We start from the raw sequence: 55,778 nt of genomic DNA on the forward strand, positions 1-55,778 counted from the left end.
GCCGTGCTCCGCGAGGTGGTCCTCGACGAGGTTCTCGTAGCTCGTGGCGATCCGCAGACCCTCGAGCTCGGCGAGCTGGGAGCGGGTGCCGCTCGGCGCGGCGAAGCGGAAGGTCGAGCGGGCGAAGCCCAGGTCGAGGATCTCGCGCGCGGGGGTGCGGGAGTCCAGGAGCATGTCCTGGCCGGTGATGCCCACGTCCACGGTCCCCGAGCCCACGTACACGGCGATGTCGCGGGGGCGCAGGTAGAAGAACTCGACGTCGTTCTCGTGGTCGACGACCACGAGCTCCTTGGCGGTGCCGCGACGGCGGTACCCCGCCTCCTGCAGGAGGTCGGCGGCGGGCTCGGACAGGGCGCCCTTGTTGGGCACGGCGATGCGCAGCATGGAAGCTCCTCCGCCGCCGGGAGCGGCGGCGTGCTGGGTCGGGGGACGGAGGGGGACGGTCCGGGCGGGCCCGCCGGATCTGCGGGCCGGTCGCTCAGAGCTTGCGGTAGACGTCCTCGAGGGTGAGGCCCTTCGCGACCATCATGACCTGGACGTGGTAGAGCAGCTGGCTGATCTCCAGGGCGGCGTCGTCGTCGGTCTCGTGCTCGCAGGCCATCCAGACCTCTGCCGCCTCCTCCACGATCTTCTTGCCGATCTGATGGACGCCGCCGTCCAGCTCGCGGACGGTGCCGGAGCCCTCCGGTCGGGTCCGGGCCTTCTCGATGAGCTCGGCGTACAGCGCCTCGAAATCCTTCACGGGTCCAGGATACCGATCCCGGGGACCCGCCCGCGCCCGCGCCCGCCCTCCGGGCGGCGGTGAGGGCGCGGCGCGGTGCCGGGACGAGCGGTGGTGTGCGTCAGCTGCTGCGGCGCCGGCCGTGGCCGCCGCGGCCCACGGTGGGGTCCAGGTGCGCGGTCTCGACCGTCACTCCCCCGCCCTCGGCGTCCTGCCGGCGGCGCACCCGCCACCAGACGAAGAACCCGATCAGCGTGAACGCGCCGTAGAAGACGTACATGAAGGCGCTCGCCCAGTAGCCGGCGCTGATCAGCAGCGGCACGCCGACCACGTCGACGGCCACCCAGATCAGCCAGAACTCGACCCAGCCCTTGGCCATGCCGAAGGTCGCGAGCAGGGAGCCCATGAAGATCCAGGCATCCGCCCAGACCGGCTCGTAGGAGCCGAGCGCGCGGAACAGCGGGGTGAGGGCGGCCGTGCCGCCGACGAGGGCGACGAGCAGCAGGGCGCGGGTGCCCCAGGAGGCCCAGACGGGCTCGACGGCGGTGCCGCCGGAGTCCTTCGCCTGCTTCCAGCGGACCCAGCCGTAGACGCTCGTGACGATGAACATGATCTGGCGGCCCGCCTGGCCCAGCAGGTCCACGGCCTGTGGATCGCCGAACAGGGTGCCCATGAACACGGTGAGCAGGAGCAGGTTGCCGAGGATGCCGATCGGCCAGGCCCAGACCTTGCGGCGCATGCCGCCGAGGGCGCTGAGGAGTCCGAAGACGTTGCCGAGCACCTCGCGCCAGAGCAGGAACTGTCCGTTCCCGAGGTCGAGGCGGGCGGTGAAGAGCCACTGCAGAAGATCCATGTCGGTGCCTTTCTCCCGTCGGATGCAGTGACTCCGGGGGACAAAGCTGTGCCGGCACGGGAGGACGGACGCACGGAGGCGCCCGACCGCGTGCGGACGTGCGCCTCTCTTCCAGGCTGTACTGTCGGTGCCGGAATTCCACCGGCTCCACCGCCGGAGCGGGTCGCGGACTGTCACCGCCGGCTCGGACTTCCACCGACCCCGGAGCACGTCACGTTGCGTGACAGGGGAACTCTAGACCAGCCCGACGGGGACGACGACGCCCGTCCGCCGAGGGCGGACGGGCGTCGGACGAGGCACTCCTCAGGGGGATCACGCGGGGATCAGTGACCGGCGGCGAGCTCCCGCAGCACGGCGATCTCCTCCGCGGCGTCGCGCGCCTTGTAGATCGCGGAGCCGGCGACGAAGACGTTCGCCCCCGCCTCGGCGCAGCGCTCGATCGTCTCGCGCGAGACGCCGCCGTCCACCTGGATGGAGACCTGCAGGTTCGCCTCGCTGATCGCGCGGCGCGCGCGGCGGATCTTCGGGAGCATGCTCTCCAGGAAGCTCTGCCCGCCGAAGCCCGGCTCGACCGTCATGAGCAGCAGCATGTCGAACTCGCCGATGACGTCGAGCAGCGGCTCGACCGGCGTCGCCGGACGCAGCGCCACCCCGACGGCCGCGTTCTTGCGACGCAGCTCACGGGCGAGGCGCACCGGCGCCGCCGCCGCCTCGAGGTGGAAGGTGACCGAGGACGCCCCCGCCTCGGCGTAGACCGGCGCCTCGCGGTCCGCGTCGGCGATCATCAGATGCGCGTCCACGGGGATCGGGCTGCGCTCGACGATCTGCTCGACCATGCTCGCGCCGAAGGTGAGGTTCGGGACGAAGTGGTTGTCCATGACGTCGACGTGGACGCTGTCCGCGGTGGAGATCTTGTCGAGCTCCGCGCCGATGCTCATGAAGTCGGCGTTGAGGATGCTGGGGTGGATGTAGCGGCCGTCGGTCGCGTAGGCGGAGTTCATGAGGCCTTCGGTCCTTCCTCGGAGGGGGTCCTGCGCAGCAGGGCGATGAACATGGCGTCGGTCCCGTGCACATGGGGCCACAGCTGCACGGAGGGTCCCTCGCCGAGCTCGGCGGCCTCCTGCTCCTCGGGCAGGATGCCGGCGCGCACGGCGGGGCGGGCGTCGAGCTGCTCGACGTCGTCGCGGCGACGCAGGACGTCCGCCACGACGAGCCGGGTCTCCGCGAGGTGCGGCGAGCAGGTCACGTAGGCGACGACGCCGCCGGGGGCGGTCGCGTCGAGGGCGGAGCCCAGCAGGTCCCGCTGGAGCGCGCCGAGGTGGCCGATGTCGCCCGGGCTGCGGCGCCACCGCGACTCCGGGCGCCGGCGCAACGCACCGAGGCCCGAGCAGGGGACGTCCGCGAGGACGCGGGAGAAGCGGCCGGGCATCTGAGCGCCGATCGCGGTGCCGTCGCCGGTGCGCGTCTCGATCTCGCACCCCGCCTCGCGGAGCGTCGCGACGGCGCGGTCGACGAGCTCGGTGCGGTGGGGCTGCAGCTCGAGGGCGAGCAGGTCCGCGTCGTGGTCCACGGTGAGGCCGCCCAGCAGCGCGGTCTTGCCGCCAGGCCCTGAGCAGAGGTCCAGCCAGTGGGCGTCGTCCGCGGTGACGAGGTCGTCGGCGCCGAGGGCGAGGGCGAGCGCCATGAGCTGGCTGCCCTCGTCCTGGACGGCGGCGCGTCCCTGCTTGACGACGTCCATGCCGCCCGGGTCCCCCGAGGGCCAGGCCGCGCCGATCACGGAGAGGTGCCCGCGGGAGGCGCCCTCGTCGATCAGCTCATCGAGGTCGGTGAGACCCGGTCGCATGACGAGGGAGACGGCGGGGGCGGCGTTCTGGGCGGCGAGCAGGGCATCGATCTCGGACCGGTCGCGGCCGTGGCCGGCGAGGGCGTCGGAGAGCGCACGGACCACCCAGCGGGGATGCGAGTGCCGCACCGCGAGATGTCCGGTCTCGTCGCTCGCGCGATCCGGGGCCACCTCCTCGAGCCACTCCTCGAGCGTCCGCTCCCCCACCCGTCGCAGCACGGCGTTCGCGAAGCTCGCGGCCCCCGCGCCGACCTCCTGCCGGGCCAGCGCCACGGTCTCCGAGGTCGCGGCGTGCGGGGCGACCGCCATGTCCAGCAGCTGATAGGCGCCGAGCCGCATGACGTCCAGGAGATCCGGGTCGACGTCCTCGAGGTCGCGGTCGATGCAGGCGGCGAGCACGGCGTCGAGACGGCCCTGCGCGCGCAGGGAGCCGTAGAACAGCTCGGTCGTGAAGGCGGCGTCCCGGCCGGGGAGGCGGTGTCGGCGCAGCAGCTGCGGGAGCACGAGGTTCGCGTACGCGTCGTCCTCGCGCACCGTGCGCAGCCCCTCGAAGGCCACGAGCCGGGAGCCGGTGGTGCGACCACGGCGCTCGGAGGGCCGCTGCTGCGACCACCCGCGGCGCGGGCCGCCGCTGCCCCGGGAGCCGGAGCGCTCGTGGCCGTGCTGGTCCCGGCCGCGGCCCTGGCCGCCACGGCCCTGTCCGTCCCGGCCGTTCCCGCTGCGGCCCTGACCCCCGCGGCCCTGACCGCCGTGGCGGTCCCCGCCCGGGACGCCGGAGCGGCGCTGTCCGTCCTCGCGGCTCATGCGCGGTCCTCCTCGTTCTCGAAGCTGGTGCCGGGCTCGAGGCCGGCTCCCCGCGCCCAGTCCGCGGCGCGCATGGCCCGCTTCCCGGCGGGGGCGACGACCGACAGGGCGATCGGCACGGTGCCGGTGCCCACGAGCAGCTGCCGACGGGTCGCGACGAGCTCGCCGGGAGCGGCGGTGACGGAGGGCCCCGGTGCGGGCTCCTCGGTGCCGAGGGCCTTGAACCGCTCCCCCCGCAGCAGGGTCCAGGCGCCCGGGTCCGGGCTCATGCCGCGCACGTGCGCGTCGACCTCCTCGGCGGGGCGCGTCCAGTCGATGCGGGCCTCCGCGGTGGTGAGCTTCGCGGCGTGGGTCGCGGCGTCGTGGTCCTGGACGGTGAAGGAGGCCGTGCCGGCCTCGAGCGCGTCGAGGGCCTGCAGCAGGAGGCCCGCACCGTCGTGGGACATGCGCTCGAGCAGCTCGCCGGCCGTCTCGTGCGGGCCGATGGCCGTGGGCGCCGAGGCGATGACGTCGCCGGTGTCCAGGCCCTCCTCGAGACGGAAGACGCTCATGCCGGTCTCCCGCTGGCCCGTGAGCACGGCCCGCTGCGCGGGGGCGGCGCCGCGCCACGCGGGCAGCAGGGAGAAGTGCAGGTTGACCCAGCCGTGGGCGGGGATCGAGAGCGCGGCGGCGGGGACGAGGTTGCCGTAGGCGACGACCGGGGCGGCGTCCGGCGCGAGCGCGCGGATCTCCTCCTGCACAGCGGCGTCGCGGAGGGTGCGCGGCGTGAGCACGGGCACGCCCGCCTCGAGGGCGAGCTCCTTGACGGGGCTCGGGTGGAGGCGGCGACCGCGGCCGCGGGGGGCGTCGGCGCGTGTGAGGACCCCGACCACCTCGTGGGGGGAGTCGAGCAGGGCGCGCAGGGACGGGAGGGCGGCCTCGGGGGTGCCGGCGAAGAGCAGACGCATGATGGCTCGATTCTACGGGGACGGCAGGGTCAGAAGACGTCGGGCGGGTCGAGCCGCACCCGCAGCGAGCCCCGCTCCTTGCGGGCGGAGCGGCCCGCGACGCCCGAGCGCAGCGCGGTCGTCAGCTCCCGGGAGCGCGAGGGGGTGATCCTGACCACCGCGCGCGCCGTGCCCGCCTGGCCCGGACCGTCGAGGTCCACGGGGCCGAAGCGGTCCGTTCCGTCCGGGAGCTCGACGTTCTCCAGGAAGCGGCGGCAGGCGTCCCGGTCCCCGACGATCTCCGCGAGCCGGCTCGCGGGAGGCAGGTCCAGCTCGGCGCGGTCGGCGAGCACCCGGTCCAGGAACACCGAGGAGCGGTGGGCGACGAGGTCGCGGATCGCGGGGAGCGTCGAGGTGCCGACGACGAGCACCTCCCCGCCGTGCTCGGCGGTGCGCACGAGGGCGATCGCGTTGCGCCAGCGGCGCACCGCCTCGACGTCCGCGTCGTAGGCGGCGCGGGCGAGCATCGCGTCGGCGTCCAGCAGGAGGCCCGCGGCGAAGCCGCCCACGGGAGCGGGCTCCGCCCCGGGGGTCGCGACGACGATCCCGGCGGGGTCGACGTCGGCGTCCTCGAGCGGTCCGTGGGCGCCGCCGGCGACCTGGAGGCGTGCGGACGGGAAGGCGCGGGAGAGCTCCTCCGCGGTGCGCGTGGAGCCGACGACCATCGCCCGCACCTCGGTGCGATGGCACTCGGGGCAGCGGTAGCCGTCCTCCCGGCGACCGCAGACCCGGCAGTGCAGCGGGCCGGAGCGGCCCGTGAGCGAGAGCGGGGCGGAGCACTCGGGGCAGTGGCAGCGGGTGCCGCAGAATGTGCAGGCGATCGCCGGGACGTATCCCGATCGCGGCACCTGCACGAGCACGGGCCCGCGGGTGAGGCCCTCGCGGATGACCCGCAGCGCCTCGCGCGGCATGCGGGAGCGGCCGGAGGCGCCCTCGCGGTCACGCAGGTACTGGTCCATCGCGGTGATCCGGGGCCGCACGGCCGTCACCGGCGCGGGCAGCGGCTCGAGCCGGCGGAGGTAGCCGGCGGTCTCGAGGGCGCGCAGCGGCACGGACTCGCTCGAGGCGAGGAAGAGCAGTGCGCAGCGCTCCTCGGTGGAGCGCGCCTGCAGCACCGTGCGCACGTGCGGGTACGGGGCACGCGGCTCGGTGAGGAGGTCGTCGGAGGCGTCGTAGCAGATGACGAGAGCGAGATCGCGGACGGGGGCGAAGGCCGCGGAGCGGTTGCCGAGCACCACGCGGGTCGCGCCGCGCAGCACCCGCCGGAAGGTGCGGTAGCGCTTCTCCGGACCCTCGGTGCCGGCGAGCACCTCGTGGTCGACGCCGCGCTCCGTGAGCACGCGGGACAGCCGTGCCACGTCGCGCTGGTCCGGGGCGATGACGAGGGCGCCGCGGTCGGGGCCGAGGTCCTCGAGGGCTCCGGCGGTCACGGCAGTCCAGGGGTCGCCCGCGTCGAGGGTGAGGCTCGCGCGGGGCACGGGCCCCTCGGCACCGCCCGCGCGGGTCAGGAGGGCCGCGAGCCCCGGGTAGCGGTCGCCGGGGCGGGGCGGCGTCGGCGCGGCATCCGCTGCGGGAGCATCCTCGGTGTCGGTGTCGGTGTCGGTGTCGGTGTCGGTGTCGGTGTCGATCTCGGCATCGGCGGAGGCAGCCGCTTCCGCTTCCGCGGCCGACGCGCGGGCCGCGGCGGCGTCCCGCTCCGCGGCCGCCATCTCCCGATCGCGCTTCTCGGCGCGGGCGTGGCGCGGCGGCAGCGCGAGCCGGAGCACGTCGCCGACGGTGCCCGCGCAGCGATCGGCGACGTCCTCGCACACGCGCATCAGGGCGGACGGCACGACGACGTCCTCGGAGACGAGACGGACGAGCGGGGCGAGCGCGCGGTCCGTCGTCGGCGCGTCCCGCCGCTCGAGGACGATGCCCTCGGTGTCCTTGCCGGAGAAGCGGACCCGGACCCGCATGCCCGCCTCGGCGGCGGAGGTCTCGGCGGTGACCGCGTACTCGAAGGGGCGGTCCAGGTGCGGCAGCACCCCGATCAGCCGCACGGAGGCGACCGGCCGCTCCGGCGCGAGGGCGAAGCCGGCGGTGGTGCGCAGACCACCGACCCGGCCCGCGGAGTCGCGGGCCGGGTCGGTCGGGGCGGGCGCGGCGGGGGCAGGGGCCTCGAACAGGCCCTGCTGCTCCCCGCCCGACGCGTGGGCGGAGGGGCTCAGCGCTTGTGCACCGCCACCAGGTCGCACACGAAGACGAGGGTCTCGCCCGGGGCGATGACCGGCGGCGCGCCGTGGTCGCCGTAGGCCAGGTGCGCGGGGATGTCGAGGCGGCGGCGGCCGCCGACCTTCATGCCCTGCACGCCCTGGTCCCAGCCGGTGATGACCTGGCCCACGCCGAGCTGGAAGCGCAGCGGCTCGCCGCGGTCCCAGGAGGCGTCGAACTGCTCACCGGTCGAGTGCGAGACGCCGACGTAGTGCACGTCGACGACGTCGCCGCGGCCGGCCTCCTCGCCGTCGCCGACCGTCTCGTCGACGATCACGAGCTCGGTGGGCGCGGGGCCCTCGGGGGCGTCGATCTCGGGCTTGCTGCGGTTCATCGTTCCTCCGATGTTGGGGGTGGTCAGGCGTTGGTGTGGGCGGCGTCAAGGACGTCGACCACGAAGATCAGGGTCTGGCCCGCGAGCTCGGACCCCGAATCGGCAGGATAGGCCTCGTCACCGGGGATCACGAGCATGACCTGGCTGCCGACCTTGAGGTCCAGCAGGTTGTCGTCCCAGCCCGTGATGACCTGGCCCTGGCCCTGCACGAAGCTGAACGGGGCGCCGCGCTCCCACGAGGAGTCGAACTGCTCGCCCGTCTCCCAGGCCCAGCCGGTGTAGTGCATCGTCAGGTAGTCGCCCTTGCGGGTGGTGTCGCCGGTGCCCTCGATGAGCGCCTCGCGGACGGTCTTCGCGGGGGCGTCGCCCGAGCCGGGACCGTCGATCGCCGGGGCGCCGTCCTTGCCGAGCGTGACCTTCGGGTAGGAGCCCGAGGGCTTCTGCTCGGCGCCCTCGGCGCGCAGCGGGGAGACGACGCGGTCCACGTCGCCCACCTGGACGAGCGAGACGGCGTTGCCGCTGCTGTCCTGCTGCCAGCCGGCCATCGCGAAGCGGGAGCCCACCGCGACCGTCTGGAAGAAGGCGAAGGCCTCCGCCCCGAGGCCGTCGGAGGTGACCTGCAGGCCGCCCGCGGGAGCGCCCTGCCACCACGACTGGAGGGTCTCACCCGTGCTCGCGTCGACGTACATGCTGCGCATGATCACGGTGTCGCCCTCGGCGAGGGTCGCACCGTCGCCGGCCGCGATCACCCGGGCGTCCGCGGCATCGATGCTCAGCGGCGCGGTGAAGGAGACCGTCGGCTCGGAGCCGAGGTCGTCGCTCACGTCCACGCCGGAGAGCGCGGCGGCGCCGCCGCCGTCGGACCCGCCGTCGGAGGCGCTCGAGCCGCTGTCGTCCTTCGAGCAGGCGGCGAGGCCGATGGCGGCCGTCGCGGCCAGGGCGGTGGACAGCAGGGTGCGGCGACGGATCACGGAGGACCTTTCGGATCATGGGCCCCGGGGTGGGACACGAGGACCAGGGTACGGGGGCGCGCCGGGAGGGTTCACGCGGAAGCTGGGAAGCGGCGGCCGATGCGGCTCAGACGGCGCCGGGGGTCGGGGCACCGCCGCCGCGGATCCGCGCCAGGAGCGCGTCCACCTCGTCGCTGCGGGTCTGGAACGGGTCCAGGATCTGCACCGGCGCGGAGCCCGAGCGGGTCAGCCGCAGCGTGGTCCAGTCCACGACATGGTCCACCCCGTGCTCGAGCGCGGCCGTCACGACCTGCCCGCGCAGGTGGGCGCGGGTGCTCGCGGGCGCCGTCGTGACCGCCGCGGCGATCCGCTCCTCGTCGAGCACCGCCGGGGCGAGCCCGCGCCGGCACAGCGAGGCGAAGACCGAGCCGCTCGGGTCGATGTCGTGGTAGCCGAGGTCGAGGCGCTCGATCACCGAGTCGTCGAGCGCGACGCCGCGCCGCTCGACGACCTGGGAGACCAGACGCTCCTTGATGGCCCAGTCGAGGTGCTGCGCGGCCCAGGAGCGGTCCCCCGTGCGCACCGCGTCGAGCGCCTTCTGCCAGGTCTCGAGCACCCCCTGCTCGGCGGGCTCGGCGACGGTCGCCGCGAGGTCGAGCCAGCGCTGCTGCACCTCGAGCGCGGTCGTGGTGCCCCCGGCGGCGAGCTCGAGCGGCTCCGTCCCCGTGAGGTCACGGGCGACGACCCGGATCGCGGCGATGTCGTCCGCGAGCGCGAGCTCGGGGAGCGAGCGCCCTGACTCGATGAGCCGCAGCACGAGATCCGTGGTCGCGAAGCGCAGATGCGTCGAGACCTCGCTGCGCGTGGAGTCCCCGACGATCACGTGGAGGCGCCGGAACCGCGTGGGGTCGCCGTGCGGCTCGTCCCGGGTGTTGATGATCGGGCGGGTGCGCGTGGTCGCGGAGGAGACCGTCTCCCACATGTGGTCGCTGCGGCGCGAGAACACGAAGCGCGGGGTGCCGGGGGCGGTGGGCTCCCCGAGCGGACGGTCCACGACGACGCCGCCCGCGCCGGTGACGATCTGGCGGGTCACGAGGAAGGGCAGCAGGTAGCGCGGCAGCCGCGTGAACTCCCCGCGGCGGTCCACGAGGTAGTTCTCGTGGGAGCCGAACGCGTTGCCCTGGGAGTCGACGTTGTTCTTGAGCAGGTGGATGCGGGCGTCCTGGCCGTCCTCGGCCAGGCGCGCGTTCGCGGAGCCGACGAGCTCGGCGAGGATCCGCTCCCCCGCGGCGTCCTGCGCCACGAGGTCCCACCAGTCGTCGCACTCGGCGGTCGCGTACTCGGGGTGCGAGCCCACGTCCAGGTACAGGCGGGCGGCGTTGCGCAGGAAGACGTTCGAGGAGCGCCCCTGGGCCACGACCGGTCGGAACAGCTCCCGGGCGGCGGCCTCCGGCTCGAGGGCGCGCGTGCCGTCCGCCCGGACGCACACGAGCCCGAACTCGGTCTCCAGCCCTCCCACGCGGCGCCTCATCGGCTCACTCGCCGCCCTTCTGGACGAAGGAGCGCACGAAGGTCTCGGCGTTCTCCTCGAGCACGGCGTCGATCTCGTCGAGGAGGTCGTCGGCGCCCTGCGCCGAGGCGAAGGTCTGGCCGCCGGTGACGGCCTCGGACGCGTTCTCCTCGTCGTCGCCGGGACGCGGGGCGTTGATGCTCTGCTGGGACATGGTGGCCTTCTTCCGTCGTGGGGGTGGGTGGAGGTGGTGGGTCAGCGGTCGCCGACGGCGCGGTGCAGGGCGGTGAGCAGGGAGTCGAGGTCCTCGGCGGGGTCCACGCCGTGCTCCTCGCACCAGGCCGCCGATCCCAGCCGGGGATCGGCGAGGCGCAGGCGGTGGCCCTCCTCCTCGCCGGCGAGGGTGATGACGTCCCAGCCGGCGGAGGGCACGGCGCCCGGGTGATGGGTGATGAGCTGCCCGCGCAGGTGCGCGCGGGTGCTCGCGGGCGGGGTCGTCACCGCGGCGGCGACCTCCTCCTCGCTGACGAGCGTGCGGACCTGCCCGGCCGCCCGCAGCTTCTCGAACAGGCCCCGCCCGGGGCGGAGGTCGGAGAACTGGAGGTCGATCGCGAGCAGGCGGGGGTCCGCCCAGTCGAGATCCCCGTGGCGCCGCCGGTACTGCTCGAGCAGGCGCAGCTTCGCGATCCACTCGACGCGATCCGCGGCGAGCATCGGGTCCTGGGCGAGCAGGTCGAGCAGCTCGCCCCAGCTCGTGATCACCTGATCGGTCTCCGCGTCACCGCGATCGGCGACGGCGGCGACCGCGTCGAGGATCTCCCGCTGGATCTGCAGGGCGGTGAGGGAGCGGCCGTCGGCGAGCTCCACCGTGGTGCGCAGGCTCGGGTCGTGGCTGATCGCGCGGACCGCCGCGACCGGGTCGGCGAGGCGCAGCTCCGGGAGGATCGCCGCACCGGTGCGGTGCTGCGCCTCGAGCGCCGCGAGCACGAGGGAGGTCGTGCCGAGCTTGAGGAAGGTCGACTCCTCGAGGAGGTTCGCGTCCCCGATGATCACGTGGAGCCGGCGGAAGCGGCTCGCATCGGCGTGGGGCTCGTCGCGCGTGTTGACGATGGGACGGTTCAGGGTGGTCTCGAGGCCCACCTCCGCCTCCATGAAGTCCGCCCGCGAGGAGATCTGGAAGCCGGGCTCGGAGCCGCGGGTCCCGCGCCCCACCCGGCCGGCGCCCACGAGCACCTGCCGCGTGGTGAGGAAGGGCAGCAGCACCGCGACGACGTCCTCGAAGGGGACGGAGCGGTCCAGCAGGTAGTTCTCGTGGGTGCCGTAGGAGGCGCCCTTGCCGTCGGTGTTGTTCTTGTACAGCGCGACGTCGGGGATGCCGTCGGCCTGCCCGACGATCGCCATCGCCTCGCGGGCGACGAGCTCGCCCGCGCGGTCCGCGACCACGGCCTCCCGGGCGCGCAGCACCTCGGGCGCCGAGTACTCGGGATGGGCGTGGTCCACGTACCAGCGGGCGCCGCTGCGCAGCACGGAATTGCCGATCGAGCGGTGCACCGCCCAGGCGAGGACCTCGTCGTCGGTCCCCTCCGGGGCGACGTCGGATCCCCGGACGGGTCCGTCGAGCTCGACGCTCGGCAGGTGCGCGTCCTTCACCTCGTCGGTCAGCTGGGTGGGGTGGGCCGCGGCGCGCTGCAGCTCGAAGCCGCGCGCGTCCCGCAGCGGGGACTCGTCCCCGTAGTCCCAACGGACCCGGCGCCCGCGCTCCCCCTCCGCGGGGGCGAGCAGCGCATAGGCCGCGACCGTGAGGTGGCTGAGCAGGATCGCGCTGCCGGCCCCGGCGCGCGTGCGCTCCTCGAGGTCGACGTGGAGCACGCCGAACTCGGTCTCGATGCCCATGGGGCGCTCGGTGGTGAGGCCTCCGCCGCTCATCGCCGCTCCTCCTGCCCGGTCGTCCCGTCGGCATTCCGCGCATCGTCCTGACCGGTTCCCGCATCGGGACGCCGGAGCGGCACGATCGCCTCGACCCGCGCCCCGCGGTGCCCGGAGATCCTCGCCCACTCCTCGGGGTGGGCGGCGGAGGGCATGTCCTCGTTCTCGGAGAACTCGTCCGCCACGGCGTCCAGCAGGTGCTCCTCGCTCACCCCGGCGATCCCGGTGGTGAGCTGGTCCTTCACCGCGTTCTTCTTCGCGCGGTCCACGATGTTGCGCAGCGTCGCCCCGGAGACCACGTCGCGGAAGTGCAGGACGGCCTCGCCGCCGTCGGAGTAGTCGATCCGCACGAAGGCGGAGGCCGGGGAGTCGTCGTAGATGCGGGCGACGGCCGCGTCGAGCAGCGCCTCGCGGTCCCCGCGCAGCGGGACGTCCTCGTCGAGGTAGAGGCCCAGGATCTCGCGCCCCGCGGCGGCATCGGGGCGCTGCACGCGGATCTTCACGTCGAGCCGACCCGGGCGCAGGATCGCCGGGTCGATCATGTCCTCGCGGTTGGAGGCGCCGATGACGATCACGTTGTCCAGGCCCTCGACCCCGTCGATCTCCGCGAGCAGCTGCGGCACGATCGTGGTCTCGACGTCGCTCGAGAGCCCCGTGCCGCGCGTGCGGAACAGGGCCTCCATCTCGTCGAAGAAGATGACGACCGGGTGATGGGCGCTCGCCTTCTCGCGGGCCCGCTCGAAGACGAGCCGGATGGAGCGCTCGGTCTCCCCCACGTACTTGTTCAGCAGCTCCGGTCCCTTGACGTTGAGGAAGGCGGAGTTCTCGAGCGCCTCGGCGACGCTCACGCCGCGCACCTCCGCGGAGCGCAGCACGAGCTCGTGCGCGACCGCCTTCGCGATCATCGTCTTGCCGCAGCCGGGAGGGCCGTAGAGGAGCACGCCCTTGGGCGGTCGCAGGCCGTAGGTGCGGTACAGGTCCTGCTGCAGGAAGGGCAGCTCCACCGCGTCGCGGATCGTCTCGATCTGGCCGGAGAGCCCGCCGATCGACTCGAAGGCGACGTCCGGCACCTGCTCGAGGACGAGATCGGTGATCTCCGCCCGGTCGATGCGCTCGAGCACGAGCTGCGCCTTGAGGTCGACGAGCACGCTGTCCCCGGGATGCAGCAGCTCGTCCTCGAGCTCGCCGGAGCGGCGCAGCACGCGCGTGTCGTCCGGGGCGACGGCGACGAGCACCCGCGAGTCGGCGAGCGGCTCGACGACGGCGACGACGTTCCCTGCGTCACCGGGGGTGATCGTCTCGACGGCGGCGAGGGACTCGTTCAGCCGCAGCTCCATGCCGGGACGCAGCGCCTCGAGGTCCACCTCGGAGGAGGTCGCGACCCGCAGCCGCCGGCCGTTGTGCAGAACGTCGACGGTGGTGCCGTCGGTGCGCCGCAGGAAGGTCGCATAGGAGTTCGGCGGGTCGCCGATCCGCTCGAGATCCGCCTTGAGCTCGAGGATCTGCCCGCGGGCCGCGCGCAGCGCCGCGGTGAGCCGGTCGTTGCGGGTCGCGAGCTGCTCGAGCTCGGAGCTCATCTCCGCGTAGGTCTTCATGGCGCTCCTTCCGAGGGGGTGAGGGGTTCCGGGCGGGTCAGCGGTCCCGGCCCTGGCGGATGTCCCGCAGCGCGCGCTTGATCTTGCGCGGGGCGACGCCGCGCTCGCCCACGTCCTGCGCGGTCCAGTCGCCGGAGCCTCCGCCGAAGCCCTCGTTGTCGGGGTGGTTCAGCTCCTCCTCGTCCCGGGAGCCCGGGGCGGGGCGGGTCACGCGGGTCAGCGCACGGGTGCCGTGGGCGGTGCGGCGCGCCGTGATGAGGAAGCCGGTGTGCGCGTTCATCCGGTGCTCGGGGCGCACGGCGAGACCCTCGAGGTGCCAGGGCCGCACGAAGCACTCCCAGGCGTCCGGCTCGGTGAACTCCCCGTGGTCCCGCAGCGCCTCGGCGGTGCGGGAGAGCTGGGTGACGGTCGCGACGTAGGCGAGGAAGACGCCGCCGGAGACGAGCACGTCCCCGGCCGCCTCGACGCACTCCCAGGGGGCGAGCATGTCGAGCACCACGCGGTCCACGGCGGACTCGCCGAGGGTCGGGGCGACGTCCTGGAAGTCCCCGATCGTGAGGTCCCACCAGGGGTGGTCCTCGCCCTCGCTGACACCGAAGAAGGTGTCGACGTTCTCCTTCGCGACGGTCGCGAAGTCCTCCCGGCGCTCGATCGAGTGGACGGCGCCCTCCGGCCCCACGGCGCGCAGCAGCGCGGTGGTGAGGCCGCCGGATCCGACCCCCGCCTCGAGCACCCGCGCGCCGGGGAAGATGTCGCCCCACATGAGGATCTGCGCGGAGTCCTTGGGGTAGATGATCGCGGCGCCGCGCGGCATGGACAGCATGTAGTCGGCGTAGAGCGGCCGCAGCGCCTGGTACGGGGTGCCGTGGTTGTCCTCGACGACGACGCCGTCCTCCGCGCCGATGAGCTGCTCGTGGCGCAGCACGCCGCGGTGGCTGTGGAACTCGCCGCCCTCGCGGAGGGTGATCGTGTGCAGGCGACCCTTGGCGTCGGCGAGCTGCACCTTGTCGCCGAGGGTGAGGGGGCCGGTGCGGTCCAGCCCCGGGCGGGCCGCGCGGGGGGCGGGCGCCGAGGCGCGGGCGGGGGCCGGGACGCCGGCGTCCGGGGAGGGGGTCGAGGTCATGCCCGCCAGCATAGGCGGAGGTCCGCTCCCGCTCCGGGCCCGTTCACCGTCCCCGCAGGCGCGCCGCGACCTCGGAGCCGATGATCACACCGAGCACGGTGCCGTCGTCCTCCCGGACCAGGTACACCGGATGGGGCCGCGCCATCATCGCCTCGACCAGGTGGTCGCCGGCGAGCCCCGCCGGGAGCTCCCCGAGCTCGCCCAGCGGCGCCGCGACGGCGGTGACCGGGACGGAGGGGCGGCTCGCCGCGGGCACGCCCCGGGCCGCGTCGACGTCGATCCGCAGCACCCGCGGCGCGCCTCCCCCGGGGGCCGGGGCGAGGACGAGCGCCCCCGCGAGCGCGTCCGGGTCGTGCCGGAGCGCGTCCGGGAGCTCACCGAGCAGCGTCTGCGGCCGCAGCAGCGGAACCCGGCGCGCGAGGTCGCGAGCGGTGAGCACGTCGATCCGCTCCTGGAGGCTCGCCCCGCGCAGCGCCGCGGAGGCGCCCTGCCAGAGCATCGACGCGATGACCACGGCCCACAGCAGGGTGAGCATCAGGCCGGTGCCCGCTCCCCCGGCGCGCATCATCCGGTAGAGCGGGACGAGCACGACGAGCACCGCGATGGCCATGCCGAGCACGGCCGTGATCCGGGTGCCGAGCGCCCGCCGGCGGAGCACCGCGCCGAGGGCCGTCTCGAGGGCGCGGCCGCCGTCCATCGGCAGCCCCGGCAGCAGGTTGAAGACCGCGAGGGCCACGTTCAGCGTCGCGGTCAGCCCCACGACCTGCGCCGGGGCGGCCCCGACGGGGAGCAGCGCGGCCGCCCCGGCGGCGAGACCCGCGAGCACGAGGTTCGCGGCGGGGCCCGCGAGGGAGACCAGCAGCGAACCCAGCGTGCCCACCTTCTCGCCGTGGTACTGCGTGTGGCCCCCGGCGAAGGTGAGCGCGATGTGGTCCACCCGGCCGCCGAAGGCGCGGGCGACGAGGGCGTGCGCGATCTCGTGGCCCAGCACGGAGAGGATCAGCGCGAGCGCCGTCAGCACGGCGAGCAGCACCGCGACCCCCGTCGGACGGTCCGGGGCGGAGAGCAGGGGCAGCACGAACGCGGCGAGCACGACGACCGTGAGCAGGGTGCTGGTGCGGATCTCGAGCCGCGGGAGGCCGGGCAGCCGGAGCGAGGGTGAGGGCATGGGCTCCGGTTCCTCCGTGTCAGCGGGACTGCGGGACAGCAGGTCGACGGGCGGCCGGTGGATCCGCCCCGCCCGAGCGTATCCGGGGATCCTGGCCCGCCCCTGGTGACGGGGAGAGCACCGCCGCCAGGGGCAGGGGCGCGGTCCTATGATGAAGGGATGAGTCGCATCGCCCTCACCGCCTTCAGCGGATGGAACGACGCCGGGGAGGCCGCCACCGGAGTCCTCGAGCACCTGCTCGAGATCTGGCCCTCCCGCCCGGCCGGAGCGGTGGACGCCGAGGCCTTCATCGACTTCCAGGTGAACCGTCCCGAGATCCGCACCACCGAGGAGGGGCTCCGGGTCCTGGACTGGCCGGACACGGAGCTGCGCATCCTGCAGCCGCCGCAGGGGCCCGAGATCGTCACCGTCATGGGCCCCGAGCCCTCGCTCCATTGGAAGCGCTTCTGCGACGAGGTGCTCGAGCAGCTCCAGGTCCTCGACGTGAGCTCCGTGATCTCCCTCGGCGCCCTGCTCGCCGACGCCCCGCACTCGCGGCCGCTCCCGGTGAGCGCCGGGGTCGAGCCCGGCGCGGCGGAGAAGGTCGATCCGGCCGGCCAGTACGAGGGACCCGTCGGCGTGCCGACGATCCTCGCCCGCCGCACCACGAGCGCCGGCCTGCGCACCACGAGCATCTGGGTGCAGGTGCCGCACTACGTGGCGCAGAACCCCTCCCCCAAGGCGACCCTCGCGCTGCTGCGGGCCGTGCAGGACTCGATCAGCGCGCCGATCCCGATGGAGGAGCTCGTCGAGGACGCCGAGGCCTGGGAGCGCGGCGTGGACGACCTCGCCCGCACCGACGAGGACGTGGCCGACTACGTGCGCAGGCTCGAGCGCGCCCAGGACGCCGCCGAGCTCCCGGAGGCGAGCGGGGACGCGATCGCCCGCGAGTTCGAGAAGTTCCTGCGCCGGCGCGACGGCGAATGACCCACGCGTGAGCGGGCGGTCGCGACTGCCCGCGACCGCCCGCTCAGGCGCTGGTGATCAGCTCGCCAGGGAGATGCCGAACAGCGCGTCCACGGCCTGGGCCGTGTCCGACGGGGCACCCGCCGGGACATCCGCCGCCGCGCCGTCCCCGCGCGGGGCCGCGGCCCAGGCGTCGAGCGCCCTGAGCGCCCGCGGGGTGTCGAGGTCCTCGCGCAGCGCGGAGCGCAGCTCCTCGACGACGTCGGCGCGCGGTGCGCCCGTCGCCGCGGCGGCGCGATAGGCGCTCAGCCGCTCCTGTGCCTGCTCGAGCTCGGCGTCCGTCCATTCCCAGTCGGAGCGGTAGTGGTGGGCCATGAGCACGAGGCGGATCGCCGCCGGCTCGACCCCGTCGCGCACGAGACGGTGCACGAACACGAGGTTGCCGAGCGACTTGCTCATCTTCGTGCCCTCGTAGGCGACCATCCCGGTGTGCGGGTAGAGCGCGGCGAAGGGGTGACCCAGGCCGGCGGCGTGCGCGGCGCTCATGTCGTGGTGCGGGAAGACGAGGTCGCTGCCGCCGGTCTGCACGTCGAAGGGCAGGCCCAGGCCGCGCTCCGCGATGGACAGGCACTCGACGTGCCAGCCCGGGCGGCCGCGGCCCAGCTCGCCGGCGTCCCAGGCGGGCTCGCCCTCGCGCTCGGCGCGCCACAGCAGCGGGTCGAAGCGGCCGCGCTTGCCGGCGCGATCGGGGTCCCCGCCGCGCTCGGCGAACACCTCGAGCATCGCCGTCTCGTCCCAGCCCGAGACGTCGCCGAGGGCGCCGTCGATCGAGAGGTCCTGGTACCAGTCGGGGCCCGCGGCCTCGTCGCCGTTGTCGACGGGATAGGCGCGGCCGCGCTCGCGCAGAGCGTCGACGGTCGCGATGATCCCGTCCATCGCCTCGCTCACGGAGAGGTAGGTCTCCGGGGCGATGATCCGCAGCGCCTCCATGTCCTCGGCGAAGAGCTCGACCTGGGAGGCGGCGAGGTCCTGCCAGTCGACGCCGTCGCGCTCGGCCCGCTCGAGCAGCGGGTCGTCGACGTCGGTGACGTTCTGCGCGAGCTCGACCTCGTGGCCGGTGTCTCGCAGCGCGCGCCGCATGAGATCCGCCGCGTGATAGGTCGCCGCATGGCCCAGGTGGGTCGCGTCGTACGGCGTGATCCCGCAGACGTACACCCGGGCGGTGCCGGGGGTCTGCGGGATCACGGTGGTCATCCGCCCCAGTCGGTCGTCGTGGAGCCGCAGCGGGCGGCCCGACGCCGGGAGGGGGGTGAGGGAGGGAGAGGTCCAGGAACGCACCGCACGATCATACGGGCGCGCCCCGGCCGGTGGTTCAGGAGCCCGCGAGGGGGTCCAGCACACCCGCCAGCAGCAGGACCAGCAGGAGCACGCCCGCGGCGACGCGGTAGACCACGAACGGTAGGTACGACCGGTTCTCGATGAGCTTCATGAACCAGACGATGACGACGTAGCCCACACCGAAGGCGACGATCGTCGCGATGACGATCGCGAGCAGCGAGGGCTGGCCCGCGGCGGCCGCGGCGGCCTGCCCGTCCGAGCTCAGCAGGGTCGGGATCTCCTTCGCGGCCTTGTACAGGCCCGAGGCGAAGACCGCGGGGATCGCGAGAAGGAACGCGTAGCGGGCGGCGGCCTTGCGGGAGTAGCCGAGAAGCAGGCCGGCCGTGATCGTGCCGCCGGAGCGGGACACGCCCGGGATCAGCGCGAGCGCCTGGGCGAGTCCGAACAGCACGCCGTCGCGCACGGTCATGTCCGAGAGCTCCTTGCGCTGCGGTGCGATCCTGTCCGCGAGGCCCAGCAGGAGGCCGAAGAGGATCAGCATCGTCGCGGTGATGTAGAGGTTCCGCAGCGCGTGGTCGATGGGGTTCTCGAACAGCAGCCCGAGCACGCCGATCGGGATCGAGCCGAGGATCACGAACCAGCCCAGGCGCACGTCCGGATCGGACTGCGGGACCTTGCCCGCGAGCGCCCGGAACCAGCGGCCGATGATCCTCGTGATGTCCTTCCAGAAGTACAGGAGGACGGCGGTCTCCGTGCCGAGCTGCACGATCGCGGTGAAGGCGGAGCCCGGGTCCTGGCCCGGCATGAGCAGCTCGCCGATGATGCGCAGATGGGCGCTGGAGGAGATCGGCAGGAACTCGGTCAGCCCCTGGACGATGCCCAGGATGATCGCGTCGAGGACGGACAAGGAGGCTCCTTCTCGGTGCTCCGCTCATGCGGTCCACCCGGGTCGGGACGGGGCGAGGGCGCCCTCGTCGACGGTCGGGCCGCATCGCGGCCGGGGACAGACTACGCGGCGCCGGGCACGGGGCCCGGCGCCGCGTGGGCACCGTCGGTGAAGAGTCGGTGGAGGTCCTGCGAGGAGTGCCGGAGGGCGCTCGTCAGCGCCGGTCAGCGCTCGTCTCCGTCGCCCTCCTCCTCGTCGTCGAAGTCGTCTTCGTCGTCCTCGTCATCGAGGTCGTCCAGATCCTCGAAGTCGTCGAAGTCGTCATCGTCGTCGTCCTCGTCGCCGTCGAAGACGATGAGGGGCGTGGCGATGTCGTAGGCCTCGAAGAGGGCGTCGTCATAGGTGTCGAACGCGCTGGTGAGCTGCTCGGTGGCGGCCTCCAGCGCGGGATCGTCGTCACCGCGGGAGGCGGCGGCCGCCTCGTAGTGACGTTCCAGGGCAGCGATCAGCGCGGCGAGAGCGGAGCGAGGATCCGTGTTCATGCTTGGACGGTACCCCGTCCGGCGGCAGAATGGACAGCACGGACGACCGGAAAATCCTGGGAGACCTGCAGGACCCTCGGTCCGGCGCCCGCCCGCCGACCACCCACGTCCCGGAGGCCCCGCCCGTGCCCTCGCCCGCCCGTCCGCCGCTCGGCCGCATCGTCCACGTCCGCGATCCCCGCGGGGTGCCGGACCTCCCCGTGGAGCGGGGCCGACGTCCCGAGGACTACGAGTTCCAGATCATCACGGTCCCTCCCCGCACCTCCGTGGGCCAGGTGCGCGCGCACCTCACGGAGGAGGCCGAGTACGGGCGCTGGGAGCTCGCCCGCACCCGGAGGTACCTCGGCGGCGGAAAGAAGGTGTGGATGCGCCGACGCATCATCCGCGTCCGCTCGACGCTCGGGGACCCGAGCGGCCTCTGACCCGTCGTCGCCGAGGCCGACGGGCCCGTCCACAATCGGCGCCGTGACGGCGCGCCGGCGCGGCCGCTCTGCTGGAATGGGCCGATGCCGTCCCCGGACCCCACCGTGCTGCTCCCCCTGCTGGTGCTCGTCCTCCTCTACCTCCCGCTCGCGATGCGGCTGTCCTGGTGGGACGCCCGCGAGCACCGGCTCCCCAACCCGCTCGTGGGGGCGCTCACGGCGGCCACCCTCCTCGGACTCGGTCTGGCCGCCCTGATCGAGCCGGCACTGCGCTCACCGCTGCGGGTCGCGCTCGTGCTCGCCGCGGTCATCGGCGCCGGTGCGGTGCTGCTGGCGCTCCTCGCCCCGCCGCTGCTCGGCATGGGGGATGCGAAGACGCTCCCGGCCGTCGTGCTCATGACGGGCATGCTCGGCGGAGGAGCCGTCGTGGCCGGGGCCTGCGGCGCCCTGCTGCTCGCCGGGATCGCGGGCGCCGTGACGCTCGTGCGCACGGGGACCGGGAGATCCCGCTTCGCCCTGGGGCCGGTGCTGCTGTCCACCCCGTTCCTGGGACTGCTCGGCGCCCCGCTGCTGGGCCCCGCGCTCGGGGGATGAGCCCGCCCCGCCCCGGTCGGGAGGGGCAGCCGGCTCAACCCAGCTGCCGGCGACGCTCGTAGAGGGCGATCGAGCCGGCGACGGAGGCGTTCAGGGAGGAGGCGCTGCCACCCATGGGGATCTCCGCGACCTCGTCGCAGGCCTCGCGCCACGGGGCGCTCATCCCGGTCGTCTCGTTGCCGACGACCAGCACCGTCGGCCCCGTGAGGTCCACCTGGTCGAGGGTGCGTCCGCCCGCTTCGTCGAGACCCACGACCGTCCACTCCTCCCCCGACGCTCTCCGCGCGTCCACGACCGCGAGCAGGTCGCGCGGCGCGGCGAGGCGGAGCACGGGCAGCGCCATGAGCGATCCCGTGCTCGCCCGGATCGCGCCCGGGTCCCAGACGTCGGCGCTGTGGCCGGTCGTCACGAGCGCGCTCGCGCCGAGGGCGTCGGCCGTGCGGGCGAGGGAGCCGATGTTCCCCGGGCTCGACGGGCGGTCGAAGGCGACGATCACCGGCGACGCGCCGGCGGCGTCCAGCACCGGCCCGAGGCGCGCGGGATCGTCCTGCGGCACGACGACGACGGCGAGCAGCTCGGGCGGTCCGTCCTCCCGCTCCCCCAGCTCCGCCATGAGCTCGGGGGCGAGCTCGACGACCGGGGCGGGCGCGGCGGCGAGCAGCTCGGCCGCCCAGCGGGAGTGCCGCTCCCGGCCGTCGGTGAGCAGCGCCCGCAGCTCCATGCCATGGGCGACCGCCTGGGTGATGGGCCGGACGCCCTGCAGGATCATCTCGCCGCTGCGGGTGCGCATCGTGCGTGAGCGCAGGAGGGACTCCCACTGCTGGAACTGGGCGTTGCGGCGCTCGATGCGCGAGGGCAGGGCGGGCCTGCCCCGGGAGGAGCCGTGCCGCGCGGAGCCGCTCATGCTCCGGCCCCGTCGAAGCCGAGCTGACGCCAGGCCTCGTAGACCGCGATCGAGGCGGAGTTCGCGAGGTTCAGGGAGCGGCGCGCGGGGAGCATCGGGATCCGCACCCGGTCGCTCACCCGTGGGTGGGCCATCGCCTCCTCGGGCAGTCCCGTGGGTTCGGTGCCGAAGAGCAGCACGTCCTCGCGCCGGTACTCGACCTGCTCGTACGTGGTGCTCGCACGGGCGGTGAAGGCAAACACGCGGGAGTCCGGGACGGCGGCGAGGGCGGTCTCGAGATCCGGGTGGATCCGGACCTCCGCGAGGTCGTGGTAGTCCAGCCCGGCCCGGCGCAGCTTCGCGTCCTCGAGGTCGAAGCCGAGCGGCTCGATGAGATGGAGGCGGGCACCGGTCACGGCCGCGAGGCGGATCGCGTTGCCGGTGTTCCCGGCGATCACCGGGTTGTGGAGGAAGACATGGACCATGGTGGCGATCATGGCATGCGCGGCGGGGCCCGGGGGAACCGGGCCGGGGAACGCCGAAGGCCCCGGCTCTGGGAGCCGGGGCCTTCGAGAAACGTGTCCGAGGGGGTGTCCGGTCTCAGGACATCGTTCGCACCTGTCTCGAGTCATCGTTCGCAGTGCGTGGAGGGTGATGTCTCGGGACATCGTTCGCACACTGGGTGATGGTGAAGAACCGGGTGATCGTGCTGTCCGTCATCGAGGGTGGGCTTCGTCCTGCCGATGCCGCGCGCCGTTACGGCGTGTCCCGGCGCTGGGTGGAGATCCTCCTGGCCCGGCATCGTGACGGCGGCCTCGATGCCCTCGACCCTGGGTCTCGGCGCCCGCACTCCAGCCCCACCGCCACTGATCCCCCTGTCGTCGCACGGATCATCGAGCTGCGCCGACAGCTCGAGCAGGACGGCAGTGACGCCGGCGCCGAGACGATCTCCATGCACCTCGAACGCGAAGGACGACCTGTCCCTTCCCGCGCGACGATCCACCGGATCCTCCGTGCGAACAACCTGGTCATCCCGCAGCCCCAGAAGCGTCCCCGCTCCTCATGGCACCGTTTCGAAGCCGACCAGCCCAACGAGATGTGGCAGTCCGACTTCACCCACTGGCCGCTCGCCACCGGCGCCGACGTCGAGATCCTCGACTTCCTCGACGACCACTCGCGCTTCCTTCTCGCCCTGCGCGTGTTCACCCCGGTCACCGGGCCCGACGTGACCGCCACGTTCCTGGACCTGACCGGCATCTACGGGCCGCCCGCCGCGATGCTCACCGACAACGGCATGGTCTTCACCACCCGCTTCGCCCAGGGACGCCGCGTGCTGAAGACGCTGAACTCCTTCGAGAGCACCCTGGCCGACCTCCACGTCCGCCAGCTCAACGGCGCACCGAACCACCCCCAGACGCAGGGCAAGATCGAACGCTTCCACCAGACCCTCAAACTCTGGCTCTCCGCCCGCCCCCACCAACCCGACACCAAGGCGCTGCAGGACCAGCTGGACACCTTCCGGACCTGGTACAACACCCAGCGGCCGCACCGCGCTCTGCGCCGTCGCACGCCCGCAGAGACCTACGAAGCGACCCCGAAAGCCCGCCCCGCGCCGCACTCCCATCCCGCCTCGAGCACCATCCGCACCGACCGCGTCGACGGCGACGGCAAGGTCTCCCTCCGCCATGCCGGACGCATGCGCCACCTCGGTCTCGGCCGTGCGCACAAGGGAACCCCCGTGCGGCTGCTGATCCACGGGGACGACGTCCTCGTCGCCTCCCTCGAGACCGGGGAGATCCTCGGCGAGTACATCATCGACCCGACCCGCGGCTACCAGGCAAAGAAGAAGGGCCCTGGTGAAAACCAGGGCCCTTCTTCGTGAACCATGTCCCGAGACATCTGCGAACGATGTCCCGAGACTTCACAACGTGTCCGAGGGGGGACTTGAACCCCCACGACCTAATACGGTCACTAGCACCTCAAGCTAGCGCGTCTACCAATTCCGCCACCCGGACGAGTGGTCGTTGCGACGACTCCTGAACAGTAGCACGGGAATGACCCCGCTCCTGCACCGAAAGGGTCGCTGCCAGCAGTTTCGTGGCGACGATCACGCTCTGACGGAGAGCGGGCGGGTCGGGATCTGTCCCGTCAGCACGCCGAGGGCGTCCGCGACGCGGGCGGCCAGCGCCGTCGCCGCCCCCGGGATCCTGTCCGCGAGGTCGAGCAGGGCCGCGGCGCACAGGGCGAGCATCGTCGGATCGGGGTCGTCGAGACGGGAGCCGGACCAGGAGACGATCTCGTCGAGGACCTCGGAGAGCTCGTCGGCCGCGCGGTGGCGGTGCTCGGAGAGCAGCTCGACGCGGGCCATCGTGGCCAGTGCCGTGCATCGTCGCAGCAGCGGGGTGGTGACGTCCGGCGTCAGGTCCATGGTGACTCCTCAGCCCCCGGCGGAAGGGCCGGGGATCGACGGTCACTTTACGTTCCCTTGACCGAGCGCGGCAAGGATTCCGGACAGTTGCCGGGGCACGTCCCGGGGCGTCCCGGTCCGGTCAGCGGCGCAGCTGCTCCCGCGCGGCGTCGAGCATCGCCGCGACGGGGGCGGAGGGTGCGCCGACCATCGACCGGATCTGCATGTCGGCCTGGTGCACGAGCATCTCCAGACCGTTCGCCACCTGCGTGCCCCGCTCACCCAGCAGGCCGGCCAGCGGCGCCGGCCACGGGTCGTAGAGCACGTCGAGCAGGAGCGGGACGACGGGAAGATCGGGGCGGGCCCGCCACTCCTCGGCGACCGCGCGGGCGCCGGCCGCGGCGAGGGCGCTGACCACGACCTCGGTGCCGAGCAGCTCGGCGGCGCCGTCCCAGGGCACGATCCGTGCGTCCGCACCCTGCGAGGAGACGAGGTCGACGACGGGGGTGAGCCTCTCCGGGCGGCGGGCACTCAGCAGGATCTCCTGCGCGCCCATCCGGCACAGGGCCAGCGCCGCGCTGAGCGCCGTCGCCCCCGAGCCGAGCACTCCCGCGAAGCGCACCGTCCCGGCGCCGTGGTCACGGAGCGCGGCGACGATCCCGTGCACGTCGTGGTTCTCCGCGCGCCAGGATCCGTCCGCGCGTCGCACGAGGGTGTTGGCGACGCCGAGGTCGGCGGAGGTGTCGTCGTGCTCGGCCGCGAGGGCGAACGCCTCCGGCTTGCCCGGCATCGTGACGGAGAGCCCCTGCAGATCCGCGCCGTCCCCTAGCAGGAAACCGGCGAGCTCGCCCGCACCCACCTCGTGGCGCTCGTAGACGGCGTCCTCGATGCCCAGCTCGCGATACGCGACGGCATGCAGCAGCGGGGAGAGCGAGTGCTCGATCGGCGAGCCGACCACGGCGAAGCGGCGCACGGGATCAGCCGCCCTGCTTCGCGTCGTACCAGTCACGCCACTCCTGCACGTTCTTCTCGTGCTCGGAGTAGGTCGCCGCGAACTTCGTCTCGCCCGTGTCGGTGTTGATCGTGACCCAGTACAGCCAGTCGCCCTCCGGCGGGTCGATCGCCGCCTGGATCGTCGCCTTGCCGGGATTGGAGATCGGCCCGACGGGCAGCCCCTCGTGGAGGTACGTGTTGTAGGGGCTGTCCTGCTTGCGCTGCGCGGGCGTGGTGGAGATCGTGTCGCTGCCCGTGAAGTAGGCGACGGTCGAGTCCAGCTGGAGCTTCATCGGCTTCCCCTTCGCTTCCCCCACGCCCTCGAGGCGGTTCTCGAGGGTGCGCACCACCCGTCCGTAGTCGTCCGGGTCGCGCGCCTCCTTCTCGGCGATCGAGGCGAGCGTGAGCACGCGGTGCTCGTCCTCCGGGGCGACACCGAGCTTCTCGAGCTCCGTCTGCATGCGGTCCGTCATCATCGAGATGACCTCGCCGGCGGTCGCGTCCTCGGGGACGTCGTAGCGGCCCGGCCACAGATAGCCCTCGAGGGACTTCGCGTCGTTCTCGGGCACGCCGAAGGAGGTGTAGTCCTTCGCGGCGGCCTCGAAGTCCTCGACGGGGATGTCGGTCGCCTCGCTGAGCACGGCCCAGATCTTCTCCGCCCGCAGCCCCTCGGGGACGATCACGCGGTGTCCCGCCACGTTCGCCGGGTCCAGGATCATCGTGAGGGCGTCGGAGGAGGTCATCCCCTTCTTCAGCCGGTACAGGCCCGGCTCGATGCCGGAGGCGTCCGGCGAGTTCGAGAACTGGGTGATGAAGGGCCCGGAGGTCTTGATGACACCGGCGTCGACGAGGGTCTCGGCGATGTCGGTGCCGGTGTCGCCCTCGGCGACCTGGACGAGGACCTCGCCGCTGCCCGGCCCGGGGAAGTCCGGCTCCTCCTGCTCGAGGCTCACGTTGGAGGTGAGCCACTGGTAGCCGTAGACGCCGCCCACGCCGAGACCGCCGAGCACGAGAAGGACGAGCAGCACCGGAAGCGCCCGGCGCAGCGGTCCGCGGCGTCGCCCTCGACGCACCGGTCCGGCGGCGCGCCGACGGCCGTGGCCGGTCGAGGCGTCCTCGTCCCGCGGGTTCTGCGACTCGGCGAGCTCGTCGAAGCTGACGGAATCGTCCTCGCCCTGGCCCTCGCTCATCAGCCGTCCTCCTGCTCGGGTCCCCCGGCGGCGCCGGGCTCGGGAACCGCCGCGGCCACGAGCTCGCCGGCGCGACGGCCGGCGCTGCGCTCGAGGTCCAGCGCCTGCTGCAGGATCATCACGGCAGCGACCTGGTCCACGACCTGGCGGTGCTTCCTCCCCTTGCGACCGGACGCGTGGAGCGCCTGGTGCGCGGAGACCGTCGTGAGCCGCTCGTCGACCATCCGCACCTCGGCGGGGTCGGGATCGCCGGCGAGCTCGGCGACGAGCTCCTCGGCGACCTGCCGCGCCTTCTGCGCGGCGGGGCCCTCGGCACCGCTCAGGGTGCGGGGAAGCCCGACCATGATGGCACGGGCCTCGGTCTCCCGGGCGCAGGCGGCGATGGTGGCGACCGCCGTGTCCCGGGGCACCGTCTCGACCGGGGTGGCGAGCATGCCGTCCGGGTCGCTGCGGGCCAGGCCGACGCGGACGTCGCCGACGTCCACCCCGAGCCTGACCCCGCGCGGGAGCTCGCTCATGCGGTCGCGTTCGCCGACACGGCCCCGCGGACGGCCTCGAGGGCCTCCCCCGTGCGCGCCGGCTCGCCGCCGCCGCCCTGGGCCATGTCGTCCTTGCCGCCGCCGCGGCCGCCCATGGCCTCCGCACCGGTGCGCAGGAGCGCGCCTGCCTTGAGACCCGCCTCGCGGGCGGCGCCGTTGGTGGTGACGACGAGCGCGGCCCGCCCGTCCTCGTGGCCGGCGACGGCGACGACGGCGGCGGAGTCCTCGCCGAGCCGGGATCGGAGGTCCTGCGCGAGGGTGCGCAGGTCGCCCGCGGCGATGCCCTCCCCCGCGTCGTGCACGAGCAGGCGCACGCCGCCGGCGTCGACCACGTGCTCGAGCAGCTGGCCCGCCTGCGCCTGGAGCTGGGCGCCGCGCAGGCTCGCGAGCTGCTTCTCCATGTCCTTGAGCCGCTGGGTCAGGGAGCGCACGCGCTCGGGGATGTCCTCCGCGGTGCCGACCTTCAGCAGGTCGGTGAGCTGGGAGACGAGCGCGCGCTCCTTCGCCTGCCGGCGATAGGCCGAGAGGCCGACGAGCGCGTCGACACGGCGCACGCCGGAGCCGATCGAGGACTCGCCCATGAGCTGCACGGAGCCGATCGCGCCGGTCGAGCCCACATGGGTGCCGCCGCACAGCTCACGGGACCAGTCGCCGCCGATCGAGACCACGCGGACCACGTCGCCGTACTTCTCGCCGAACAGCGCCTGCGCACCGAGCGCCCGCGCCTCGTCGATCGGCATCTGCCGGTCGGTGACCTCGAGCTCGTCCTGGAGCAGCGTGTTCACGCGCCCCTCGACCTGCTCGAGGCTCGAGTGCGGCACCGCCTGCCCGAAGCGGAAGTCGAAGCGCATGCGGCCCGGCGAGTTCTCCGATCCGGCCTGGGTCGCGCCGTCACCGAGCTCCTCGCGCAGCGCCTGGTGCACCATGTGCGTCGCGGTGTGCGCGCGGGCGATCGCGCCGCGACGCTCGAGGTCGATGCTCGCGACCGCTCCCGCACCGGGATGGACCTCGCCCTCGACGAGCCGGCCGCGGTGCACGGGCAGGCCCTTCACGGGCGCCTGGACGTCGTCCACCTCGACGATGCCGCCGGAGGCGACGGCGATGCGGCCCTGATCGGCGAGCTGTCCGCCCATCTCCGCGTAGAACGGGGTGGTCGCGAGGACGATCTCGACGTCCGCCGGCGCGGTGACCGTGTCGACGAGCGCGCCGTCCACGAGCACGGACTCGACGGTCGTGGAGACCGTGGACTCGGTGTAGCCGAGGAAGGGCACGGCCTCGCCGCGCTGTCCGAGCAGGCGGTTGTAGAGCGCGGTGTCGGTGTGGCCGGTCTTCTTCGCCGCGGCATCGGCGCGGGCGCGCTCCCGCTGCTCCTGCATGGCGGTGCGGAAGCCGGTCTCGTCGACGGAGAGCCCCACCTCCTGCGCCATCTCGAGCGTGAGATCGATCGGGAAGCCGTAGGTGTCGTGCAGGCGGAACGCGGCATCGCCGGGGACGGCACGGCCGCCGCCCTGCTTCACCTCGCCCACCATCTGGTCGAAGATCGTGGTGCCCGTCGCGAGGGTGCGGCGGAACGCCTCCTCCTCGCCGAGGATCAGGTCGCTGATGCGCCCGCGATCGGTCTCGAGCTGCGGGTAGGACTCCTTCATGACCTCGAGCGAGGCGGGGAGCAGGTGCGGCATCGACGGCTCGGCGTAGCCCAGCAGGCGCATGGAGCGGACGGCGCGCCGGATCAGCCGGCGCATCACGTAGCCGCGGCCCTCGTTGCCGGGGCGGACGCCGTCCGAGGCGAGCATCATCGCGCTGCGCACGTGGTCCGCGACGACGCGCATCCGCACGTCGTCCTCCGCGTCGGCCCCGTACACGCGGCCGGTGAGCTGCTGCGCGACCTCGATGACCGGGAAGACCTGGTCGATCTCGTACATGTTCTGCTTGCCCTGCAGGAGGAACGCGAGGCGCTCCACGCCGAGGCCGGTGTCGATCGCCTTCTGGTCGAGCTCGCCGAGCAGCTCGTAGTCCTTGCCCTTGCCGGGGCCGCGCAGGAACTGGTCGAACACGAGGTTCCAGATCTCGAGGTAGCGGTCCTCCGCACGCTCGTCACCGGGCCACTCCGGCAGGCGCCCGGTGGGAGCGTCCGGGCCGTACTCCGGGCCGCGGTCGTAGTACCACTCCCCCGTGGAGCCCGCGGGGCCGGGCTGGCCGGTGTCCCAGCAGCTCTCCTCCCAGGGCAGCTGCACGATGCGCGCGGGGTCCAGGCCGATGACCTCGGTGAGGTGGGTGAAGGACTCCTGGTCCTCCTCCCACAGCGTGATCCAGAGCTTATCGGGGTCGAGGCCGTAGCCGCCGTCCTCCACGGAGGAGGTCAGGAGCTCCCAGGAGAAGTCGATGGCTCCGGTCTTGAAGTAGTCGCCGAAGGAGAAGTTGCCGGCCATCTGGAAGAAGGTGCCGTGGCGGGTCGTGCGGCCCACGTTCTCGATGTCGTTGGTGCGGATGCACTTCTGCACGCTCACCGCGCGATCGTAGGGCGCCTTCTCTGTGCCCACGATGTAGGGGATGAAGGGCACCATGCCGGCGATCGTGAAGAGGATCGAGGGGTCGGCGGAGACCAGGGAGGCGCTGGGCACGACCGTGTGCCGCTTCTTCTCGAAGTGGGCGAGGAAGCGCCGATGGATCTCGGAGGTGCGCATGGTCGTGGGGGTCCTTCCGGGCACGAGGAGCAGGGAGGCCGCACGGACCGGGGCCGGATGGCGGTGCGGTCGTGGGGCCGAGGAGGCAGATGGGGACGCGAAGGCCCCGGTCAGCGTACCGGAGCACGCCAGCCGGGGCCTTCGCCGTGATCCCGGGGGATCAGCGGGCGTAGTACTCCACGACCATCTGCACGTCGCAGGTCACGGGGACCTCGGCGCGCTTGGGACGGGAGACCAGCTGAGACTTGAGCTCGGACAGCTCGACCGAGAGGTAGCTCGGCACGGCGGCGAGAACGTCGGAGTTGCCGCCCTCGGCAGCGACCTGGAAGGGCTCCATGGCCTGCGACTTGGGCTTGATCTGGATGGTCTGGCCCGGCTTCACGCGGAAGGAGGGGCGGTCCACCAGCTTGCCGTCGACCAGGACGTGGCGGTGCACGACGGCCTGACGGGCCTGCAGGATGGTGCGGGTGAAGCCGGAGCGGAGCACGAGCGCGTCCAGTCGCATCTCGAGGAGCTCGACCATGCTCTCGCCGGTCAGGCCCGGCTGCTTCTTCGCGTCCAGGTAGGAGCGGTGCATCTGCTTCTCGCGCAGGGCGTACTGCGCGCGCAGACGCTGCTTCTCGCGGAGGCGCACGGCGTAGTCGGACTCGGTGCGGCGGCGGGCGCGGCCGTGCTCGCCGGGCGGGTACGGACGCTTCTCGAAGTACTTGACGGACTTCGGGGTCAGCGGGAGCCCGAGTGCTCGGGACAGACGCGCCTGGCGGCGCGCGCGGGTGACGTTGGTCACGAGGTCTACCTCTTGTTGTCGACGGGGGTTGAATCCAATGAAGCAGCCGCGGATTCAGCGACCCAGACTAGCGCAGCCCCGCTCGCGGCTCAACGGCTCGCGGCGCAGGTCGCACCGCGCTTCCTGTGGAGTGCCTCACGCCGTGCCGCCGTCGCCGCTCCCACCGGCGCCGTTCCCGCCGTCGCGACCTCGCACGATCCGCCGCAGGGCCTGCACGCGCTGGGCCACCCGGCCCTCGGGGCCGGACTCCCGCGGGCGGTAGTAGTCCGTCCCGACGAGCTCGTCCGGCGCGTACTGCTGCGGGACCACGCCGTGCGGCGAGTCGTGCGCGTAGCGGTACTCCGCGCCGTGACCGAGGCTCTTGGCCCCGGAGTAGTGGGCGTCGCGCAGGTGCGGGGGGACCACCCCGGCGCGGCCGGAGCGGACGTCCGCGATCGCCTCGTCGAGCGCCTTGTACGCGGCGTTGGACTTCGGGGCCGTCGCGATGTGCACGACCGCCTGGGCGAGCGGGATGCGCCCCTCGGGCATGCCCAGCATCTGCACGGCCTGCATGGCGGCGACGGCGACCTGCAGCGCGGTGGGATCGGCCATGCCGACCTCCTCGCTCGCCGCGATGACGACCCGGCGGGCGATGAAGCGCGGGTCCTCCCCTGCCTCGATCATCCGGGCCAGGTAGTGCAGCGACGCGTCCACGTCGCTGCCGCGCATCGACTTGATGAAGGCGCTCGTGACGTCGTAGTGCTGGTCCCCGGCGCGGTCGTAGCGCAGCGCAGCGCGGTTCACGGCCTGCGCGAGCACCTCCGCGTCGACGACGGGCGGGTCCTTGGTGAGCGCGGCGGCGGCGGCCGCCTCGAGCGAGGTGAGGATCTTGCGCGCGTCCCCGCCGCCCAGGCGCAGCAGCGCCTCCCGGGCGTCGTCGGTGAGCTCGACCGCACCGCCGAGCCCCTTCTCCTCGGCGAGGGCACGGTCCACGAGCGTGTCGAGGTCGGCGCGCTCGAGCGGTTCGAGGGTGAGCACGATCGAGCGGGACAGCAGCGGCGAGATGACGGAGAAGTGCGGGTTCTCCGTCGTCGCGGCGATGAGGGTGACCCAGCGGTTCTCGACGCTCGGCAGCAGCGCGTCCTGCTGGGACTTCGAGAAGCGGTGCACCTCGTCCACGAAGAGCACGGTCTCCTTGCCGGTGGTGCGCAGGCGACGACGTGCCGCGTCGACGACGTCGCGGATGTCCTTGACCCCGGCGAGCACCGCGGAGACCTCCACGAACTCCCGGTCACCGGAGCTCGCGACGACGTACGCGAGGGTCGTCTTCCCGGTCCCGGGCGGGCCCCAGAGGATCACCGAGGACGGCGCGGTGCGGGAGTCGTCGGCCGCGACCAGGCGTCGCAGCGGGCTGCCGGGGTCGAGCACCTGGTGCTGCCCCACGACCTCGTCGAGGGACGCCGGGCGCATGCGCACGGCGAGCGGCGCCCGGTGGTCCCGGTTGCCCTCGCTCAGGGTGCGCGGCGCGGGGGCGTCCCCGCCCAGCGAGAAGAGGTCCTCGTCCATGCTCTCCAGGGTAGGCGCGGGCTCAGACGATGCCGCGGGAGGCGAGCTCGCGGGCGATCCGACCCGGCCAGCCGGGACCCTCGTAGATGAGGGCCGTGTAGCCCTGGACGAGATCCGCACCGGACTCGAGCCGCTCGGCGACGTCCGCGGCGGTGGTCACGCCGCCGCAGCTGATGACGACGGTCTCCGCCGGCAGCTCGCGGCGCAGCAGGCGCAGCACCTCGAGGGAGCGCCGCGCGAGCACCGGGCCGGAGAGTCCGCCCGCGCCGATCGACTCGACGAGCCCGCGGTCGCTGCGGAGGTCCGCCGGGCGGTCGATCGTGGTGTTGGTGGCGATGACGCCGGCGAGACCGACGTCCGTCGCGAGCCGCGCGACGGCGACGACGTCCTCGTCGTGGAGGTCGGGGGCGATCTTCACGAGCACCGGGACGTCCCGGCGCAGTCGCCGCTCCGCGGAGTGCGCCTCCTCGAGCACGGCGGCGAGCACCGGGCGCAGCGCGTCCACCGACTGCAGGTCGCGCAGGCCCGGGGTGTTCGGGCTCGAGACGTTGATCGCGAGGTAGCTCGCGTAGGGGGCGAGCAGGCGCGCCGAGGAGCGGTAGTCGTCCGCCGCGTCGTCGAGCGCCGTCGCCTTGTTCTTGCCGATGTTCACGCCGATCACGGCGCGCTGGCCGCGCTCGGTGCGACGAGCCCGGGCGAGGCTCTTCGCGAGGGCCCGGGCCCCCTCGTTGTTGAAGCCCATGCGGTTGATGAGGGCGCGGTCCGGGATGAGGCGGAAGCTCCGCTTGCGCGGGTTGCCGGGCTGCGGCCGCGCGGTGACGGTCCCCACCTCGACATGGCCGAAGCCGAGGTCCAGCAGCGCCAGCGGCACGACGCCGTCCTTGTCGAACCCGGCGGCGAGACCCAGCGGGGAGGCGTGCTCGGCGCCCAGCACGGTGCGCGTCGGCCGTGGGTCGCGCGCCGGGTGCGGGGTACCGAAGAGGGTGCGCAGCAGGGCGTGGCCCCCGGGCAGGGACTGCGCGAGACGCAGGGCGTCGATCGTCAGATGATGGGCGCGCTCCGGGTCGATCCGTCGCAGGACGTGCTGGAACAGTGCCTCGTAGGCGGTGCTCGAGGAGGAGTCGGCGGTGGTCACGGCCCTACCGTACGCGGTCATCGGCCCTCCCCCGTGGTCGGTCCCGCGTCCCGTCCGCGGCGGGCGCCGCGCCTGCTGCGCGCGATGTGCGCGAGCGCGGCGAGCGGCAGCACGAGCGGCACGAAGCCGTACCCGATCCCGAAGTCGGACCACACCGTGGGCTCGGGGAACAGCGCCGGGTCCGCGAGGGTGAGCGTCCCGACGGCGACCACCCCCACCAGCTCGACGATCACGAGGGCGAGGGCGAGCGGCGAGCGCGGGCCGCGCAGCGCGAAGGTCAGCGTGACGGCGATGTAGGTGAGCGCGGCCACCAGGGAGAGCGAGTACGCGACGGGCGCGCGGTCGAACTCGCGGAGGATCTGCACGAGCGAGCGGGCGGTCGCGGAGAGCGCGAACAGCCCGTACACGAAGACGAGGAGGGTCGTGAGACCGCGGGAGGGGCGCGCGCTCATGCGAAGCCCCCCGCCCAGATCTGCGGGAGCCGCATCATGAGCACCATCTCGGTCACGGCCGCCGCGCCGATCACGAGGCTCCCCCAGCGCGTGCGCTCCCAGAGGCCCGCCCATCCGCCCGCGAGCGGGAGCACGAGACCGGTGAGCAGGTAGCCGTAGAGCGTCACGGGGTCGTCGACGCTCCCGCCGCCCAGGTCGCGGGCCAGCAGGGCGCCTCCCATCACCGCCCACACGAGGAGCGTCAGGGCGCTCGCCCCGAGCAGCACGAGATCCGCGCTCAGGTCCCGCACCGTGTAGTAGACGGCGAGCAGCGCCGTCAGCGCGCCCACCACGTAGACCAGGGTGCTGAGCACCGCCATGTCCGGTCCGTCCTCGTCCTGCCGCCGTGCCGGTGTCCGGGGCCTCCCCGGCGGCGGGGAGCCCGGGCCCGGGAGCAGTCGCCCCGTGGGCGCCGGACCGGTGCCTACGATAGATGCCATGCCTTCGATCACCGTTTCCGATGCCAGTGTGACCTCCGTCGACACGGACGTCCTGGTCCTCCCCCTGCTCCGCGGCGCCGACGGCGCCCCGTCGGTCGTGCCCGGCGAGGACGCCGTCACCGCGGCCGTCGCCGCCCTCTCCCCCTCCGCCGGCCGCGGCGAGACCCATCGCCTCCCCGCCGGAGACCTGACCTCCGCGGGCAGCCTGCTGCTCGTCGGTCTCGGCGCCGAGGAGCTCGCGGACGTCTCCGACCAGGACGTGCGCCTCGCCTACGGCGCGGCCGCCCGGTCCCTCGCGGGTGTCGGCTCCGCCGCGATCGCGCTCCCGGGGGCCACGGCCGAGCAGCTCGCCGCCGCCGTCGAGGGTGCGGCGCTCGGCGCCTACGCCTTCATCGCCCACAAGTCCGAGGCCGCGGGCGCCAAGCCTGCCCTCGGCGCGATCTCCGTGCTCGGCGACCTCGCCCCGGCCGCCGTCGAGCGGGCGGAGATCCTCGCGGACGCCGTCGCCGCCGTGCGCGACCTCGTCAACACCCCGCCGAACCTGCTGTACCCGGCGGCCTTCGCCGAGCGCGCCCAGGAGCTCGCCGCGGATCTCCCGCTCACCGTCACCGTGCTGGACGAGGAGCAGCTCGTCGCGGGCGGCTACGGCGGCATCGTCGGCGTGGGGCAGGGCTCGGCCCGCCCGCCGCGCCTGGTGAAGGTCGAGTACGCCCCCGCGGGCGCGGCCTCCTCGGTCGCCCTCGTGGGCAAGGGGATCACCTTCGACACCGGCGGCATCTCGCTCAAGCCGCCGGCCGGCATGGAGGAGATGACCTCCGACATGGCCGGCGCCGCGACCGTCCTCGGCGCGACCCTCGCCGCCGCGCGCCTGGGCCTCCCCGTCGCCGTGACGACCTACCTCGCCCTGGCCGAGAACATGCCCGGCGGCGGCGCCCAGCGTCCCGGGGACGTCGTCACGATGCGCAACGGCCGCACGGTCGAGGTGCTCAACACCGACGCCGAGGGCCGCATGGTCATGGCCGACGCCCTCGTCGACGCCGCGGCCGGCGAGCCCGACCTCGTCATGGACGTGGCGACGCTCACGGGTGCGGCGGTCGTCGCGCTCGGCCAGCGCACCGCCGCGGTGATGGGCACGGAGTCCGCGCGCGACGAGGTGCTCGCCGCCTCCGCCGCGACCGGCGAGCCCTTCTGGCCCCTGCCCTTCCCCGAGGAGCTGCGCCCCGCGCTCGACGGCCTCGTCGCGGACCTCCGCAACATGGGCGCCGGCCGCTGGGGAGGCGCCCTCACCGCGGGCGTGTTCCTCCAGGAGTTCGTGGGGGACGTGCCGTGGGCCCACCTCGACATCGCCGGTCCCGCCTACGCCGACTCCCCGTTCGGCTACATGGGCAAGGGCGCGACGGGCATGAGCATGCGCACCGTGCTCTCCGTGCTCGAGCAGCGCGCCGGACGCGCCTGAGCAGACCGGCCGACGCGCCGTGGGGGCCGGACCGACCGTCGGGTCCGGCCCGCCACGGAGCGGACGCCGCTCAGGTCACTCCCGACGAGGCCCCGACTGGGCCTCATGAGCCCCTGACGTGGCCTAGCATGGACCCCGCAAGCGGCAGCGTCGGCCACGGGGCCGGCAGCCGTGCCGCATGATCCCCCTACGCACCGAGGAGCACACAGGTGGCGGATACAACCACTGACCAGTACGACGTCGTGATCCTGGGCGGTGGCAGCGGCGGGTACGCGACCGCGCTGCGCGGCGCCCAGCTCGGCCTCAGCATCGCCCTCGTCGAGAAGGACAAGGTCGGCGGCACCTGCCTGCACCGCGGCTGCGTCCCCACGAAGGCCCTCCTGCACGTCGGCGAGGTCGCCGGCACCCCCTCCGAGGGCTCCGCCCTGGGCCTGGACATCACCCTGAACTCCGTGGACTACTCGAAGGTCCTCGGCTTCAAGGACAAGATCATCGGCCGTCTGTACAAGGGCCTCCAGGGCCTCGTGAAGTCCTCGAAGGTCGAGTACGTCGAGGGCTACGGCAGGCTCACCGGCAAGAACACCGTCACCGTCGAGACCGAGGGCGGCACCCGCACCCTCACCGGCAAGAACGTCGTGCTCGCCTCCGGCTCCTTCTCCAAGACGCTCCCCGGCCTCGAGCTGGGCGGCCGCATCATCGACTCCGAGGCCGCGCTGCAGCTCACGGACATGCCGAAGAACCCCATCATCCTGGGCGGCGGCGTCATCGGCGTCGAGTTCGCCTCGGTGTGGAAGTCGCTCGGCGCCGAGTCCGTCACGATCATCGAGGGTCTGCCCCACCTGGTCGCCAACGAGGACGAGGCGCTCTCGAAGGCCCTCGAGCGCGCCTACAAGAAGCGCGGCATCGCCTTCTCGCTCGGCATCTTCTTCGAGAAGGCCGAGCAGACCGCCGACGGCGTCAAGGTCACCCTCGCCGACGGCACCGTGTACGAGGGCGACTACCTCCTCGTCGCCGTGGGCCGCGGTCCGAACACGAAGGGCCTCGGCTACGAGGAGCAGGGCATCGAGATGGACCGCGGCTTCGTGCTCGCGGACAAGCAGACCCTCGAGACGAACGTCCCCGGCATCCACGCCGTCGGCGACATCGTCCCCGGCCTCCAGCTCGCGCACCGCGGCTTCGCCCAGGGCATCTTCGTCGCGGAGCGCATCGCCGGCCTGAACCCCGCGCCGATCGTCGAGTCCGGCATCGAGCGCATCACCTACTGCGAGCCGGAGCTCGGCTCCGTGGGCCTCACCGAGAAGCAGGCCAAGGAGCAGTTCGGCGAGGAGGGCGTGCAGTCCTACGAGTACAACCTCGGCGGCAACGGCAAGTCCCAGATCCTCAACACCACCGGCTTCATCAAGCTCGTGCGCGAGAAGGACGGCCCGATCGTCGGCGTCCACATGATCGGCACGCGCGTCTCGGAGCTCATGGGCGAGGCCCTGCTCATGGTGAACTGGGAGGCGTACCCCGAGGACGTCGCCTCGCTGATCCACGGCCACCCCTCGCAGCACGAGGCCATGGGCGAGGCCGCCCTCGCACTGGCCGGCAAGCCCCTCCACGCCCACGCCTGAGCCTGACGACTCCCGAAGGAGACACCTGATGTCCGAAACCGTCAAGATGCCCGCACTGGGCGAGTCCGTCACCGAGGGCACGGTCACCCGCTGGCTGAAGAGCGTCGGCGACACCGTCGAGGTCGACGAGCCCCTGCTCGAGGTCTCGACCGACAAGGTCGACACCGAGATCCCCTCCCCCGTCGCCGGCACCATCGAGCAGATCCTGGTGCAGGAGGACGAGGACGCCGAGGTCGGCGCCGATCTCGTCGTGATCGGGGACGGCTCGGGCTCCGGCGCCGCCGATTCCGGCGACTCCGGCGCCGAGGCCCCGGCCGAGGAGGCCCCCGCGGAGGAGCCCGCCGCCGAGTCCTCCCAGGGTGAGGACCTCGCCTCCGACGAGACCGCCGCTCCCTCGACCGACACCCCCGCGTCCGAGGAGAAGCCGGCCGCCGGCGGCTCCGGCGAGGGCCAGGAGGTGACGATGCCCGCGCTCGGCGAGTCCGTCACCGAGGGCACGGTCACCCGCTGGCTGAAGAGCGTCGGCGACACCGTCGAGGTCGACGAGCCCCTGCTCGAGGTCTCGACCGACAAGGTCGACACCGAGATCCCCTCCCCCGTCGCCGGCACCGTGATCGAGATCCGCGTCCAGGAGGACGAGGACGCCGAGGTCGGTGCCGTGCTCGCGATCGTCGGCGACTCCTCGGGCTCCGCCCCGGCGGCCGCCCCGGCCGCCCCTGCGCCCGAGGCGAAGGTCGAGGAGAAGGCTCCGGAGCCCGCGGCCGAGGAGAAGCCGGCCGCAGCCCCTGCGCCGAAGGAGACCCCGGCCCCTGCCCCGGAGAAGGCCCCGGCCGCTCCGGCGGCGCCCGCCGCTCCCGCCCCGCAGGCCGATGCCTCGGTCTCCGGCGCGGAGTCCTCCGGCTACGTGACCCCGCTCGTGCGGAAGATGGCGGCCGAGGCCGGCATCGACCTCTCCACGGTCTCCGGCACCGGCCTCGGCGGCCGCATCCGCAAGCAGGACGTCCAGAAGGCGATCGACGCGCAGGCGCAGCAGCAGGCGGCCCCGGCCGCCTCGGCTCCTGCCGGCGCCCCCGCCACGGCAGCCGCTCCGGTCGAGGTCTCCCCGCTGCGCGGCACCGAGGAGAAGATGACCCGCATCCGCAAGGTCACCGCCAAGCGGATGATGGAGTCGCTGCACTCCATGGCCCAGCTGACCACCGCGGTCGAGGTCGACATGACCCGCGTCGCGAAGCTCCGCGGCCGTGCCAAGGACTCCTTCGCCCAGCGCGAGGGCGCCAAGCTCACCTTCCTGCCGTTCATCATGCAGGCGGCGGTCGAGGCGCTGAAGACCTACCCGAAGCTCAACGCCACGATCGACGGCGAGACGATCCGCTACGGCGCGTCGGAGAACATCGGCATGGCGGCGGACACCGAGCGCGGTCTCGTGGTCCCGGTCATCAAGAACTCGGGTGACCTGAACCTCGCGGGCCTCGCCCGCCAGATCGGCGACCTGGGCGCCCGGGCGAAGGGCAACAAGCTCACCCCGGACGATCTCCAGGGCGCGACCTTCACGATCACGAACACCGGTTCGGGCGGCGCCCTCTGGGACACCCCGATCGTCCCGGACCCGCAGGTCGGCATCCTGGGCTGCGGCACCATCGTGAAGCGCCCGGCGGTCGTGCAGAACGCGGAGGGGGACGACTCCATCGCGATCCGCTCGATGATGTACCTGTTCCTCTCCTACGACCACCGCCTGGTGGACGGCGGCGACGCCGCCCGCTTCCTCACCCACATGAAGAAGCGGCTCGAGGAGGGCGCGTTCGAGTCCGATCTCGGACTCTGAGCCCGATCGACGCCCGGCCCGCTCCCCCGCGGGCCTGAGCGAGCACCGATGGCCCGGCATCCTGCCCAGGATGCCGGGCCACCGGCTTTCCTACGCCGCCTCGGCGGAGGCGATGCGCCAGCGGGTGCCGGTCCACTCGAGGTGCAGCACGACGACCGACGGCGCCGTCGCCTCGACAGTGCGCACCGTGCCGTCCTCCTCCTGCACCTCGTGGGCGGGTGTCGAGGTCACGACGCGCAGCGAGGCCGTGCCGGGACCGTCCTCGACCGCGAGCAGCGCGGCCTCCTCGACGACCGGCTCCCCGCCGTGCACCTCGCTGCCGGCGTAGGCGGCGCGCAGCGCGTCGTCCTCCGCGGCGGCGTCGCTGCCCGGGACGGCGACCGAGGTGCCCGAGGCGCCGGTCACATAGGCGTGGCGCGCCGTGCCCAGCTCGGTGGCGAGCGCCAAGGCGTCGGTGATCTCGGCCGCGTCCGGTGCCTGAGCGGCGGGGGCGTCGGCCGTGACCTCGCCCGCGGTGCCGGTGCCGGCGAGACGCGTCCCCACGACGGCGCATCCGCCGATCAGGACGGCTCCGGCCAGCACCGCGGCGAGGAGGGTCCGCGGGCGTCGCCGGGCCGTCCGACGGACCCGGTCCACGGTGCGATGGCGCAGACCGGCGCGGGATCGCGCTCGTGCGCGGTGCTCCCCGCCGGCGGCGCGGGGCGCCGGGAGCGGGAGTGCGCCCGCCGGGACGGGCCCGGGCCACGGCGGGGACGCCGCCGGTGCGGATTCCGGTGCCGGGACCTCGGGCGGCACCTCCTGGACCTGGTCCCCCGCAGGTCCCGCGTCGCCGGCGTCTCCGGTGATCCTCGCGCCCTCGACGTCCGTCCAGCCCCGCGAGGGGCCGCGGCGTCGGAGCGTCCGGTCGCCGTCCTCGAGCACCGAGTCCGCCCAGAGCCGGTCGAGCTGCCGGTCGCCGATGCTCCCCGAACGCCGGAGCCCGTCGAGCCGGATCGGGGCGACGCCCCCGGAGGCGCGTCGGCCGAGGCCCGTGCCCGGCGGCGCCCCGAGCACCCACCCGCGATCGTGGAGAGCGGCGAGCAGCTCGTCGAGATCCTCCCGCGCCGCCGCCAGCGCCTCGCGCTCCCCGGTGTGCGGGGCGCCAGCGGGGTCGCTGCGGCGCCCGGTCCCGGCACGCACCGGTGCGAGGAGCTCACGCAGGTAGCCCTCCTCCTCGACGGCGAGAACGGCCGGCGCCGCGCGCACCCCGGCCAGCTCGAGCTCGGCGAGCAGCTGCATCTCCTCACGCACCCGGAGCTCCCCCGCGGCGGTGAGCGGTCGCACGCGCACGCCCTGCCGGCCGTCCTCGAGCAGCGTCTCCTCCCGATCCTCCTGGGTCGGGAGGGCGCGGGGAGCGCGTGCTCCGTCGCTGCGTCGGCGTCCGTGCCCCCGTACCCCGGGCTCGTGCCCCACCGGGGTCGGTGAGGGGGCGGCGTCATCCGATGGCTGCATGGCGGCAGTGTCGTCCACGGTGCGTGTCGGGCCCGCTGGTCGTCCACAGTGCGCAGGTCGTGGCCGGAGTAGGGTGGCCGGGTGCTCGACGTGATCCGCCTCGGCCTCAGCGACCCCCGTCCCGGGGAGGACCGCCATGAGGAGTTCGATCTTCCCCCCGGTCCCCTCGAGTACCGGGCCGCGTGGGACCTGCAGCGCAGGATCCATGCCGAGGTCGTCGCCGGCGAGCGGCCGAACACCGTCCTCCTCCTCGAGCACCAGCCCGTCTACACGGCCGGGAAGCTCACGGCGGAGGCCGAGCGGCCGCAGGACGGCGCACCGGTCGTCGACATCGACCGCGGCGGCAAGATCACCTGGCACGGCCCCCAGCAGCTGGTCGGCTATCCCATCGTCACCCTGCCTGCCCCGATCGACGTGGTGGGCCTCGTCCGTGCCCTCGAGCACGCGATCATCGACGTGTGCGACGAGATCGGACTCCCCACGCGACCGGTCGAGGGCCGCAGCGGGGTATGGGTGGTGCGCGACGGCGAGGAGGACCGCAAGGTCTGCGCGATCGGCATGCGCGTCTCGAAGCGCACCACGATGCACGGCTTCGCCCTGAACTGCGCGAACGATCTCTCGTGGGCGCAGAACGTGATCCCCTGCGGCATCGACGACGCGGGCGTGACGAGCATCAGCCGCGAGCTGGGGCGCCAGGTGCCCGTCTCCGCGGTGATCGACGTCGCGGAGGAGCGGCTGCGCGAGCTCGTGGCGGAGCGCACTGCCCCACGGGCGCGCTGAGCCGCCGCCCGCCCTCCATGCTCGATAGACTGCCGTGACAGTCGACTCCGAGGAGGCACGAGGGTGACCATCGCTCCCGAAGGACGGCGCCTGCTGCGCGTCGAGAAGCGCAACGCCGAGGTCCCGATCGAGCGCAAGCCCGAATGGATCAAGACCCGTGCCGTGATGGGCCCCGAGTACAGCGCCATGAAGAAGCGCGTGCACGGGCAGGGTCTGCACACCGTCTGCGAGGAGGCAGGCTGTCCCAACATCTTCGAGTGCTGGGAGGATCGCGAGGCGACCTTCCTCATCGGCGGTGACACCTGCACCCGCCGCTGCGACTTCTGCGACATCGCCACCGGCAAGCCGATGGCCGTGGATCCGATGGAGCCGTTCAAGGTCGCGCAGTCCGTCAAGGAGATGGGCCTGCGCTACTCCACGATCACGGGCGTGGCCCGCGACGACCTGCCCGACGGCGCCGCCGGGCTCTTCGCGCAGACCTGCCGCCAGATCCACGCGATGAACCCCGGCACCGGCGTCGAGCTCCTCATCGACGACATCAAGGGCAACGGCGAGGCGCTCGCCCAGGTCTTCGAGTCCCGGCCCGAGGTGTTCGCCCACAACCTGGAGACGGTGCCGCGGATCTTCAAGCAGATCCGCCCCGCCTTCCGCTACGACCGCTCCCTCTCGGTGATCCGCCTCGCCAAGGACAACGGCATGATCACCAAGTCGAACCTCATCCTCGGGATGGGCGAGACCACCGAGGAGATCGTCGACTCCCTCCAGCAGCTGCACGACGCGGGCTGCGACATCATCACCATCACCCAGTACCTGCGACCGTCGAAGCTGCACCACCCCATCGACCGCTGGGTCAAGCCCGAGGAGTTCCTCGAGCTGTCCCGTGCGGCCGAGGAGATGGGCTTCCTCGGCGTCATGGCCGGTCCGATGGTCCGCTCCTCCTACCGTGCCGGCAAGCTCTGGGCTCAGGCCATGCGCAAGCTCGGCCGTGAGATCCCGGAGAACCTGCGGCACCTGGACGTGGACCAGCCGGCACGGCAGGAGGCGGCGAGCGTCGTCGCCCGCCAGCAGCAGGTCGCAGCGGGCTGACGCCCGACCACCGAGAGGACCGAGTACCACCATGGCCCGCAAGAGCGAGTCCACCGCGCCCCGGGGCGCCGCCGCCGAGAAGCCGAAGAAGGAGCCCGGCCGGCTCAAGCAGATGCTCGAGGTGTTCAAGTACACCCAGAGCGTCGACAAGGCCACCGCGCCGCTGATGATCGGGGCGATCGTGCTCTCGATCGTCGTGTTCGTCCTGCTGAGCTGGCTCGTCTTCGACAGCCCCTGGTACGGCGTGTTCCTGGGTCTGGCCGTGGGCGTGCTGCTCGCGATGATCATCCTCGCCCGTCGTGCGGAGCGTGCCGCGTTCGAGCGGATCAAGGATCAGCCCGGCGCCGCCCTCGCGGCCATGCAGTCGATCCGTCGCGGCTGGAACGTCTCCGAGGAGCCGGTGCAGATCGATCCGCGCAGCCAGAAGATGCTCTTCCGCGCCTCCGGGCGCCCGGGCATCGTGATCGTCGCCGAGGACTCCTCGAACCTGTCGCTGAAGCTCATCGAGAAGGAGCGCCGGGCGATCGGCCGGGTGCTGCCCCATGACGAGGTGCCCATCCACCAGATCGTCGTGGGCGACGGAGAGGGCCAGGTGCCGCTGCACAAGCTGCCCTCGCACATGACGCGCCTGAAGAGGACGCTCACGAAGGACGAGGCGGCGCAGGTGACCAAGCGCCTCGCGGCGCTCCAGCGCTCGATCCGTCAGGCCGTGCCGAAGGGCGTCGACCCGATGCGCGCACGCCCGAACCGCAAGGCAATGCGCGGCCGCTGAGCCCCGGATCGTCTCAGCATCCGGAACCCCGTCGGCTCCTGCCGGCGGGGTTCCGTGCTGTCCGGCGCCCTTCCGGCGGCACCGGCCGGGCCGACGGTGGACGCCCGTGAGACCCCGTTATCTTGTCGTTACCTTCGTTATCGGAACGTTATCTTAATGGACGTGCAGGTCAGAGGCCACATTTGGGCGGTCCATGTGTGCGGATCGGGGCGCCGTCGGCAGTCCCCCGACGGGGCGAGAGGGTGCGCGGGGACGCGCCGCACGCGCATGCCTGCGGACCCCCTCCGCGTCCAGCGGGCGGTCAACGGGTTCGCGGCGCCGGGTCTGCGCCGACGGCCGGGGTGCGTTCGCGGGGGCTCAGGCCCGCACGACTGCGGTCCCGGCGACCGCGTCATGGAGGGGCTGCCGGTCGCGGTTCCAGATCACCGCGGGCAGGACGAGCAGCAGCAGGAGCGTGCGGATCAGCGCGCGCAGCACCATCGGCGAGCGGCCGCTCACCGGGGTCACCCGCAGGCGCAGCAGGAACTGCCCGGGCGTCGCACCGAAAACGGTGATGAGCAGGACGTTCATCGTCGCGAAGAGAACGAGGGTCGCCACGGACTCGTAGTCGAACACGAGGGCGGAGACGACCGAGGCGAGCGCCCAGTCCACGAGCAGCGTCGCGAAGCGGCGGCCCGCCGCGGCGACCGCGCCGGGGCCGTCGGCCGGCAGTCCCCAGGTCGATCCGGGGACGTGCCCGGCCTCGCTCGGGGCGCCGTCCATCCAGCTGCCCAGGTCCTTGCGCTCGATCACGCGCCCAGCCTAGCCGCGGGCGCGGAGCGGTCCCTGGGACCCACCCCGGTCCCCGGCGAGAGGGGGGCGGGACGGGTTCCGGGGCGCCGCGACCGGTCCGCGGGAGCGCAGGGCGACCGCCTTCCCCACGGTCTACGCTGGGCGCACCCGCGAACGGCGCTCATGCTCGGGCGCCGGGACGTCCGGGGGCACGAGATGGCCCCGGGGTGAGACAGCACAAGACGCACCGCCCGGTGCGGATGGAGGAGATGTGTTCAACAATCCCAGCGAGGTCGTGAAGTTCATCGAGGAGGAGGGCGTCGAGTTCATCGACATCCGCTTCTGCGACCTTCCCGGCGTCATGCAGCACTTCAACCTGCCGGCCAGCTCCTTCGACGAGGAGGCCATGGAGACGGGGCAGCTGTTCGACGGCTCCTCCATCCGCGGCTTCCAGGCGATCCACGAGTCCGACATGAAGCTCGTCCCGGACCTGGACACGGCGTACCTGGACCCGTTCCGGGAGCGCAAGACGCTCATCATCAACTTCTCGATCGTGGACCCGTTCACGGACGAGCCCTACTCCCGCGATCCGCGCACCGTCGCCTCCAAGGCGCAGGAGTACCTCACCTCGACCGGCATCGCGGACACCGCGTTCTTCGCCGCCGAGGCCGAGTTCTACATCTTCGACGACGTCCGCTTCAAGACCGGCATCAACTCCGGCTTCTACGCGATCGACTCCGACGAGGCCTCCTGGAACACGGACCGCGACGAGTCCGAGTTCGGCGGCAACCAGGGCTACAAGACCCGCGTCAAGGGCGGTTACTTCCCCGTCCCGCCGAACGACCAGATGGCCGACCTGCGCGACGAGATCTGCGCGATCCTCGGCGACACCGGCCTCGAGGTCGAGCGTGCGCACCACGAGGTGGGCACCGCCGGCCAGCAGGAGATCAACTACCGCTTCAACACGCTGCTCAACGCGGCCGACGACGTCATGAAGTTCAAGTACGTCGTGAAGAACACCGTGTGGGACGCCGGCAAGACCGCGACCTTCATGCCCAAGCCCCTCTTCGGCGACAACGGCTCGGGCATGCACACCCACCAGTCGCTCTGGAAGGACGGCGAGCCGCTGTTCTTCGACGAGCGCGGCTACGGCGGCCTCTCCGATCTCGCCCGCTGGTACATCGGCGGACTGATCGAGCACGCGCCCTCGCTGACGGCCTTCACCAACCCCACGGTGAACTCCTTCAAGCGCCTCGTGCCCGGCTTCGAGGCCCCGGTCAACATGGTCTACTCGGCCCGCAACCGCTCCGCCGCGATCCGCATCCCGGTCACCGGCTCCTCCCCGAAGGCCAAGCGCATCGAGTTCCGTGCGCCCGACCCCTCGGCGAACCCGTACCTGTCCTTCGCGGCGCAGCTCATGGCCGGCATCGACGGCATCCGCAACCGCATCGAGCCGCCCGAGCCGATCGACAAGGACCTCTACGAGCTGCCCCCCGAGGAGCACCAGCTCATCAAGCAGCTCCCGGCGTCCCTCGGCGAGGCGCTCGACGCCCTCGAGGCGGACCACGACTACCTCACCGAGGGCGACGTGTTCCCCGAGGACCTCATCTCGACCTGGATCGAGCTCAAGCGCACCACGGAGATCGATCCGTTCCGCTTCCGCCCGCACCCCCACGAGTTCGAGCTGTACTACGACATCTGAGCCGATCTCGGTGTCCTGACGGGCCCCGGTCCTGCATCCGTGCAGGGTCGGGGCCCGTCCCCTGTCTCGGGGGCCGAACCATCCGCTCGCACCGATCTCGTTCCCGGGGACCCCGGGACACGCGGATAGGCTCGCACCATGTCCCACCCGCGCCACGAGCCCGACCCCTCGCCCCCGGGCGCCGTCCCCCCGGTCGTGCCGGCGCAGGACCTCACCGTGGACCTGGTGGGCACCCCTTTCGCCGCGGCGCTGCGCTGGGCGGTGCACGCACTGGTCTACCTGCTGATCGCGCTCGCGGCGGGGCTCGCGCTCGCCCCGCCCTCGAGCTCGGCGGATCTCCTGCTCGTCGCCCTGCTCGTGGTCCTGGCCTCCGTGTACTCGATCGGTGCGCGTCGGGCACTGCGCCACTCCCCCTCGCCGCGCGGCAGCTGGTGGGCGCTCGGCTACCTCGTCCCCACGGTCCTGGTCTGGGCGGCGACCCTCGTGCTCGACCCGGGCACCGTGTGGATCGCCTTCGGGCTCGACTTCGCCGTGCTGTACGCCCTGCCCACCGCGGGCGGCGTGATCGCGCTGATCGCCGTGACCGTCCTCGCCGTCCTCGGCTACGGCGGGCGGGACGGCAGCCCGAGCGCCGGGGAGATCGTCGGCCCCGTGGTGGGGGCGCTCGTCGCCCTCGCCGTCGTGCTCACGGTGCGAGCCCTGCAGCGAGAGGTGGACCGGCGCACGCGACTGGCCCGCGAGCTCGCCGAGGCCCGGGACCTCATCGCCGAGCAGACCCGCACCGCCGCGACCGCCGCGGAGCGGGACCGGATCGCCCGCGAGCTGCACGACACCGTCGCGCAGTCCTCGCTGTCCATCCAGCTCCTGCTCGATGCAGCCGACGGCGCGCTGCACCGCGAGGACCCGGCGGAGGCTGGACGCCTGCTCGCCGAGGCCCGTGCCGCGGCGCGTCGCACCTCGATGCAGACGCGGCGCTTCGTGGACGACGCGGAGCCCGAGCTCCCCACCCCCGCCGCCCTCCATGCGGAGCTCGAGCGGATCGTCGCGCGCGGCGCGGCGGAGGGCGACCTGGACCTCCGTCTCCGGGACGAGCTGCTCACCGACCCCGCGTGCCCGATGCTCCCCCGCAGCCTCTCGCGCGCCCTCGCCCGGCTCACGGAGAACCTCGTCGCGAACGTGGTGCGGCATGCCGATGCCCGGCAGGCGGTCGTGACCGTCTCCCTGCAGGGGGACGCGGTGCTGCTCGACGTCGTCGATCACGGCCGGGGATTCGACCTCGCGGCGGAGGGGTTCGGCCTGCGCTCGGCCCGGGCCCGCGCCGCCTCGGTGGGCGGGACCCTGCTCGTGGAGTCCGCTCCCGGCGACGGCACCGCCGTGCAGGTCTCGCTCCCGCTCCCGCAGGACACCCCGATCCCCGGTGCCCCCACCGGCTCCACCCGCCCCCAGGAGGACCGATGACCTGCCGTGTGCTGCTCGCCGACGACCACGCGATCGTGCGCCGCGGCCTGCTCGCGGTGCTCGCCGCGGAGGAGGGCATCGAGGTGGTGGGCGAGGCGGGGACCGCCGAGGCCGCTCTCGACCTCGCCCGGCGGGTACTCCCCGACGTCGTCCTGCTCGACCTGCAGTTCGGCGCCGGCACCCGCGGCACCGCCGTGATCGGCCCGCTGCGTGCTCTCGACCCGCCGCCCGCGGTGCTGGTCCTCACGACCTACGACAACGACCAGGACGTGCTCGCGGCGATGGACGCCGGCGCCGCGGGCTACCTCCTGAAGGACTCCCCGGCGGAGGAGCTCGCGACGGCCGTGCGCCGTGCCGGTCGGGGCGCCGGATCTCCCGGTGCCGTGACCGCGTCAGATGCCGTCGGGGCGCAGCTGGACGCGCGGATCGCGCGCCGGCTCCGGGACCGGGACTCGCCGACGGCGCTCAGCGCGCGCGAGCTCGAGGTGCTCGCCCTCGTCGCCGCCGGGCGCAGCAACTCCGCGATCGCGAGCGAGCTGTTCCTGTCCCAGGCGACGGTGAAGACGCATCTGGTGCACGTGTTCGACAAGCTCGCCGTCACGAGCCGCACGGAGGCCGTCGCCGCGGCGCGGGAGCGGGGGATGCTGCGTCCGGAGCACTGAGAGCGGCGGCTCAGCCCAGGTCGTCGAGGCCGCCCTTGGCGCGCAGGAGCGACAGCAGCAGCTCCTTCGGCGTCCCCGCCGCGGGGAGGGCGCAGTCCTCGGGGACGAAGGACCAGGCGGTGCGCAGGGAGCGGAAGACCTCGAACTCGGCGTCCCCGGTGCGCAGCGGCACCGCGGCGAAGCCGCCGCCCTCGGGCAGGTGGATGACGAAGGCGCCCATGAGCTCGGGCATGTCCCGGATCGTGCCGTCGTCGTCGAGCAGGTGCTCGGCGCGGGTGACCGCGACGCCCTGCAGCGCGTAGTCGCCGCGCACCTTCTTCGAGGTCTTGATGTCCGCGCTGAGCACGGTGTTGCCGATCCGCACGATCGCATCGGTCGTGCCGGCGTAGCCCACGGTGTGGTTGACGACGGTCTGCTCGACCTCGACGAACTCCGGCTGGTACGCCTCGAGGAAGGCGCCGTATCCGTCGAGGCGCTCGTCCGCGCGGGCGAGCAGCGTGTCGAGGTCCTTCTCGGTGGCGAAGGCGCCGCTCGCGGAGCGCATCTCGGCGACGATCTCCCCCACCTGCGCCCGCGCCGGGCGCGCGCCGTCGCGTCCCCAGACCTCGCAGGCCGCGTGGACGAGGGTGCCGAAGTCCGCCGCGCCGCGGGTGTGCTCCTCGGCGGCGGCGGCGATCTTCTTCTGCGAGCCCCAGCGGTCACGGGTCACGCGGGAGATCTCCGCACCGGCCCGGTCGGGGTTCCGGGCGAGCCAGGAGTACATCTCGAGCGCGCGCTTGGAGGCCATCGTCGCGTACCAGCCCTGGAGATGGTCCTTCGCGCGCATCCCGGAGACCGTCGTGATCGAGGGATAGACGAGCGGGCCGTCCGGCTCGAGGCGGTACATGCGTCCGCGCGGGGTGTCGGCGCTCAGTCGGGGCGTGGTCATGGCACCTCGGGGTGGTGGAGGAACGGGATGAGGGTGAGGACGGCGGTGCCGGAGGGAGGGACGGCAGCGGGTCCGGGAGCCCGGCCCAGGCTACGCCGGGCCCGGCCTGCGGTGCGGGACGCCGTCCCGTGCGGGCCGGAGTGACGTGGCGCGCTCCTCAGCGGTCCGACATCCCCGAGCTGTCGCCGAAGAGGATCTCCTCCGCGATCGTCCGGGAGCGGCGGGTGAGCCGCAGGTAGCGCTCCTCGAGATCCGCGGCGGAGTCCTCCTCGCCGTCCACGAGCCGGGCGAGGGCGCGGAGGTCCCAGCGGTCCGTCGGCAGCAGGTCCCCCTCGCGTCCCTTCCACAGGAACAGGCAGCGCCGGATCTGCCAGCACAGCGCCCAGGCGTCGGTCAGCTCGCGGACCTCGCGGGCGTCGAGCAGCTCGGCCTCCGCGGCGGCCTCGAGGGTCGCGAGGGTGGACGGCGTGCGCAGCTCCTCGTGGTCGTGCGCGTGCTCGAGGGCGACGAGCTGCGCGCACCACTCGACGTCCGTCATCGCCCCCCTGCCGAGCTTCACGTGTCGGGCGGGATCGGCGCCGCGCGGCAGCCGCTCCGACTCGATCCGCGCCTTCATGCGCGTGATCTCCCGCCGGGCATCGCGATCGAGGCCGCCGGCGGGATAGCGGTGGCGGTCCATCTCCGTGGTGATCTCCTCGGCGAGGGACTGCGAGGCGACGACGGGCCGTGCGCGGAGCAGCGCCTGCTTCTCCCAGGTGAGGGCATCGCGTCGGTAGTAGTCGACCCATGCGGGCAGGGTGCGGGCGAGCAGGCCGTTGCGGCCCTCGGGACGGAGGTCCGCGCTGACCCTCATGTCGGTTCCGGAGGCGGGAGCGTTCAGGATGTGCTGGACCTGCGTCGCGACGGCCACGCCGATCTCCCCGCTCGCCGCTCCGGCTCCGCGGTCGAGGACCAGGAACTGGACGTCCGCATCGGAGGAGTAGCCCATCTCCCGGGCGCCGAAGCTGCCCATCGCGATGATCGCCATCTCGATGCCGAGGGCGCGGGCCGGATCGGAGCGGCGCTCCCGCAGCTGCGGCGCGGTGTGCTCGTCCACCGCATCGACCTCGGGCAGCGGCACCGAGTCGACCGCGACGACCTTCCGCTCCCGTGCGACGGCGTGGTAGGCGACGAGCAGCCCGGCCTCGAGCACCGCCTCCGCGAGATCGGTGAGCGCATGCGCCACCTCGCGCGGGGCGGCGAGTCCGGTGAGGTGGGCGAGAGCGATGCGGAGCAGCTCGCGGTTGCGGGTGCGTCGCAGCACGTCCCGTGCCGCCTCGACGGTCTCGACCCGCCGGATGACGGCGAGGAACTCGCGGCTCAGGTGCTCCCTGCCGAGCGGGCGGAGGTCCTCGTCGCGGGACAGCCAGCGCACGGCGCCCGGGATCTGCTCGAGCTGCTCCCCCACGAAGCGGCTCGTGGAGAGCACCGCGGTGAGCCGGCGGGCCGCGGTGCCGGAGTCGCGGAGCAGCCCCAGGTACCAGTGCTCGGAGCCGATCACGTCGGAGAGCCGCCGGAACATGAGCAGGCCGAGGTCCGGGTCCGTGCCCTCGGAGAACCATTCGAGCATCGCGGGCAGCAGCTGGCGCTGGATCGCTGCGCGGCGCGAGAGCCCCTCGGTGAGGGCTTTGATGTGGGTGAGGGCCCGGGTCCCGTCCCGGTAACCGATCGCGGACAGCCGCACGGCGGCGCCCTCGGGGCTCAGCGCGATCTGGTCGTCGGAGAGCTTCGCGGAGGTGACGAGCAGCGGCCGGTAGTAGATCTCCTCGTGCAGCTGCCGCACGCGCCGACGGGTGCGCTGGTAGCGGCGTCGGAACTCCTCGGGGCCCAGTCGCAGCGAGCGGGCGAGACGGCGCAGGTCCCCCTCGGCCGTCGGCAGGACCTGGGTGCGGCGCATGCGGTGCAGCTGCAGCCGGTGCTCGGTGGCGCGCAGGAAGCGGTAGGCCTCGTCCATCTCCTCGACCTGGGAGCGGGCGATGTACCCGCCCTCCCCCAGCCGCGCGAGCGCCTCGAGGGTCGTGCGGGCGTGGAGCTCCTCGTCGGTGCGCCCGTGCACCATCTGCAGCAGCTGGACGGTGAACTCGACGTCGCGAAGGCCGCCCGGGCCGAGCTTGAGGTTCCTGTCCGCCTCGCCGGCCTTGATGTGGGCGATCACCCGGCGGCGCATGGCGCGGGTGTCCTCGACGAAGCCGTCCCGCGTCGAGGCCTTCCAGATCCAGGGCTCGACCATCGCCTCGAAGTCGCGGCCCAGCTCGCGGTCGCCGGCCGCGGCGCGCGCCTTCAGCAGGGCCTGGAACTCCCACGACTTCGCCCAGGTCGTGTAATAGCGCCGGAACGAGTCCGGGGTGCGCACGAGCGGGCCGTCCTTGCCCTCGGGTCGGAGGTTCGCGTCGACCTGCCAGAGGGAGCCCTCCGCAGTGCGGTCCGAGCAGACGCGCGCGAGCTCCCGAGCGAGGGCGGATCCGCGCGCGACGAGCTCGTCCTCGTCGATGTCCGCGCCGTCGGCCACGTCGACGACGTGCATGACGTCGACGTCCGAGAGGTAGTTGAGCTCCCGGGCGCCCGTCTTCCCCATGGCGATGACGCTCCAGCGCACGTCCTCGTGCCCGTCCACCGCGCCGCGGGCCACGGCGGCCGCGGTCTCGAGGGCCGCGTCGGCGAGGTCCGCGATCGCGGCGGAGACCTGCGGCTGCAGCGGGACGGGCTCCTCGGCGACGACGTCCGCCGCGGCGATCTGCAGCAGCCGCTCGTGATAGGCGACGCGCAGCGCGTCCCGCGCCTCACGGCCGGTGAGCGCGGCGAGCGGGACGTCGGCCGCGGGGTCGGCGCCGACGGCCCGCAGCAGGTCCTCGCGCACCGCGTCCCGGGGCCTGGTCAGCCCGTCGTCGCCGCGGCGCAGCACCTCGAGCAGCTCGGGGTGACGGGTGAGCACGTCGCCGAGCGCGACGGACGTGCCCAGCAGCCGGATCAGCCGGTGCCCGGGGGCCCCGGGCGTGGTGACGTCCTCGAGGAACTCCTGGAGCAGGGACCGGTGACCCGCCTCGATCGCGGACTCCGCCAGACGGAGCAGACCGAGCACCGCCTCGTCGCCGTCCGGTGTCGCGCCGAGCGCGGCCGCCGCCCCCTTCTCGAGACCGGCCAGCGCCGGCTCGGTGAGGAAGCGGCGCACCCGCTCGGTGCTCGTGAAGCCCAGTCGTGCGAGGGCGCCGGTCGTGGTGGGCGGCTCGGGGGTCACGCGTTCTCCTTCCCCACGCGTCCTCAGACGCGACCGAAGGTCGCGTCGAGCTCGTAGGCCGTGACCTGCTCGCGGTAGCGGGACCACTCGTTGCGCTTGTCGCGGAGGAAGAACTCGAAGACCTGCTCGCCGAGGGTGCGGGCCATGAGCTCCGAGCCCTCGAAGCTCTCGAGGGCGCGGAAGAGGTCCGTGGGCAGCGGCTCGATGCCCATCGCCTGGCGCTCGCGCTCGGTGAGGTCCCAGACGGCGTCCTCGGAGCCCTCGGGGAGCTCGTACTCCTGCTCGATTCCCTCGAGCCCCGCCGCGAGCAGCACCGCGAAGGCGAGGTACGGGTTGGAGGCGGAGTCCAGGCCCCGGAACTCGACGCGGGAGCTCGTGCCCTTGGTGGGCTTGTGGAAGGGCACGCGCACGAGAGCCGAGCGGTTGTTGTGCCCCCAGCAGACGTAGCTCGGGGCCTCCTGCGCGCCCCACAGGCGCTTGTAGGAGTTGACCCACTGGTTCGTCACCGCGCAGTACTCCCCCGCGTGCCGCAGCAGGCCGGCGATGAACTGCCGGCCCATACGGGAGAGGCCGTACTCGGCTCCCGGCTCGTGGAAGGCGTTGCGCCCGCCCTGGAAGAGCGAGAGGTGCGTGTGCATGCCGGAGCCGGGGTGCTCGATCATCGGCTTCGGCATGAAGGTCGCCACCTGGTCCATGCCGAGCGCGACCTCCTTGACGACGGTGCGCAGCGTGATGATGTTGTCCGCCGTGGTGAGCGCGTCGGCGTAGCGCAGGTCGATCTCGTTCTGGCCGGGGCCGTTCTCGTGGTGGGAGAACTCCACCTGGATGTTCATGCCCTCGAGGTGCTCGATCGCAGCACGACGGAAGTCCTGGCCGTTGCCGCGGTGCACGTGGTCGAAGTAGCCGGCGTGGTCGATCGGCTGGAGAGCGCGGCCGTTCCGGTAGGGCTCCTGGAAGAGGTAGAACTCGATCTCGGGGTGCGTGTAGAAGTCCAGGCCCTTCTGCTCCACGCGGGCGAGCATGTCCTTGAGGACACGGCGCGGGTCCGAGGCGGCCGGCTCGCCGTCCGGCGTGAGCACGTCGCACATCATGCGGGCGGTCGCGTTGCTCGTGCCGCGCCAGGTGAGCAGCTCGAAGGTGCGCGGGTCCGGACGCAGCAGCATGTCGGACTCGAAGCTGCGGGTGAGCCCCTCGATCGTGGAGCCGTCGATGCCGACGCCCTCGGTGAAGGCGGTCTCGAGGTCCGCGGGCGAGATCGCGATGGACTTCAGCGTCCCCACGATGTCGCAGAACCACAGGCGGATGAACCGCACGTCGTGATCGGTGACCCGGCGGATGACGTCGTCCTGCAGCTGATCCATGCCCTTAGTGTGCACGACGCGACCCGCCCCCGGGATGCTGTCCCGGGGGCGGGTCGGGTCGTGCGAGGTGTGTGCTGGGCGGGCTCAGCTCGTGGCGGTCGAGGTGTCCACGAGCCAGGTGCCCGCGGAGCCCTTGGACATCGAGATGCCCATGTCCTGGCCGTTGAACGAGATCGCGGCGGTGCCGTCCCCGTTGTCCGCCGCCGTCACCGTCTCGGTGGTGAACAGGCTCGAGTCCTGGCCCTCGTACGCCTTCGTCATCGATCCGAACTGCGACTTGCATGTCTCGAGGTTGTTCGAGGCGAACGCATCCCCCGTGGTCGGATCCTTGATGAGTCCGCACGCCTTCTCCGAGTCGCCCTCGACGGCCGCGGTGAGGAAGTCGACGAACGCCTGGCTCGCGGCGGTGAGGTCCTCGTCGGACAGCGGGCCGGAGGCGGCGTCGTCACCGGCGTCCTCGCTCGCGGCGCCGCCCTCGTCGGAGGCGCTGTCCTCGGCGGCGGCCGCGTCGTCCCCGGCCTCCTCGGCGGCGCTGGCGGCCTCGGTGGTCTTCTCCTCCGGCGCGGCGGCGTCGTCGGAGCTGCCGCCGCATGCCGCGGCGCCGAGCACCACGGCCAGGCTTCCGAGCACGACGGCCCCGCGACGGGCGTTCCTGCGGATCATGGTGGTCATCGCTGTTCCCTGTTCCCCGGTGGGACCCACCTGCTGTGCGCCCCTTGTGCCCCGTAGCCTGCCACGGCGACCGCGCCGCCCACCATGGGGAGAGGTCCCCACTCCGGTCGCGGCGCGGGCACAATGGGAGCCGACCGCCACCGACCCGCCCAGGAGACCCCGTGAGCAGCGCCCCGACACCCCCGACCTCCGGCCCGGCCAAGATCCGCCTGCGCCACCTGCTGGACGCCAAGGAGCGAGGTCGCCCGTTCACGATGCTCACCGCGTACGACCAGATCTCCGCGCAGGTCTTCGAGGCCGCGGGCATCGACGTGCTGCTGGTGGGCGACTCCGTGGGCACCGCCGTGCTCGGGTACAGCTCGACCACGTCGACCACCCACCAGGACATGCTGACCTTCACGGGCGCCGTCGCCCGCAGCGTGCACCGCCCGCTGGTCGTCGCGGACCTCGCCTTCGGCACCTACCAGACCGGCCCCGAGGACGCCGTGCGCCACGGCGTCGAGCTGATCCGGGCGGGCGCCGAGGCCGTGAAGCTCGAGGGCGGCCACGAGATCGTGCCGCAGGTGCGGGCGCTCGTCGCCGCGGGGATCCCCGTCATCGGCCACCTGGGCTTCACGCCGCAGTCCGTGAACTCCCTCTCCGGGCACCGCGTCCAGGGCCGTGAGACCGCCGGGGCCGATCAGCTCGCCGACGACGCCATCGCGCTCCAGGAGGCCGGGGTCTCCGCGATCGTCCTCGAGCTCGTGCCCGCGGCCGTCGCCGCCCGCATCACCGAGGTGGTCGCGGTGCCGACGATCGGGATCGGCGCCGGCCCCGACTGCGACGGCCAGGTGCTCGTGTGGCAGGACATGGCCGGTCTCTCCGGCTTCGAGGGCCGCTTCGTGCGCACCTTCGCGCACCTGCGCGGTCAGCTGCAGACCGCGGCGGAGGAGTACCGCGCCGCGGTCACCTCCCGCGCCTACCCGGGCCCGGAGCACTCCTTCGAGTGACCCCGGGCCGGGAGGGCCGATCCGCTGAGGTCAGTCCTCCGCGTCCCAGGCCGCGTCGTCACGGTCCCAGGACTCGTTGCGCGCGGCGGCCTTCTCGAGCGCGTGCTGCGCCTCCTCGCGCGAGGCGTAGGGGCCCATCAGCTGGCTCCCCGGGGACTGGTGCCCCTCCTCGACCTGCTTCGTGTCCAGGTTGTAGTAGAACGGCGTGGGCTCGCTCACGGTGTGCTCCTTCCCAGAGCTGAGAGGATGGTGCCCATGACTGTAGAGCAGGAATGGATCCGTCCGGAGGGACGCGCGGAGCTGGTGCCCGGCGAGCTCTCCCCCCGTCGCAGCGTGCCCGCGAGCATCGAGCGCCCCGAGTACGTCGGCAAGGACGAGGCGGTCTCCGACTCCGGTCCCTACGTCCAGACGCCCGACGTCATCGCCCGCGTCCGCGAGGCCTCCCGCGTAGCGGCCCTCGCCCTGCAGGCCGCCGGCGAGGCCGCGCGCCCCGGGGTGACGACCGACGCGATCGACGCGGTCGTCCACGAGGTGCTCCTCTCCGAGGGCGCGTACCCCTCGACCCTCGGCTACCTCGGCTTCGAGAAGTCGTGCTGCACGAGCCTCAACGAGGTCATCTGCCACGGCATCCCCGACTCGACGGTCATGGAGGAGGGCGACATCCTCAACGTCGACGTCACCGCCTACCTGCACGGGGTGCACGGCGACACCAACGCCACCTTCCGGGTGGGCGAGGTCGACCCGCGCGTCGACGAGCTCGTCACCCGCTCCGAGGAGGCGATGATGCGCGGCATCCGCGCCGCGAAGCCCGGCCGCGAGGTCAACGTCATCGGCCGGGTCATCGAGAAGTACGTGCGCCGCTTCGGCTACGAATCCGTGCACGACTACACCGGACACGGCGTCGCGGAGGGCTTCCACAACGGGCTGGTCATCCCCCACTACGACTCGGCCCCGATGTTCGACGACGTCATCGCCGAGGGCATGACCCTCACCGTCGAGCCGATGGTCACGCTCGGCTCGCAGGCGTGGGAGCAGTGGGACGACGGCTGGACCGTCG

At 73.1% G+C, this 55,778-nt stretch carries 52 protein-coding genes, 1 tRNA gene and 1 riboswitch (2 of these 54 only partly in view); of the genes, 15 read left to right on the forward strand and 38 right to left on the reverse strand.

All coding sequences use genetic code 11. The features are described from left to right. The 15 genes from hisG to ABD080_RS11445 form a co-directional block, all read right to left on the reverse strand. Positions 1 to 384, reverse strand: the beginning of a protein-coding gene (gene hisG / locus ABD080_RS11375; RefSeq protein WP_343905015.1) for an ATP phosphoribosyltransferase. It extends 474 nt beyond the left edge of the window; 384 of the gene's 858 nt are visible here — the first part of the coding sequence; it begins with the start codon at positions 382 to 384; the stop codon falls past the left edge of the window. Positions 385 to 478: 94 nt separating this feature from the next. Beyond that, a complete protein-coding gene (locus tag ABD080_RS11380) occupies positions 479 to 742 on the reverse strand; it encodes a phosphoribosyl-ATP diphosphatase (RefSeq protein WP_137770779.1) in 264 nt (87 codons plus the stop codon). A gap of 100 nt (positions 743 to 842) precedes the next feature. Further along, positions 843 to 1,574 carry a nicotinamide riboside transporter PnuC gene (gene pnuC / locus ABD080_RS11385; RefSeq protein ID WP_343905017.1) on the reverse strand — a complete coding sequence of 244 codons (732 nt, stop codon included), beginning with the start codon at positions 1,572 to 1,574 and terminating at the stop codon, positions 843 to 845. A gap of 95 nt (positions 1,575 to 1,669) precedes the next feature. Then, positions 1,670 to 1,787: riboswitch (FMN riboswitch) on the reverse strand. A 110-nt stretch (positions 1,788 to 1,897) separates the two neighbouring features. Next, complete coding sequence (rpe, locus tag ABD080_RS11390) at positions 1,898 to 2,575, reverse strand: ribulose-phosphate 3-epimerase (RefSeq protein ID WP_137770777.1); 678 nt, start codon at positions 2,573 to 2,575, stop codon at positions 1,898 to 1,900. Further along, the gene (locus ABD080_RS11395; protein ID WP_343905020.1) at positions 2,572 to 4,221 is read right to left on the reverse strand and encodes an RsmB/NOP family class I SAM-dependent RNA methyltransferase; all 1,650 of its coding nucleotides are present in this window, start codon (positions 4,219 to 4,221) and stop codon (positions 2,572 to 2,574) included. Before ABD080_RS11395 ends, rpe begins: the two co-directional genes overlap by 4 nt. Beyond that, entirely contained in the window at positions 4,218 to 5,168 is a 951-nt protein-coding gene (gene fmt, locus ABD080_RS11400; protein WP_343905022.1) for a methionyl-tRNA formyltransferase, read from the reverse strand. The genes ABD080_RS11395 and fmt overlap by 4 nt, the downstream gene beginning before the upstream one ends. A gap of 29 nt (positions 5,169 to 5,197) precedes the next feature. Continuing rightward, positions 5,198 to 7,441: a primosomal protein N' family DNA-binding protein gene (locus tag ABD080_RS11405; protein ID WP_343905024.1), complete on the reverse strand. Its 2,244-nt coding sequence runs from the start codon at positions 7,439 to 7,441 to the stop codon at positions 5,198 to 5,200. Continuing rightward, positions 7,411 to 7,791 (reverse strand): FKBP-type peptidyl-prolyl cis-trans isomerase, encoded by a 381-nt coding sequence (locus ABD080_RS11410; RefSeq protein ID WP_343905026.1) that lies wholly within the window; start codon positions 7,789 to 7,791, stop codon positions 7,411 to 7,413. Before ABD080_RS11410 ends, ABD080_RS11405 begins: the two co-directional genes overlap by 31 nt. A 23-nt stretch (positions 7,792 to 7,814) precedes the next feature. Continuing rightward, entirely contained in the window at positions 7,815 to 8,762 is a 948-nt protein-coding gene (locus ABD080_RS11415; protein WP_343905028.1) for an FKBP-type peptidyl-prolyl cis-trans isomerase, read from the reverse strand. A 106-nt stretch (positions 8,763 to 8,868) separates the two neighbouring features. After that, positions 8,869 to 10,272, reverse strand: coding sequence for a Pup--protein ligase (gene pafA, locus ABD080_RS11420; RefSeq protein WP_343905030.1), 1,404 nt, complete (start codon positions 10,270 to 10,272; stop codon positions 8,869 to 8,871). Positions 10,273 to 10,276: 4 nt separating this feature from the next. Further along, positions 10,277 to 10,465 carry a ubiquitin-like protein Pup gene (locus tag ABD080_RS11425; protein ID WP_343905033.1) on the reverse strand — a complete coding sequence of 63 codons (189 nt, stop codon included), beginning with the start codon at positions 10,463 to 10,465 and terminating at the stop codon, positions 10,277 to 10,279. Between the two features lie 41 nt (positions 10,466 to 10,506). Then, a complete protein-coding gene (gene dop / locus ABD080_RS11430) occupies positions 10,507 to 12,177 on the reverse strand; it encodes a depupylase/deamidase Dop (RefSeq protein ID WP_343905035.1) in 1,671 nt (556 codons plus the stop codon). Then, positions 12,174 to 13,772, reverse strand: coding sequence for a proteasome ATPase (arc, locus tag ABD080_RS11435; RefSeq protein WP_343905037.1), 1,599 nt, complete (start codon positions 13,770 to 13,772; stop codon positions 12,174 to 12,176). Before arc ends, dop begins: the two co-directional genes overlap by 4 nt. A gap of 37 nt (positions 13,773 to 13,809) precedes the next feature. Next, positions 13,810 to 14,895, reverse strand: coding sequence for a tRNA (adenine-N1)-methyltransferase (locus tag ABD080_RS11440; RefSeq protein WP_343905039.1), 1,086 nt, complete (start codon positions 14,893 to 14,895; stop codon positions 13,810 to 13,812). A 43-nt stretch (positions 14,896 to 14,938) separates the two neighbouring features. Then, positions 14,939 to 16,063, reverse strand: coding sequence for a site-2 protease family protein (locus ABD080_RS11445; RefSeq protein WP_343905041.1), 1,125 nt, complete (start codon positions 16,061 to 16,063; stop codon positions 14,939 to 14,941). Between the two features lie 159 nt (positions 16,064 to 16,222). On the opposite strand from ABD080_RS11445, the gene ABD080_RS11450 reads away from it, so the two are divergent. Then, complete coding sequence (locus tag ABD080_RS11450) at positions 16,223 to 17,029, forward strand: PAC2 family protein (protein WP_343905043.1); 807 nt, start codon at positions 16,223 to 16,225, stop codon at positions 17,027 to 17,029. A 57-nt stretch (positions 17,030 to 17,086) separates the two neighbouring features. On the opposite strand, the gene mshC is transcribed toward ABD080_RS11450, so the two are convergent. The 3 genes from mshC to ABD080_RS11465 form a co-directional block, all read right to left on the reverse strand. Beyond that, positions 17,087 to 18,346 carry a cysteine--1-D-myo-inosityl 2-amino-2-deoxy-alpha-D-glucopyranoside ligase gene (gene mshC / locus ABD080_RS11455; protein WP_343905045.1) on the reverse strand — a complete coding sequence of 420 codons (1,260 nt, stop codon included), beginning with the start codon at positions 18,344 to 18,346 and terminating at the stop codon, positions 17,087 to 17,089. Between the two features lie 34 nt (positions 18,347 to 18,380). Continuing rightward, positions 18,381 to 19,253, reverse strand: a complete 873-nt coding sequence (locus ABD080_RS11460; protein WP_343905047.1) for an undecaprenyl-diphosphate phosphatase — start codon at positions 19,251 to 19,253, stop codon at positions 18,381 to 18,383. A gap of 203 nt (positions 19,254 to 19,456) precedes the next feature. Next, positions 19,457 to 19,774, reverse strand: a complete 318-nt coding sequence (locus ABD080_RS11465; RefSeq protein WP_343905049.1) for a DNA primase — start codon at positions 19,772 to 19,774, stop codon at positions 19,457 to 19,459. Between the two features lie 185 nt (positions 19,775 to 19,959). Here ABD080_RS11465 and ABD080_RS11470 point away from each other — a divergent pair, with 185 nt between their 5' ends. Both ABD080_RS11470 and ABD080_RS11475 read left to right on the forward strand, forming a co-directional pair. Beyond that, complete coding sequence (locus ABD080_RS11470) at positions 19,960 to 20,196, forward strand: DUF5703 family protein (protein ID WP_416232195.1); 237 nt, start codon at positions 19,960 to 19,962, stop codon at positions 20,194 to 20,196. An 84-nt stretch (positions 20,197 to 20,280) separates the two neighbouring features. Continuing rightward, the gene (locus ABD080_RS11475) at positions 20,281 to 20,790 is read left to right on the forward strand and encodes a hypothetical protein (RefSeq protein ID WP_343905051.1); all 510 of its coding nucleotides are present in this window, start codon (positions 20,281 to 20,283) and stop codon (positions 20,788 to 20,790) included. A gap of 34 nt (positions 20,791 to 20,824) precedes the next feature. On the opposite strand, the gene ABD080_RS11480 is transcribed toward ABD080_RS11475, so the two are convergent. Further along, positions 20,825 to 21,694 (reverse strand): TrmH family RNA methyltransferase, encoded by an 870-nt coding sequence (locus ABD080_RS11480; protein WP_343905053.1) that lies wholly within the window; start codon positions 21,692 to 21,694, stop codon positions 20,825 to 20,827. Beyond that, positions 21,691 to 22,158, reverse strand: coding sequence for a tRNA (cytidine(34)-2'-O)-methyltransferase (locus tag ABD080_RS11485; RefSeq protein WP_343905055.1), 468 nt, complete (start codon positions 22,156 to 22,158; stop codon positions 21,691 to 21,693). The genes ABD080_RS11480 and ABD080_RS11485 overlap by 4 nt, the downstream gene beginning before the upstream one ends. A gap of 200 nt (positions 22,159 to 22,358) precedes the next feature. Here ABD080_RS11485 and ABD080_RS11490 point away from each other — a divergent pair, with 200 nt between their 5' ends. Next, on the forward strand, positions 22,359 to 23,555 hold the full coding sequence (locus ABD080_RS11490; protein ID WP_343905057.1) for an IS481 family transposase: 1,197 nt from the start codon (positions 22,359 to 22,361) through the stop codon (positions 23,553 to 23,555). 47 nt (positions 23,556 to 23,602) lie between these two features. On the opposite strand, the gene ABD080_RS11495 is transcribed toward ABD080_RS11490, so the two are convergent. The 11 genes from ABD080_RS11495 to ABD080_RS11545 all read right to left on the reverse strand — a co-directional run bounded on the left by ABD080_RS11495 (position 23,603) and on the right by ABD080_RS11545 (position 33,764). Next, a tRNA-Leu gene (locus tag ABD080_RS11495) sits at positions 23,603 to 23,688 on the reverse strand. 92 nt (positions 23,689 to 23,780) lie between these two features. Continuing rightward, positions 23,781 to 24,101, reverse strand: a complete 321-nt coding sequence (locus ABD080_RS11500) for a hypothetical protein (RefSeq protein WP_343905059.1) — start codon at positions 24,099 to 24,101, stop codon at positions 23,781 to 23,783. Positions 24,102 to 24,222: 121 nt separating this feature from the next. Further along, entirely contained in the window at positions 24,223 to 25,053 is an 831-nt protein-coding gene (locus ABD080_RS11505) for a shikimate dehydrogenase (protein ID WP_343905061.1), read from the reverse strand. Positions 25,054 to 25,057: 4 nt separating this feature from the next. After that, positions 25,058 to 26,263, reverse strand: coding sequence for an endolytic transglycosylase MltG (gene mltG / locus ABD080_RS11510; RefSeq protein ID WP_343905063.1), 1,206 nt, complete (start codon positions 26,261 to 26,263; stop codon positions 25,058 to 25,060). After that, positions 26,263 to 26,781 carry a Holliday junction resolvase RuvX gene (gene ruvX / locus ABD080_RS11515; RefSeq protein ID WP_343905065.1) on the reverse strand — a complete coding sequence of 173 codons (519 nt, stop codon included), beginning with the start codon at positions 26,779 to 26,781 and terminating at the stop codon, positions 26,263 to 26,265. The genes mltG and ruvX overlap by 1 nt, the downstream gene beginning before the upstream one ends. After that, positions 26,778 to 29,486, reverse strand: a complete 2,709-nt coding sequence (alaS, locus tag ABD080_RS11520) for an alanine--tRNA ligase (RefSeq protein WP_343905067.1) — start codon at positions 29,484 to 29,486, stop codon at positions 26,778 to 26,780. Before alaS ends, ruvX begins: the two co-directional genes overlap by 4 nt. A 160-nt stretch (positions 29,487 to 29,646) precedes the next feature. Then, positions 29,647 to 30,273, reverse strand: coding sequence for a 30S ribosomal protein S4 (gene rpsD / locus ABD080_RS11525; protein WP_343905069.1), 627 nt, complete (start codon positions 30,271 to 30,273; stop codon positions 29,647 to 29,649). Positions 30,274 to 30,408: 135 nt separating this feature from the next. Continuing rightward, positions 30,409 to 31,818: a replication-associated recombination protein A gene (locus tag ABD080_RS11530; RefSeq protein ID WP_343905071.1), complete on the reverse strand. Its 1,410-nt coding sequence runs from the start codon at positions 31,816 to 31,818 to the stop codon at positions 30,409 to 30,411. Between the two features lie 22 nt (positions 31,819 to 31,840). Next, positions 31,841 to 32,974, reverse strand: coding sequence for a quinone-dependent dihydroorotate dehydrogenase (locus ABD080_RS11535; protein WP_377827303.1), 1,134 nt, complete (start codon positions 32,972 to 32,974; stop codon positions 31,841 to 31,843). After that, a complete protein-coding gene (locus ABD080_RS11540) occupies positions 32,971 to 33,405 on the reverse strand; it encodes a hypothetical protein (RefSeq protein WP_343905076.1) in 435 nt (144 codons plus the stop codon). The genes ABD080_RS11535 and ABD080_RS11540 overlap by 4 nt, the downstream gene beginning before the upstream one ends. Beyond that, positions 33,402 to 33,764 (reverse strand): hypothetical protein, encoded by a 363-nt coding sequence (locus ABD080_RS11545; RefSeq protein ID WP_343905078.1) that lies wholly within the window; start codon positions 33,762 to 33,764, stop codon positions 33,402 to 33,404. Before ABD080_RS11545 ends, ABD080_RS11540 begins: the two co-directional genes overlap by 4 nt. Before the next feature lie 118 nt (positions 33,765 to 33,882). Here ABD080_RS11545 and ABD080_RS11550 point away from each other — a divergent pair, with 118 nt between their 5' ends. From ABD080_RS11550 to sucB, 3 genes are all read left to right on the forward strand, one after another. Then, a complete protein-coding gene (locus ABD080_RS11550; RefSeq protein WP_343905080.1) occupies positions 33,883 to 35,340 on the forward strand; it encodes a leucyl aminopeptidase in 1,458 nt (485 codons plus the stop codon). A 209-nt stretch (positions 35,341 to 35,549) separates the two neighbouring features. Continuing rightward, positions 35,550 to 36,953, forward strand: a complete 1,404-nt coding sequence (gene lpdA, locus ABD080_RS11555; RefSeq protein ID WP_343905082.1) for a dihydrolipoyl dehydrogenase — start codon at positions 35,550 to 35,552, stop codon at positions 36,951 to 36,953. A 28-nt stretch (positions 36,954 to 36,981) separates the two neighbouring features. Beyond that, entirely contained in the window at positions 36,982 to 38,775 is a 1,794-nt protein-coding gene (gene sucB, locus ABD080_RS11560) for a 2-oxoglutarate dehydrogenase, E2 component, dihydrolipoamide succinyltransferase (RefSeq protein ID WP_343905084.1), read from the forward strand. A gap of 90 nt (positions 38,776 to 38,865) precedes the next feature. Here the strand turns inward: sucB and ABD080_RS11565 are convergent, their stop codons facing one another. Further along, a complete protein-coding gene (locus ABD080_RS11565; protein WP_343905086.1) occupies positions 38,866 to 40,266 on the reverse strand; it encodes a hypothetical protein in 1,401 nt (466 codons plus the stop codon). Positions 40,267 to 40,347: 81 nt separating this feature from the next. Between ABD080_RS11565 and lipB the strand changes: the two genes are divergently transcribed. From lipB to ABD080_RS11580, 3 genes are all read left to right on the forward strand, one after another. Further along, entirely contained in the window at positions 40,348 to 41,046 is a 699-nt protein-coding gene (lipB, locus tag ABD080_RS11570; protein ID WP_343905088.1) for a lipoyl(octanoyl) transferase LipB, read from the forward strand. 63 nt (positions 41,047 to 41,109) lie between these two features. After that, on the forward strand, positions 41,110 to 42,132 hold the full coding sequence (gene lipA / locus ABD080_RS11575) for a lipoyl synthase (protein ID WP_259359850.1): 1,023 nt from the start codon (positions 41,110 to 41,112) through the stop codon (positions 42,130 to 42,132). A 31-nt stretch (positions 42,133 to 42,163) separates the two neighbouring features. After that, positions 42,164 to 42,904, forward strand: coding sequence for a DUF4191 domain-containing protein (locus ABD080_RS11580; RefSeq protein WP_343905091.1), 741 nt, complete (start codon positions 42,164 to 42,166; stop codon positions 42,902 to 42,904). A 357-nt stretch (positions 42,905 to 43,261) separates the two neighbouring features. Here the strand turns inward: ABD080_RS11580 and ABD080_RS11585 are convergent, their stop codons facing one another. Continuing rightward, positions 43,262 to 43,696: an RDD family protein gene (locus ABD080_RS11585; RefSeq protein ID WP_343905093.1), complete on the reverse strand. Its 435-nt coding sequence runs from the start codon at positions 43,694 to 43,696 to the stop codon at positions 43,262 to 43,264. A 250-nt stretch (positions 43,697 to 43,946) separates the two neighbouring features. Between ABD080_RS11585 and glnA the strand changes: the two genes are divergently transcribed. The 3 genes from glnA to ABD080_RS11600 all read left to right on the forward strand — a co-directional run bounded on the left by glnA (position 43,947) and on the right by ABD080_RS11600 (position 47,497). After that, complete coding sequence (glnA, locus tag ABD080_RS11590; protein ID WP_137770742.1) at positions 43,947 to 45,377, forward strand: type I glutamate--ammonia ligase; 1,431 nt, start codon at positions 43,947 to 43,949, stop codon at positions 45,375 to 45,377. A gap of 138 nt (positions 45,378 to 45,515) precedes the next feature. Then, complete coding sequence (locus ABD080_RS11595; protein ID WP_343905096.1) at positions 45,516 to 46,835, forward strand: sensor histidine kinase; 1,320 nt, start codon at positions 45,516 to 45,518, stop codon at positions 46,833 to 46,835. After that, positions 46,832 to 47,497 (forward strand): response regulator, encoded by a 666-nt coding sequence (locus ABD080_RS11600; protein ID WP_343905098.1) that lies wholly within the window; start codon positions 46,832 to 46,834, stop codon positions 47,495 to 47,497. Before ABD080_RS11595 ends, ABD080_RS11600 begins: the two co-directional genes overlap by 4 nt. Before the next feature lie 10 nt (positions 47,498 to 47,507). On the opposite strand, the gene ABD080_RS11605 is transcribed toward ABD080_RS11600, so the two are convergent. The 4 genes from ABD080_RS11605 to ABD080_RS11620 form a co-directional block, all read right to left on the reverse strand. Continuing rightward, a complete protein-coding gene (locus tag ABD080_RS11605) occupies positions 47,508 to 48,425 on the reverse strand; it encodes a PD-(D/E)XK nuclease family protein (protein ID WP_343905100.1) in 918 nt (305 codons plus the stop codon). A gap of 157 nt (positions 48,426 to 48,582) precedes the next feature. Then, positions 48,583 to 51,699 carry a bifunctional [glutamine synthetase] adenylyltransferase/[glutamine synthetase]-adenylyl-L-tyrosine phosphorylase gene (locus ABD080_RS11610; protein ID WP_343905102.1) on the reverse strand — a complete coding sequence of 1,039 codons (3,117 nt, stop codon included), beginning with the start codon at positions 51,697 to 51,699 and terminating at the stop codon, positions 48,583 to 48,585. 23 nt (positions 51,700 to 51,722) lie between these two features. Then, positions 51,723 to 53,060: a glutamine synthetase family protein gene (locus ABD080_RS11615; protein ID WP_343905104.1), complete on the reverse strand. Its 1,338-nt coding sequence runs from the start codon at positions 53,058 to 53,060 to the stop codon at positions 51,723 to 51,725. Positions 53,061 to 53,144: 84 nt separating this feature from the next. Next, entirely contained in the window at positions 53,145 to 53,732 is a 588-nt protein-coding gene (locus ABD080_RS11620) for a hypothetical protein (protein ID WP_343905106.1), read from the reverse strand. A 161-nt stretch (positions 53,733 to 53,893) separates the two neighbouring features. Here ABD080_RS11620 and panB point away from each other — a divergent pair, with 161 nt between their 5' ends. Further along, the gene (gene panB / locus ABD080_RS11625; protein WP_343905108.1) at positions 53,894 to 54,721 is read left to right on the forward strand and encodes a 3-methyl-2-oxobutanoate hydroxymethyltransferase; all 828 of its coding nucleotides are present in this window, start codon (positions 53,894 to 53,896) and stop codon (positions 54,719 to 54,721) included. 30 nt (positions 54,722 to 54,751) lie between these two features. Here the strand turns inward: panB and ABD080_RS11630 are convergent, their stop codons facing one another. Beyond that, positions 54,752 to 54,940: an SPOR domain-containing protein gene (locus ABD080_RS11630; RefSeq protein WP_137770735.1), complete on the reverse strand. Its 189-nt coding sequence runs from the start codon at positions 54,938 to 54,940 to the stop codon at positions 54,752 to 54,754. 36 nt (positions 54,941 to 54,976) lie between these two features. On the opposite strand from ABD080_RS11630, the gene map reads away from it, so the two are divergent. After that, positions 54,977 to 55,778, forward strand: partial view of a type I methionyl aminopeptidase gene (gene map, locus ABD080_RS11635; protein ID WP_343905110.1) — the 5' portion only. 86 nt of this gene lie beyond the right edge of the window; only the first 802 of its 888 coding nucleotides appear in the window; the start codon lies at positions 54,977 to 54,979; its stop codon lies off the right edge, out of view.

The organism is Brachybacterium rhamnosum (genome assembly GCF_039526185.1).
In the GTDB taxonomy this organism is placed as follows: domain Bacteria; phylum Actinomycetota; class Actinomycetes; order Actinomycetales; family Dermabacteraceae; genus Brachybacterium; species Brachybacterium rhamnosum.

Excerpts from the sequence above, each read along its gene's own strand:
- pnuC (WP_343905017.1), bottom strand. The coding sequence starts at position 1,574 with ATGGATCTTCTGCAGTGGCTCTTCACCGCCCGCCTCGACCTCGGGAAC.
- rpe (WP_137770777.1), bottom strand. The coding sequence starts at position 2,575 with ATGAACTCCGCCTACGCGACCGACGGCCGCTACATCCACCCCAGCATC.
- ABD080_RS11395 (WP_343905020.1), bottom strand. The coding sequence starts at position 4,221 with ATGAGCCGCGAGGACGGACAGCGCCGCTCCGGCGTCCCGGGCGGGGAC.
- fmt (WP_343905022.1), bottom strand. The coding sequence starts at position 5,168 with ATGCGTCTGCTCTTCGCCGGCACCCCCGAGGCCGCCCTCCCGTCCCTG.
- ABD080_RS11410 (WP_343905026.1), bottom strand. The coding sequence starts at position 7,791 with ATGAACCGCAGCAAGCCCGAGATCGACGCCCCCGAGGGCCCCGCGCCC.
- pafA (WP_343905030.1), bottom strand. The coding sequence starts at position 10,272 with ATGAGGCGCCGCGTGGGAGGGCTGGAGACCGAGTTCGGGCTCGTGTGC.
- ABD080_RS11425 (WP_343905033.1), bottom strand. The coding sequence starts at position 10,465 with ATGTCCCAGCAGAGCATCAACGCCCCGCGTCCCGGCGACGACGAGGAG.
- dop (WP_343905035.1), bottom strand. The coding sequence starts at position 12,177 with ATGAGCGGCGGAGGCCTCACCACCGAGCGCCCCATGGGCATCGAGACC.
- arc (WP_343905037.1), bottom strand. The coding sequence starts at position 13,772 with ATGAAGACCTACGCGGAGATGAGCTCCGAGCTCGAGCAGCTCGCGACC.
- ABD080_RS11440 (WP_343905039.1), bottom strand. The coding sequence starts at position 14,895 with ATGACCTCGACCCCCTCCCCGGACGCCGGCGTCCCGGCCCCCGCCCGC.
- ABD080_RS11445 (WP_343905041.1), bottom strand. The coding sequence starts at position 16,063 with ATGCCCTCACCCTCGCTCCGGCTGCCCGGCCTCCCGCGGCTCGAGATC.
- ABD080_RS11450 (WP_343905043.1), top strand. The coding sequence starts at position 16,223 with ATGAGTCGCATCGCCCTCACCGCCTTCAGCGGATGGAACGACGCCGGG.
- ABD080_RS11465 (WP_343905049.1), bottom strand. The coding sequence starts at position 19,774 with ATGAACACGGATCCTCGCTCCGCTCTCGCCGCGCTGATCGCTGCCCTG.
- ABD080_RS11475 (WP_343905051.1), top strand. The coding sequence starts at position 20,281 with ATGCCGTCCCCGGACCCCACCGTGCTGCTCCCCCTGCTGGTGCTCGTC.
- ABD080_RS11480 (WP_343905053.1), bottom strand. The coding sequence starts at position 21,694 with ATGAGCGGCTCCGCGCGGCACGGCTCCTCCCGGGGCAGGCCCGCCCTG.
- ABD080_RS11485 (WP_343905055.1), bottom strand. The coding sequence starts at position 22,158 with ATGGTCCATGTCTTCCTCCACAACCCGGTGATCGCCGGGAACACCGGC.
- ABD080_RS11490 (WP_343905057.1), top strand. The coding sequence starts at position 22,359 with ATGGTGAAGAACCGGGTGATCGTGCTGTCCGTCATCGAGGGTGGGCTT.
- ABD080_RS11500 (WP_343905059.1), bottom strand. The coding sequence starts at position 24,101 with ATGGACCTGACGCCGGACGTCACCACCCCGCTGCTGCGACGATGCACG.
- mltG (WP_343905063.1), bottom strand. The coding sequence starts at position 26,263 with ATGAGCGAGGGCCAGGGCGAGGACGATTCCGTCAGCTTCGACGAGCTC.
- ruvX (WP_343905065.1), bottom strand. The coding sequence starts at position 26,781 with ATGAGCGAGCTCCCGCGCGGGGTCAGGCTCGGGGTGGACGTCGGCGAC.
- alaS (WP_343905067.1), bottom strand. The coding sequence starts at position 29,486 with ATGCGCACCTCCGAGATCCATCGGCGCTTCCTCGCCCACTTCGAGAAG.
- ABD080_RS11530 (WP_343905071.1), bottom strand. The coding sequence starts at position 31,818 with ATGGACGAGGACCTCTTCTCGCTGGGCGGGGACGCCCCCGCGCCGCGC.
- ABD080_RS11535 (WP_377827303.1), bottom strand. The coding sequence starts at position 32,974 with ATGACCGCGTACGGTAGGGCCGTGACCACCGCCGACTCCTCCTCGAGC.
- ABD080_RS11540 (WP_343905076.1), bottom strand. The coding sequence starts at position 33,405 with ATGAGCGCGCGCCCCTCCCGCGGTCTCACGACCCTCCTCGTCTTCGTG.
- ABD080_RS11545 (WP_343905078.1), bottom strand. The coding sequence starts at position 33,764 with ATGGCGGTGCTCAGCACCCTGGTCTACGTGGTGGGCGCGCTGACGGCG.
- ABD080_RS11550 (WP_343905080.1), top strand. The coding sequence starts at position 33,883 with ATGCCTTCGATCACCGTTTCCGATGCCAGTGTGACCTCCGTCGACACG.
- sucB (WP_343905084.1), top strand. The coding sequence starts at position 36,982 with ATGTCCGAAACCGTCAAGATGCCCGCACTGGGCGAGTCCGTCACCGAG.
- ABD080_RS11565 (WP_343905086.1), bottom strand. The coding sequence starts at position 40,266 with ATGCAGCCATCGGATGACGCCGCCCCCTCACCGACCCCGGTGGGGCAC.
- ABD080_RS11580 (WP_343905091.1), top strand. The coding sequence starts at position 42,164 with ATGGCCCGCAAGAGCGAGTCCACCGCGCCCCGGGGCGCCGCCGCCGAG.
- ABD080_RS11595 (WP_343905096.1), top strand. The coding sequence starts at position 45,516 with ATGTCCCACCCGCGCCACGAGCCCGACCCCTCGCCCCCGGGCGCCGTC.
- ABD080_RS11600 (WP_343905098.1), top strand. The coding sequence starts at position 46,832 with ATGACCTGCCGTGTGCTGCTCGCCGACGACCACGCGATCGTGCGCCGC.
- ABD080_RS11605 (WP_343905100.1), bottom strand. The coding sequence starts at position 48,425 with ATGACCACGCCCCGACTGAGCGCCGACACCCCGCGCGGACGCATGTAC.
- ABD080_RS11615 (WP_343905104.1), bottom strand. The coding sequence starts at position 53,060 with ATGGATCAGCTGCAGGACGACGTCATCCGCCGGGTCACCGATCACGAC.
- ABD080_RS11620 (WP_343905106.1), bottom strand. The coding sequence starts at position 53,732 with ATGACCACCATGATCCGCAGGAACGCCCGTCGCGGGGCCGTCGTGCTC.